The organism is Variovorax sp. P1_H2 (assembly GCF_056405295.1).
Map to the genome: position 1 here is coordinate 1 of NZ_JBFUCJ010000036.1, position 56,163 is coordinate 56,163.

General features: G+C 68.2%; 52 protein-coding genes. 29 read left to right on the forward strand and 23 right to left on the reverse strand.

The annotated features are described in order from the left end of the window. Positions 1 to 3,484 (forward strand): indolepyruvate ferredoxin oxidoreductase family protein (locus tag AC1D2E_RS14710; protein WP_478198073.1); only part of this gene is annotated, 3,484 nt, incomplete at its 5' end. 239 nt (positions 3,485 to 3,723) lie between these two features. Continuing rightward, a complete protein-coding gene (shkS, locus tag AC1D2E_RS14715; RefSeq protein ID WP_478198121.1) occupies positions 3,724 to 5,160 on the forward strand; it encodes a surface-behavior sensor histidine kinase ShkS in 1,437 nt (478 codons plus the stop codon). 125 nt (positions 5,161 to 5,285) lie between these two features. On the opposite strand, the gene AC1D2E_RS14720 is transcribed toward shkS, so the two are convergent. From AC1D2E_RS14720 to AC1D2E_RS14750, 7 genes are all read right to left on the reverse strand, one after another. Further along, a complete protein-coding gene (locus AC1D2E_RS14720; RefSeq protein ID WP_286369234.1) occupies positions 5,286 to 5,882 on the reverse strand; it encodes a LuxR C-terminal-related transcriptional regulator in 597 nt (198 codons plus the stop codon). A gap of 58 nt (positions 5,883 to 5,940) precedes the next feature. After that, positions 5,941 to 7,266: a tryptophan--tRNA ligase gene (locus AC1D2E_RS14725; RefSeq protein ID WP_478198074.1), complete on the reverse strand. Its 1,326-nt coding sequence runs from the start codon at positions 7,264 to 7,266 to the stop codon at positions 5,941 to 5,943. Between the two features lie 7 nt (positions 7,267 to 7,273). Next, positions 7,274 to 7,945 carry a site-2 protease family protein gene (locus tag AC1D2E_RS14730; RefSeq protein WP_478198075.1) on the reverse strand — a complete coding sequence of 224 codons (672 nt, stop codon included), beginning with the start codon at positions 7,943 to 7,945 and terminating at the stop codon, positions 7,274 to 7,276. Positions 7,946 to 7,986: 41 nt separating this feature from the next. Beyond that, a complete protein-coding gene (locus tag AC1D2E_RS14735) occupies positions 7,987 to 8,622 on the reverse strand; it encodes an L-threonylcarbamoyladenylate synthase (RefSeq protein WP_478198076.1) in 636 nt (211 codons plus the stop codon). A gap of 189 nt (positions 8,623 to 8,811) precedes the next feature. Then, entirely contained in the window at positions 8,812 to 9,750 is a 939-nt protein-coding gene (locus AC1D2E_RS14740; protein WP_478198077.1) for a DMT family transporter, read from the reverse strand. Continuing rightward, a complete protein-coding gene (locus tag AC1D2E_RS14745) occupies positions 9,747 to 10,601 on the reverse strand; it encodes a 3',5'-nucleoside bisphosphate phosphatase (protein ID WP_478198078.1) in 855 nt (284 codons plus the stop codon). The genes AC1D2E_RS14740 and AC1D2E_RS14745 overlap by 4 nt, the downstream gene beginning before the upstream one ends. Before the next feature lie 47 nt (positions 10,602 to 10,648). Then, positions 10,649 to 11,662, reverse strand: coding sequence for a transporter (locus AC1D2E_RS14750; protein ID WP_478198079.1), 1,014 nt, complete (start codon positions 11,660 to 11,662; stop codon positions 10,649 to 10,651). A gap of 148 nt (positions 11,663 to 11,810) precedes the next feature. On the opposite strand from AC1D2E_RS14750, the gene ppk2 reads away from it, so the two are divergent. From ppk2 to urtE, 8 genes are all read left to right on the forward strand, one after another. Next, the gene (gene ppk2, locus AC1D2E_RS14755; RefSeq protein WP_478198080.1) at positions 11,811 to 12,728 is read left to right on the forward strand and encodes a polyphosphate kinase 2; all 918 of its coding nucleotides are present in this window, start codon (positions 11,811 to 11,813) and stop codon (positions 12,726 to 12,728) included. A gap of 249 nt (positions 12,729 to 12,977) precedes the next feature. Beyond that, positions 12,978 to 14,021, forward strand: coding sequence for an extracellular catalytic domain type 1 short-chain-length polyhydroxyalkanoate depolymerase (locus AC1D2E_RS14760; RefSeq protein WP_478198081.1), 1,044 nt, complete (start codon positions 12,978 to 12,980; stop codon positions 14,019 to 14,021). 23 nt (positions 14,022 to 14,044) lie between these two features. Continuing rightward, positions 14,045 to 14,890 carry a lipase family protein gene (locus tag AC1D2E_RS14765; protein ID WP_478198082.1) on the forward strand — a complete coding sequence of 282 codons (846 nt, stop codon included), beginning with the start codon at positions 14,045 to 14,047 and terminating at the stop codon, positions 14,888 to 14,890. A gap of 298 nt (positions 14,891 to 15,188) precedes the next feature. Beyond that, positions 15,189 to 16,457, forward strand: a complete 1,269-nt coding sequence (gene urtA / locus AC1D2E_RS14770) for an urea ABC transporter substrate-binding protein (RefSeq protein ID WP_478198083.1) — start codon at positions 15,189 to 15,191, stop codon at positions 16,455 to 16,457. A 129-nt stretch (positions 16,458 to 16,586) separates the two neighbouring features. Further along, positions 16,587 to 18,167 carry an urea ABC transporter permease subunit UrtB gene (gene urtB, locus AC1D2E_RS14775; protein ID WP_478198084.1) on the forward strand — a complete coding sequence of 527 codons (1,581 nt, stop codon included), beginning with the start codon at positions 16,587 to 16,589 and terminating at the stop codon, positions 18,165 to 18,167. A gap of 13 nt (positions 18,168 to 18,180) precedes the next feature. Then, entirely contained in the window at positions 18,181 to 19,392 is a 1,212-nt protein-coding gene (gene urtC / locus AC1D2E_RS14780) for an urea ABC transporter permease subunit UrtC (protein WP_478198085.1), read from the forward strand. After that, positions 19,389 to 20,264, forward strand: coding sequence for an urea ABC transporter ATP-binding protein UrtD (gene urtD, locus AC1D2E_RS14785; protein WP_478172107.1), 876 nt, complete (start codon positions 19,389 to 19,391; stop codon positions 20,262 to 20,264). Before urtC ends, urtD begins: the two co-directional genes overlap by 4 nt. A 146-nt stretch (positions 20,265 to 20,410) precedes the next feature. Next, positions 20,411 to 21,103: an urea ABC transporter ATP-binding subunit UrtE gene (urtE, locus tag AC1D2E_RS14790; RefSeq protein ID WP_478198086.1), complete on the forward strand. Its 693-nt coding sequence runs from the start codon at positions 20,411 to 20,413 to the stop codon at positions 21,101 to 21,103. Here urtE and AC1D2E_RS14795 read toward each other — a convergent pair whose 3' ends face one another. Further along, positions 21,104 to 21,775 (reverse strand): anti-sigma factor family protein, encoded by a 672-nt coding sequence (locus tag AC1D2E_RS14795; protein ID WP_478198087.1) that lies wholly within the window; start codon positions 21,773 to 21,775, stop codon positions 21,104 to 21,106. Continuing rightward, positions 21,762 to 22,325: a sigma-70 family RNA polymerase sigma factor gene (locus AC1D2E_RS14800; protein ID WP_478198088.1), complete on the reverse strand. Its 564-nt coding sequence runs from the start codon at positions 22,323 to 22,325 to the stop codon at positions 21,762 to 21,764. Before AC1D2E_RS14800 ends, AC1D2E_RS14795 begins: the two co-directional genes overlap by 14 nt. A gap of 128 nt (positions 22,326 to 22,453) precedes the next feature. Here AC1D2E_RS14800 and AC1D2E_RS14805 point away from each other — a divergent pair, with 128 nt between their 5' ends. After that, entirely contained in the window at positions 22,454 to 23,668 is a 1,215-nt protein-coding gene (locus AC1D2E_RS14805) for a YVTN family beta-propeller repeat protein (RefSeq protein ID WP_478198089.1), read from the forward strand. A gap of 11 nt (positions 23,669 to 23,679) precedes the next feature. Here AC1D2E_RS14805 and AC1D2E_RS14810 read toward each other — a convergent pair whose 3' ends face one another. The 3 genes from AC1D2E_RS14810 to AC1D2E_RS14820 are packed head-to-tail and all read right to left on the reverse strand — an operon-like array spanning position 23,680 to position 28,624. Beyond that, positions 23,680 to 24,414 (reverse strand): amino acid ABC transporter ATP-binding protein, encoded by a 735-nt coding sequence (locus tag AC1D2E_RS14810; protein ID WP_478198090.1) that lies wholly within the window; start codon positions 24,412 to 24,414, stop codon positions 23,680 to 23,682. After that, complete coding sequence (locus AC1D2E_RS14815; protein WP_478198091.1) at positions 24,411 to 25,673, reverse strand: M20/M25/M40 family metallo-hydrolase; 1,263 nt, start codon at positions 25,671 to 25,673, stop codon at positions 24,411 to 24,413. Before AC1D2E_RS14815 ends, AC1D2E_RS14810 begins: the two co-directional genes overlap by 4 nt. Positions 25,674 to 25,678: 5 nt before the next feature. Then, complete coding sequence (locus AC1D2E_RS14820) at positions 25,679 to 28,624, reverse strand: FAD-dependent oxidoreductase (RefSeq protein ID WP_478198092.1); 2,946 nt, start codon at positions 28,622 to 28,624, stop codon at positions 25,679 to 25,681. Between the two features lie 105 nt (positions 28,625 to 28,729). On the opposite strand from AC1D2E_RS14820, the gene AC1D2E_RS14825 reads away from it, so the two are divergent. The 5 genes from AC1D2E_RS14825 to AC1D2E_RS14845 all read left to right on the forward strand — a co-directional run bounded on the left by AC1D2E_RS14825 (position 28,730) and on the right by AC1D2E_RS14845 (position 33,606). Next, positions 28,730 to 29,623, forward strand: a complete 894-nt coding sequence (locus AC1D2E_RS14825; protein WP_478198093.1) for a dihydrodipicolinate synthase family protein — start codon at positions 28,730 to 28,732, stop codon at positions 29,621 to 29,623. Positions 29,624 to 29,785: 162 nt separating this feature from the next. Continuing rightward, the gene (locus tag AC1D2E_RS14830; RefSeq protein ID WP_478198094.1) at positions 29,786 to 30,616 is read left to right on the forward strand and encodes an ABC transporter substrate-binding protein; all 831 of its coding nucleotides are present in this window, start codon (positions 29,786 to 29,788) and stop codon (positions 30,614 to 30,616) included. Positions 30,617 to 30,657: 41 nt separating this feature from the next. Continuing rightward, positions 30,658 to 31,380 carry an amino acid ABC transporter permease gene (locus AC1D2E_RS14835; RefSeq protein WP_478172117.1) on the forward strand — a complete coding sequence of 241 codons (723 nt, stop codon included), beginning with the start codon at positions 30,658 to 30,660 and terminating at the stop codon, positions 31,378 to 31,380. Between the two features lie 13 nt (positions 31,381 to 31,393). Beyond that, the gene (hydA, locus tag AC1D2E_RS14840) at positions 31,394 to 32,848 is read left to right on the forward strand and encodes a dihydropyrimidinase (RefSeq protein ID WP_478198095.1); all 1,455 of its coding nucleotides are present in this window, start codon (positions 31,394 to 31,396) and stop codon (positions 32,846 to 32,848) included. Positions 32,849 to 32,919: 71 nt separating this feature from the next. After that, positions 32,920 to 33,606: a GntR family transcriptional regulator gene (locus tag AC1D2E_RS14845; protein ID WP_478198096.1), complete on the forward strand. Its 687-nt coding sequence runs from the start codon at positions 32,920 to 32,922 to the stop codon at positions 33,604 to 33,606. Here the strand turns inward: AC1D2E_RS14845 and AC1D2E_RS14850 are convergent. The 4 genes from AC1D2E_RS14850 to AC1D2E_RS14865 all read right to left on the reverse strand — a co-directional run bounded on the left by AC1D2E_RS14850 (position 33,596) and on the right by AC1D2E_RS14865 (position 37,590). Beyond that, positions 33,596 to 35,017 carry an MFS transporter gene (locus AC1D2E_RS14850; protein WP_478198097.1) on the reverse strand — a complete coding sequence of 474 codons (1,422 nt, stop codon included), beginning with the start codon at positions 35,015 to 35,017 and terminating at the stop codon, positions 33,596 to 33,598. The two genes, AC1D2E_RS14845 and AC1D2E_RS14850, sit on opposite strands and share 11 nt — an antisense overlap. 97 nt (positions 35,018 to 35,114) lie before the next feature. Continuing rightward, positions 35,115 to 35,945, reverse strand: a complete 831-nt coding sequence (locus tag AC1D2E_RS14855) for an urease accessory protein UreD (protein WP_478198098.1) — start codon at positions 35,943 to 35,945, stop codon at positions 35,115 to 35,117. Positions 35,946 to 35,978: 33 nt separating this feature from the next. After that, the gene (locus AC1D2E_RS14860) at positions 35,979 to 36,500 is read right to left on the reverse strand and encodes a nucleoside deaminase (protein ID WP_478198099.1); all 522 of its coding nucleotides are present in this window, start codon (positions 36,498 to 36,500) and stop codon (positions 35,979 to 35,981) included. A gap of 61 nt (positions 36,501 to 36,561) precedes the next feature. After that, a complete protein-coding gene (locus AC1D2E_RS14865; RefSeq protein WP_478198100.1) occupies positions 36,562 to 37,590 on the reverse strand; it encodes an ABC transporter substrate-binding protein in 1,029 nt (342 codons plus the stop codon). Between the two features lie 274 nt (positions 37,591 to 37,864). On the opposite strand from AC1D2E_RS14865, the gene AC1D2E_RS14870 reads away from it, so the two are divergent. Together AC1D2E_RS14870 and AC1D2E_RS14875 are read left to right on the forward strand one after the other, a co-directional pair. Then, positions 37,865 to 38,938, forward strand: coding sequence for an aromatic ring-hydroxylating dioxygenase subunit alpha (locus AC1D2E_RS14870; RefSeq protein WP_478198101.1), 1,074 nt, complete (start codon positions 37,865 to 37,867; stop codon positions 38,936 to 38,938). A gap of 44 nt (positions 38,939 to 38,982) precedes the next feature. Then, on the forward strand, positions 38,983 to 39,381 hold the full coding sequence (locus AC1D2E_RS14875; protein ID WP_478198102.1) for an OsmC family protein: 399 nt from the start codon (positions 38,983 to 38,985) through the stop codon (positions 39,379 to 39,381). 118 nt (positions 39,382 to 39,499) lie between these two features. Here AC1D2E_RS14875 and AC1D2E_RS14880 read toward each other — a convergent pair whose 3' ends face one another. The 5 genes from AC1D2E_RS14880 to AC1D2E_RS14900 all read right to left on the reverse strand — a co-directional run bounded on the left by AC1D2E_RS14880 (position 39,500) and on the right by AC1D2E_RS14900 (position 43,251). After that, positions 39,500 to 39,814, reverse strand: coding sequence for an EthD family reductase (locus tag AC1D2E_RS14880; RefSeq protein ID WP_478198103.1), 315 nt, complete (start codon positions 39,812 to 39,814; stop codon positions 39,500 to 39,502). Between the two features lie 40 nt (positions 39,815 to 39,854). After that, positions 39,855 to 40,625: an ABC transporter permease gene (locus AC1D2E_RS14885; protein WP_478198104.1), complete on the reverse strand. Its 771-nt coding sequence runs from the start codon at positions 40,623 to 40,625 to the stop codon at positions 39,855 to 39,857. Positions 40,626 to 40,632: 7 nt separating this feature from the next. Further along, positions 40,633 to 41,487, reverse strand: coding sequence for an ABC transporter ATP-binding protein (locus AC1D2E_RS14890; RefSeq protein ID WP_478198105.1), 855 nt, complete (start codon positions 41,485 to 41,487; stop codon positions 40,633 to 40,635). Then, the gene (locus tag AC1D2E_RS14895; protein WP_478198106.1) at positions 41,484 to 42,512 is read right to left on the reverse strand and encodes an ABC transporter substrate-binding protein; all 1,029 of its coding nucleotides are present in this window, start codon (positions 42,510 to 42,512) and stop codon (positions 41,484 to 41,486) included. Before AC1D2E_RS14895 ends, AC1D2E_RS14890 begins: the two co-directional genes overlap by 4 nt. Positions 42,513 to 42,714: 202 nt before the next feature. Next, the gene (locus AC1D2E_RS14900) at positions 42,715 to 43,251 is read right to left on the reverse strand and encodes a helix-turn-helix domain-containing protein (RefSeq protein WP_478198107.1); all 537 of its coding nucleotides are present in this window, start codon (positions 43,249 to 43,251) and stop codon (positions 42,715 to 42,717) included. 224 nt (positions 43,252 to 43,475) lie between these two features. Here AC1D2E_RS14900 and AC1D2E_RS14905 point away from each other — a divergent pair, with 224 nt between their 5' ends. From AC1D2E_RS14905 to AC1D2E_RS14945, 9 genes are read left to right on the forward strand one after another with little or no spacing between them, the layout of a single operon-like run. Continuing rightward, positions 43,476 to 43,757, forward strand: a complete 282-nt coding sequence (locus AC1D2E_RS14905; RefSeq protein WP_478198108.1) for a DUF3311 domain-containing protein — start codon at positions 43,476 to 43,478, stop codon at positions 43,755 to 43,757. Continuing rightward, positions 43,754 to 45,241 (forward strand): sodium:solute symporter family protein, encoded by a 1,488-nt coding sequence (locus AC1D2E_RS14910; protein ID WP_478198109.1) that lies wholly within the window; start codon positions 43,754 to 43,756, stop codon positions 45,239 to 45,241. Before AC1D2E_RS14905 ends, AC1D2E_RS14910 begins: the two co-directional genes overlap by 4 nt. Positions 45,242 to 45,263: 22 nt before the next feature. Beyond that, positions 45,264 to 45,761 carry a VOC family protein gene (locus AC1D2E_RS14915; protein ID WP_478198110.1) on the forward strand — a complete coding sequence of 166 codons (498 nt, stop codon included), beginning with the start codon at positions 45,264 to 45,266 and terminating at the stop codon, positions 45,759 to 45,761. A 40-nt stretch (positions 45,762 to 45,801) separates the two neighbouring features. Continuing rightward, complete coding sequence (locus tag AC1D2E_RS14920) at positions 45,802 to 46,206, forward strand: RidA family protein (RefSeq protein ID WP_478198111.1); 405 nt, start codon at positions 45,802 to 45,804, stop codon at positions 46,204 to 46,206. A 13-nt stretch (positions 46,207 to 46,219) separates the two neighbouring features. After that, complete coding sequence (locus AC1D2E_RS14925) at positions 46,220 to 47,158, forward strand: dihydrodipicolinate synthase family protein (RefSeq protein WP_478198112.1); 939 nt, start codon at positions 46,220 to 46,222, stop codon at positions 47,156 to 47,158. A gap of 8 nt (positions 47,159 to 47,166) precedes the next feature. Next, positions 47,167 to 48,360, forward strand: coding sequence for an NAD(P)/FAD-dependent oxidoreductase (locus tag AC1D2E_RS14930; RefSeq protein ID WP_478198113.1), 1,194 nt, complete (start codon positions 47,167 to 47,169; stop codon positions 48,358 to 48,360). Beyond that, entirely contained in the window at positions 48,353 to 48,643 is a 291-nt protein-coding gene (locus AC1D2E_RS14935) for a (2Fe-2S)-binding protein (protein WP_478198114.1), read from the forward strand. Before AC1D2E_RS14930 ends, AC1D2E_RS14935 begins: the two co-directional genes overlap by 8 nt. Next, positions 48,636 to 50,078 carry an FAD-dependent oxidoreductase gene (locus AC1D2E_RS14940; protein ID WP_478198115.1) on the forward strand — a complete coding sequence of 481 codons (1,443 nt, stop codon included), beginning with the start codon at positions 48,636 to 48,638 and terminating at the stop codon, positions 50,076 to 50,078. The genes AC1D2E_RS14935 and AC1D2E_RS14940 overlap by 8 nt, the downstream gene beginning before the upstream one ends. Before the next feature lie 42 nt (positions 50,079 to 50,120). Then, entirely contained in the window at positions 50,121 to 50,927 is an 807-nt protein-coding gene (locus AC1D2E_RS14945; protein WP_478198116.1) for a cyclase family protein, read from the forward strand. Here the strand turns inward: AC1D2E_RS14945 and AC1D2E_RS14950 are convergent. Both AC1D2E_RS14950 and AC1D2E_RS14955 read right to left on the reverse strand, forming a co-directional pair. Further along, positions 50,924 to 53,224: an NADP-dependent malic enzyme gene (locus tag AC1D2E_RS14950; RefSeq protein WP_478198117.1), complete on the reverse strand. Its 2,301-nt coding sequence runs from the start codon at positions 53,222 to 53,224 to the stop codon at positions 50,924 to 50,926. The two genes, AC1D2E_RS14945 and AC1D2E_RS14950, sit on opposite strands and share 4 nt — an antisense overlap. A gap of 35 nt (positions 53,225 to 53,259) precedes the next feature. Further along, a complete protein-coding gene (locus AC1D2E_RS14955; protein WP_478198118.1) occupies positions 53,260 to 54,489 on the reverse strand; it encodes a D-amino acid dehydrogenase in 1,230 nt (409 codons plus the stop codon). A 210-nt stretch (positions 54,490 to 54,699) separates the two neighbouring features. On the opposite strand from AC1D2E_RS14955, the gene AC1D2E_RS14960 reads away from it, so the two are divergent. Next, positions 54,700 to 55,584, forward strand: coding sequence for a transporter substrate-binding domain-containing protein (locus AC1D2E_RS14960; protein WP_478198119.1), 885 nt, complete (start codon positions 54,700 to 54,702; stop codon positions 55,582 to 55,584). Positions 55,585 to 55,603: 19 nt separating this feature from the next. Continuing rightward, positions 55,604 to 56,163 (forward strand): aspartate/glutamate racemase family protein (locus tag AC1D2E_RS14965; protein WP_478198120.1); only part of this gene is annotated, 560 nt, incomplete at its 3' end.

A 56,163-nucleotide genomic window follows, 5' to 3' on the forward strand; every position in this document is an offset into this window, starting at 1 on the left:
GATCCGGGTGCTGCTGATGCAGCGCCAGCGCGACGCGGCCCGCGGGTTGAACACCCAGGGCTTCGTCAGCGGCTATCGGGGCTCGCCGCTGGGCATGGTCGACCTTGCGATCTGGAAGGCCGGCAAGGCTTTCGAGGAGGCCGGCATCCGCTTCGTGCCGGCGATCAACGAGGAACTGGCGGCGACGCAGGTGCTCGGCACGCAGCGCGTCGAATCGGACCCCGAGCGCACGGTCGAGGGCGTGTTCGCGATGTGGTACGGCAAGGGCCCGGGCGTCGATCGCGCCGGCGATGCGCTCAAGCACGGCAACGCCTACGGCTCCTCGCCGCACGGCGGCGTGGTGGTGGTGGCGGGCGACGACCATGGCTGCGTCTCGTCCTCGATGCCGCACCAGAGCGACCATGCCTTCATGGCCTGGAGCATGCCGGTGCTGCAGCCGGCCTCGGTGGCCGAGTACCTCGAGTTCGGTCTCTACGGCTATGAACTGTCGCGCTACTCGGGCGCCTGGGTCGGGATGGCGGCGCTGTCGGAAGTGGTCGAGAGCGGCAGCACGGTCGACCTCGACCTGATCCATGCACGCGTCGCGACCTGGGCCGATGCCGACACCGTGCGTGCCGCCACCGGCCACCGCGAGCCGGTCGATGGTCTGCACTACCGCTGGCCCGACCTGCCCTCGCTGCGCATCGAGTCGCGGCTGGCCGACAAGCTCGAGGCGGTGGCCGCCTTCACGCGCGTGAACAGCATCGACCGCCACGTGATCGAGAGCCCGCAGGCCAAGGTCGGCATCGTGACCTGCGGCAAGGCCCACTACGACCTGATGGAGGTGCTGCGCCGCCTCGAGGTGACGCCGGAGGCACTGGCCCGCACCGGAGTGCGGCTCTACAAGGTGGGCCTGAGCTTCCCGATCGAGCAGACCCGCATCAAGGACTTCGCGCAGGGCCTCGACGAGATCCTGATCGTCGAGGAAAAGGGCGCCATCGTCGAGACGCAGCTGCGCGAGCTGTTCTACAACGCGCCGCCCGGCACGCGCCCGGCGCTGGTCGGCAAGCAGGACCGCGAGGGCCGGCCGCTGGTGTCGGCACTCGGCGAGCTGCGGCCGTCGCGGCTGATCGAGCTGGTGGCGCACTGGCTCGAGGCCCATTTCCCCGGCAACAGCGAGCTCGGCGACCACCTGCAGCATGTGCGCGACTTCACGCCGCCCGAATTGCTCAGCAACGATGGCGACTCGGTCAAGCGGCTGCCGTACTTCTGCGCCGGCTGCCCGCACAACACCAGCACCAAGGTGCCCGAGGGTTCGACCGCGCGCGCCGGCATCGGCTGCCACTTCATGGCGAACTGGATGGACCGCAGCACGGCCGGGCTGATCCAGATGGGCGGCGAGGGCGTCGACTGGGTCTCGCACTCGATGTTCACGCGCACGCCGCACGTGTTCCAGAACCTCGGCGACGGCACCTACTACCACTCGGGCTATCTCGCGATCCGCCAGGCGGTGGCGGCCAAGGCGACGCTGACCTACAAGATCCTGTTCAACGATGCAGTGGCGATGACCGGCGGCCAGCCGGTCGACGGCATCATCAGCGTCGACGCGATCGCCCGCCAGGTCGAGTCCGAAGGCGTGAAGCAGGTGGTGGTGGTCAGCGATGCGATCGAGAAGTACGACGCGATGAGGGCCAAGTTCCCGGCCGGCATCGAGTTCCACGACCGCGCCGAGCTCGATGCGGTGCAGCGGCGCCTGCGCGAAGTGCCCGGCGTGACGGTGCTGATCTACGAGCAGACCTGCGCCGCGGAAAAGCGCCGCCGCCGCAAGAAGGGCGAGCTGGCCGACCCGGCCAAGCGCCTGTTCATCAACGAAGCGGTGTGCGAGGGCTGCGGCGACTGCACCGTGCAGAGCAACTGCGTGGCGGTGCTGCCGCACGAGACCGAGTTCGGCCGCAAGCGCAAGATCGACCAGACCAGCTGCAACAAGGACTATTCCTGCGCCCAGGGCTTCTGCCCGAGCTTCGTCGGCGTCAGCGGCGGCGCGCTGCGCAAGAAGAGTGGCGCGCTGGCGGCCGGCAAGGACGCCTTCCTGCGCCACGTGGAGGCGTTGCCGCGGCCGGCGGCCCATGGCTGGACCGCGCCCTACGACCTGCTGGTCACCGGTGTCGGCGGCACCGGCGTGGTGACCGTGGGCGCGGTGATCGCGATGGCCGCGCACCTCGAAGGCAAGTCGGCCAGCGTGCTCGACTTCATGGGTTTCGCGCAGAAGGGCGGCGCGGTGCTGAGCTTCGTGCGCCTGGCCGACACGCCGGAGCGGCTGAACCAGGTGCGCATCGACACCCAGCAGGCCGACGCGATCCTGGCCTGCGACGTGGTGGTCGGTGCCTCGCCCGATGCGCTGCAGACCGTGCGCCATGGCCGCACCCGGATCCTCGCGAACATGCATGAGATCCCGGTGGCCGAGTCCCTGCGCAACCCGGATGCCGACCTCAAGACCGAACTGCTGCTCGAGAAGATGCGCTTCGTCGCCGGCCGCGACCAGGTGCAGACCTTCGATGCCCAGACGCTGGCCGAAGAGTTCCTCGGCGACACGCTGGCATCGAACATCCTGGCGGCGGGCTATGCCTGGCAGTGCGGCCTGATTCCGCTGAGCCTCGAGGCGCTGACGCGTGCGATCGAACTGAACGGCGTCGCCGTGGCGGCGAACCAGATGGCCTTCTCGCTCGGCCGCCTGGCCGCGGGCGATCCGCAGGCCATCGATGCCTTGCGCGGGGCACCGGCTGTGGCGCCCGAAGACGAATCGCTGGATGCGCTGATCACCAGGGCCATGCGGCACCTGGCCGGCTATCAGAACGCCGCCTGGGCCAAGCGCTTCGAGGCCCGGGTGCAGTCCGTGCGCCAGCGCGAGGCCGCAATGGCCGGCGGTGATCCGTCCCTGCCCGTCACGCGCAATGCGGCCCAGAGCCTGCTCAAGCTCATGAGCTACAAGGACGAGTACGAAGTGGCGCGCCTCTACAGCGACGGCAGCTTTCGCGAGAAGCTCGCCGAGCAGTTCGAAGGCGATCTCAAGCTCGAGTTCCACATGGCGCCGCCGTTCCTGGCGCGGCCGAAGAACGGCCAGCCGCCGGTCAAGATCCGCCTCGGTGGCTGGATGCTGCCGGCGATGAAGTGGCTGGCGCGCGGCAAGCTGCTGCGCGGCACGGCCTTCGACCTCTTCGGCCACACCGAGGAGCGTCGGCTGGAGCGAGAGCTGATCGAGCGCTTCGACGCCCGGCTGGACGAGTTGATGGCCGGGCTCGCGCCCGCCAACCAGCGGCTGGCGGCGCAGATCGCCGCGGTGCCGCTGGCGATCCGCGGCTACGGCCACGTGAAGCTGGCCAACCTGGCGCTGGCGCGCGGCCGCGAGGCCGAGTTGCTGCACCGCTTTGCGCCCGAGCGCTATCCGCGGCCGGTCGCCGAGGCCAAGGCCGGGCAGATCCGCGGCATCGCGGTGGTGGCGCACTGAGTGCTTTCTCCATGCTGCGTTGTGCGCACGCGACGAATAAGGGAATGATTGGACCGGTGACGCGCGATCGGCCAATTAAGATCACGCCCTAGCGCCTGGCGCACCGGGGGTGCGTGGCACGAGGCGGCCTCCGGCCTCCGACCTATTTCAGTTGCGAGCCGCAGTGCCGCATGCAGGGCCCCTCGCCAGGGGCCTTTTTCTTTTTATTTTGTGGCCTGGATGACAAGGGCGTGAAAGCCATGGTGGGTAATTCGTCGTTCGCGGGGCTGGGCAACTCGTCCTTTGCCAGCCTCACACCGGCACCGGCCTCAGCCGACGAGGCCGAGCCGTGGGTGCGCGGCGAACTCATCCGCAGCCTGATGCGGGCCTCGCGGGGCTCCTATCTGCTGGCCGCGGCGCTGATGCCGGCGATGGTCGGCCTGAGCTGGGGCCATGTGCCGCCCTGGCAATTGATCGTCTGGCTGGTCATCGGCATCGCCGCCACTGCCTGCCGGATCTGGGGCGAACAGCTCTATGCCCGGCACTACGCCGACCGCGATTCGGCCGCGCAGCAGTACTTTGTCGAGCGCTACCGCTATCTCTGGAGTGCCAGCGGCTTCGCCTGGGGCCTGTCGATCCTGATCTTCTTCGAGCGCACGCCGCTGGTGAACCAGTTCATGAGCTGGCTGATCGTGGCCGGCGTGGCGACCTTCCCGCTCAACGGCCTGGCGCTGCACCCGCCGCTGCTCAGGCGTTACGTCAACACCCTGTTCTTCACGATGCTGGCGTCGATCGTGCTGCGCATGATCGAGCTCAAGTTCGCGCGGCCGCATTTCCACTACGGTTTCCTGATGCTGCCGGTGCTGCACTGGTGGCTGCTCCTGCGGGCCGGCCGGCGCATCCACGAGACCGCGCGCAACAGCTTCGAGCTGCTGTTCCACAACCACATCCTGATCAACTCGCTGACGCAGCAGCGGCAGGCGGCGGTCTCGGCGGTGGCCATGAAGAACCGCTTCCTCGCCAGTGCCGCGCATGACATGCGCCAGCCGGTGCTGGCGCTGTCGCTCTATGCCGACTGGCTGCGCAACGAGCCCGAACTGGTGGCCGAGATCGCGCCCAAGATCGTCCGCGCCACGCACGCCGTGAATGCCTTGTTCGATTCGCTGTTCGACCTCGCCCGCATCGATTCGGGGCAGGTGCGGCTGCACATCGAGCGGGTCGATGTGGCCCAGCTGCTGCACGACCTCGAGCTGCAATACCGGCCCGTGGCCGAGGCCAAGGGACTGACCTTCCGCATGCACGTGACGCCCGGCACGGTGCTGACCGACCCGATCCGGGTCCGCCGGATGATCGGCAACCTGCTGGCCAACGCGACCAAGTACACCGCCGAGGGCGGCATCCTGCTGGCTTCGAGGCAGACCCGCGACGGCCTGCGGGTGGAGGTGTGGGACACCGGCATCGGCATCGCGCGCGAGCACCTGCGCGATGTCTTCCTGGAGTTCTACAAGGTCGCCGACCACGCCGGCACCTCGGACGGCTTCGGCCTCGGCCTGGCGATCGTCGCGCGGCTGTCGCATGCCCTCGGCCATCCGGTCAGCGTGCGCTCGCGCCTGGGCCGCGGCAGCGTCTTCCGCGTCGCCTTGCACGACGCCGACGAAACGCAAGCCCAGACCCGCATCTCGGGCGCTGTCGGCTGACGTGATCGGCCGGCGCAGCCCGGCCTGTTGGTGAAACACCGAGGAACCGGCTTTGCCGGGCCTCTGGTGTTGCCCCCCGGAGAGGGGGTGGGCGCCCGGACACGAAGTGCCGGGCAACCTGGGGGTCAGCCGGAGAGCAGGCCGTTGGTGCGGGCGTGGTGCAGCGCCTGCGTCCGGCTCTTCACGCCGAGGCGCCGGAACAGCCGCCACAGATGCACCTTGACCGTGTGCTCGCTGATGTCGAGCTCGGTGGCGATGTCGCGGTTGCTCATGCCCTGGTCGAGCATGGCGATCAGCTGGGTCTGTCGCTTCGACAGCTTGCTGTTGGCGGCAGCCACCGGCTCTTCGGCGTCGGTGTCGGCCATCAGCAGGCCGCGCAGCGCGGCCGTGAGCTCGGCCGAGCTGGCCGATTTCTCGATGTAGGTGTCGGCACCGGCCTCGATGCAGGCCTCTTCCATGTCGGCCGAGGGCGAGGCGGAATACACCGCGATCGGCACGTCCGGATAGGCCAGCTTGACCGCCACGACGCCCGAGACGCCGGTGGTGTCGGGCAGCTTCAGGTCGAGGCAGAACAGGCCGGGCGCCCCGTGTTGCTTGACGGCCGCCGCCAGCTTGTCGAGGCGCTCGAGTTCGACGATGTTCTCGGCCGGTCGCAGGCGCCGCAGCACCATCACGATGGCGTCGCGCATCAGGGGGTGGTCGTCGATGACATAGATACTCATGATTTACTCGCAGTGTCCACAGGTCGGGCATTGCCCATCGCTGCGGTAGATTGTCCCTTTAGCCCTCGCTGGCCGCATCGGCTGCGGCCAGCGCTTCCAGTGCGGCCGAAGCCGCACGCCTAACTTCGTCGTCCATTGCCTCGAGCTGCGCGGCGAGCTGCGCCAGTGCGGCCCCCCGCTGCTGCCGCAGCGTTCCGATCGCCCGGCCCGCTTCCTGCGGTGTTGTGAATCCCCGGCTTTGTACCAGCTGCGCACCACTTGCGTCGAGCAACTTGAAATAGAAAAGCCCGTCGCGCTCGCGGTACTGCTTGAAGCTGGGCCGCGCCACCTTGGCCGCCTTGGGCGCCACCGCCTGGTCGTGGCTGGCGAGATTGCGCAGGCCGACCGCGTGGCGCAGGCCTTCCATGAACGGCCGCGACAGCGCGCGCGCCTTCTCGGCGCCGTTGCGCAGGATCCGCTCGATCTGGGCCGGATCGTTGAGCAGGGCTTCGTAGTGCGCCCGCATCGGCGCCACCTCGCGGTCGATGCGCTCGAACAGCATCTGCTTGGCGTCGCCCCAGCCGATGCCGTCGGCGTAGGCCCGGCACAGGGTCTCGGTCTCCTCGTCGTCGGCGAAGGCCTGGTAGATCTGGAACAGGGCCGAACCCTCGGTGTCCTTGGGTTCGCCCGGCGCGCGCGAGTCGGTCACGATGCCGTTGATCAGCTTCTGCAGCTGGGCGCGTGGCGTGAAGAGCGGGATCGTGTTGTCGTAGCTCTTGCTCATCTTGCGGCCGTCGAGGCCCGGCAGCGTCGCCACCGTGTCGTCGATCTCGGCCTCGGGCAGCGTGAAGTGCTCGCCGTACAGATGGTTGAAGTGCTGCGCCATGTCGCGCGCCATCTCGATGTGCTGCACCTGGTCGCGGCCCACCGGCACCTTGTGGGCATTGAACATCAGGATGTCGGCGCCCATCAGCACCGGGTACATGAAGAGGCCGGCGCTGACGTCGGCGTCCGGGTCCTCGCCCTTGGCGCTGTTCTTGTCGACCTGCGCCTTGTAGGCATGGGCACGGTTGAGCAGGCCTTTGCCCGTGACGCAGGTGAGGAACCAGGTCAGCTCGGGGATCTCGGGGATGTCGGACTGGCGGTAGAAGGTGACGCGCTCCGGGTCCAGCCCGCAGGCCAGCCAGGTGGCGGCGATCTCGAGCGTCGAGCGCTGGATGCGGGCCGGTTCGTCGACCTTGATCAGCGCGTGGTAGTCGGCCAGGAAATAGAAACTCTGAACGTCGTCGCGGCGGCTGAATCGCACCGAATGGCGCACCGAACCGACATAGTTGCCGAGGTGCGGCGTGCCGCTGGTGGTGATGCCGGTCAGGAAGCGGATGGGCGTATCGGGAAGAAGGGCCATGGGAAGTTCAGCGAATGAGGGCGGTGAGCGGGCTCAGCAGCAGCGAGATGGCCTGGTAGCCGAAGGCCATCAGCGGGCTCAACCACCAGGTGCTGACGACGCCGGCGATGACCAGGCCCATCACGATGAAGAAGCCGTAGGGCTCGATGCGGGCCAGCAACTCCTGGGCGCCCCCGCGTGGCAGCAGGCCGGCCAGCACACGGCCGCCGTCGAGCGGGGGCAGCGGGAACAGGTTGAAGGCCCACATCACGAGGTTGACCAGCACGCCGCCCTGGGCCATCTTGATAAAGAAGGTTTCGTTGATGCCGGCGCCGACCAGGCCGACCAGGAACAGTGCCCAGACGATGGCCTGGACGAAGTTGGAGACGGGACCGGCCAGCGCGACCCAGATCATGTCGCGCTTGGGGTGGCGCAGGCGGTTGAAATTGACCGGCACCGGCTTGGCGTAGCCGAACAGGAAGGCGCCCGAGGTGGCGAAGTACAGCAGCAGCGGCATCAGGATGGTGCCGACCGGGTCGATATGCTTGAACGGGTTGAGGGTCACGCGGCCCAGCACGTAGGCCGTGTTGTCGCCGAAGTACCGTGCCACGTAGCCATGGGCCGCTTCGTGCACCGTGATCGCGAAGACCACGGGCAGGGCGTAGATCAGGACGGTTTGAATCAGGTTTTGAATATCCACCGCCGGATTGTCTCAGACGGTGAGACTGTCCCTGGCGGGACTCACAGGCCCAGGGCGGCCAGCGGGCCGCGCCCCTGCCGCACCAGCAACGGTTCGCCACCGGTGCCCATGGGCGTGAGGTCGACCACGGTGGTCGGCTCGGAAGGGCAGGCACCCGCATCGATCACGCCGCCGATCTGCTTCTCGAAGCGCTCGCGGATCTGGGTCGGGTCGTTCATGGCCTCGGTTTCGCCGGGCGGGATCAGCGTGGTCGCCAGCAGCGGCTCGCCGTGCAGCGTCAACAACTCCAGCAGCACCCGGTGGTCGGGCACCCGCAGGCCGATGGTCTTGCGCTGCGGATGGCTGACCCGCCGCGGCACCTCCTTGGTGGCCTCGAGCAGGAAGGTGTAGKGGCCGGGCGTGRCCGCCTTCAGCAGCCGGTACTGCTTGTTGTCGACCCGGGCGTAGTTCGAGAGCTCGCTCAGGTCGCGGCAGATCAGCGTCAGGTGGTGCTTGTCGTCGACCTGGCGGATCCGGCGCAGCTGGTCGACCGCGTCCTTGTCGTCGAGGTGGCAGGCCAGCGCGTAGCTGGAGTCGGTCGGCACGGCGACGATCTCGCCGCGGGCCAGCAGGGCGACCGCCTGCTTCAGCAGGCGCTGCTGGGGGTTGTCGGGGTGGACTTCGAAGAACTGGGCCATGGGGGCGATTCTGTCAGGAATGAGGCCGGCGCCGGGCCGCCCCAAGGCGGCCTGCGGCCCCCTTGGGGGGCAGCGAGTACACGAAGTGACGGAGCGTGGGGGCTCAGCCAGGCCGGCGCCGGGCCGCCCCAAGGCGGCCTGCGGCCCCCTGGGGGGCAGCGAGCACACGAAGTGGCGGAGCGTGGGGGCTCATGATTCGGCCGGCTCGATGGGAACCCGGCGTTCGCGGACCGTGAGCCAGGCGCCCGCCGCCCCGCAGACCGCGATCATGCCCATGCCGATCAGCGAGATGCTGTCCGGCACATAGGCGAAGATGATCCAGCCGCCCAGCATCGCGAAGGCGATCTGCGCATAGAGATAGGGCGTCAGCGTGGAGGCCGGCGCCCGCTGGTAGGCCAGGATCAGGATGAAATGGCCGACCGTGCCCATGAAACCCATCAGGCACAGCAGGGCCCACCAGTGCCAGGACGGCAGCGCGGTCCAGACGAAGGGCAGCGCCAACGAGGCCAGCAGCGCGCCGACCCAGCCGGTGTAGAAGTGCATCGTCAGCGGGTCCTCGGTCTGCGCCAGCTTGCTGGTCAGCACCTGGAACCAGGCGTTGGTCAGCACCAGCCCGATCGGCAGGAACATGGCCCAGCTGAAGGCGTCGCCGCCCGGGCGCAGGATCACCAGCGTGCCCGCGAAACCGCCCGCCACCAGCGCCCAGCGCAGCCGCGACACCTGCTCTTTCAGCGTGGTGGCGGCCAGCAGCGTGATGACCAGCGGCGCGATCAGCACGATCGAGGTGAACTCGGCCAGCGGCATGTAGCGCAGGCTGAGGAAGGCCAGCGTGCTCGAGGCCAGCAGCAGGGCGCCGCGCAGCAGCTGGTAGCGCGGATGGCGGGTGCGCAGCAGCGCGGTGCCATGGCGCGGCAGCAGCACCAGCGTGGTCGCCGCCGCCTGGAAGAAATAGCGGACCCAGACGCCCATCAGGATCGGCACGGCCGCGGTCGACAGCTTGGTGGCGGTGTCGAGCGTGGCGAAGCAGGCCACCGCCAGCAGGACCAGGCCGATGCCGGCCAGGATGCGCTCCGATTCCAGGTCGCGGGTGCCTTTCGGCGCGACGGCCTCGCTCGCCTGGGCCGTCACTGGATGCGGTGCTCCAGCAGTTCCCACACCGGGGTCAGCTGGCCGGGCAGCGGCGGCAGCTTGCCGAGGTCGCAATGGCTTTCGTCGGGACTGTGGAAATCGCTGCCGCGCGAGGCGGCGAAATCGAACTCGAGTGCCTTGTCGGCGTACTCGACATACTCGGCCGGCGTGTGGCTGCCGGTGACCACCTCGATCGCCCGGCCGCCGTGGGCCTTGAACTCGAGGAAGAGGGCGTATTCCTCGTTGGCCGTGAACTTGTAGCGGCCGGGGTGGGCGATCACGGCCAGTCCGTTGGCGGCGGTGATCCACTGCACCGCATCCTTCAGCGAGGCCCAGCGGTGCGGCACGTAGCCGGGCTTGCCTTCGGTCAGGAACTTGCGGAACACCTCGGAGGTGTCGCGGCAGTGGCCGGCCTCGACCAGGAAGCGGGCGAAGTGGGTGCGCGAGATCAGCTCGGGGTTGCCGACGAAGCGCAGCGCGCCCTCGTAGGCGCCGTGGATGCCGACCTTGGCCAGGCCCTCGGACATTTCCATGGCGCGCTTGCCGCGGCCGCCACGGGTGTCGTAGAGGCCTTCGCCGATCGCAGCGTCGTCGGGGTCGAAACCCAGCCCGACGATGTGCACGGTTTCGCCGGCGAAGGTGACCGAGATCTCGGTGCCGGTGAGGTACTTCATGCCGTGCGCGCGGGCAGCGGCGGCGGCGCGGTGCTGGCCGCCGACCTCGTCGTGGTCGGTCAGGGCCCAGAGCTCGACGCCGTTGGCGGCGGCGCGTTCCGCCAGTGCCTCGGGTGTCAGCGTGCCGTCCGATACGACGGAATGGCAGTGCAGGTCGGCATTGAGGATGGAGGACACCGCACGAGTTTATTCTTTCTCGAAATTGCCTGCGGCGGCCCGCTTTTTCAGCGTTTCTTGCGGAACGCGAGCCAGGCTGCGACCGCGGTGAAACTCATCACGATCGCCACCACGATCCAGAAGCCATGCCGGTGGTCGGCCAGCGGGATGCCGCCGACGTTCATGCCGAACAGGCCGGCCAGGATGTTGATCGGCAAGGCCAGCACGGTCACGACGGTCAGCACGAACAGGCTGCGGTTGTTGTCCTCGTTGACATCGGCGGCGATTTCTTCCTGCAGCAGCTTGATGCGCTCCTGCAGTCCGACCATGTCGCGCAGCACCACCGAGAATTCCTCGGTCGAGCCGCGCAGCTCCAGCACATCGGGCTCGGCCATCCAGGCGGGCGGGCTCTGCAGCAGCCGGAACAGCGCCGCCGGCTCGGGCGCCAGCAGCCGCTGCAGCCGCACCAGCACCCGGCGCAGCTCGCCGAGCCGGGCCCGCTTGTGGTCGAGCCGGCCGGCCAGCAGCGCGTCCTCGATGTCGTCGATGCGCCCGGTCACGTCGCGCACGATCCTCACCAGCACGTCGGCCTGCACCCGCAGCAGGTGCTCGAGCAGCTCGGTGCTGGAACGCGGGGCGTCGCCGGCCTTGACCGCGGTGCGCAGTGCATCGACCGACCGCAGCGGCTGGGTGCGCGCGGTCACCACCAGCCGCGGGCCGACGCTGATCCACAGGGTCGAGATGTCGGAGGGCTCGAAGCTGAAATCGAAATGGACGTCGTTGATGACCGCGATCAGCGAGTCGTCGGCGCGCTCGATCCGGGTCGAGTGCAGGCCCTCCTTGAGGGTCTCGAAGAAGATGTCGGACAGGCCGGCGTGGCGCAGCAGCCAGCGTTCGGCCTGGGCATGGCTCAGGTTGAAATGCAGCCAGAGATAGGCGCCGGGGGCGGTGCCGGCCGCCAGCCAATCGGCTGCCTGTGCGGAATCGACTGCGCGCACCGGTTCCGGGGCGGCGGCATCGAACAGGTAGCCGCAGATCAGCCCGGCGTCGTCGCTGCCGTAGGCGCCAGCGATCGAGTTCATGGTGCGATGGGCATGGTCGGTGTCGCGGGATGCTGCCGGCGGCATGTGTCAGCCGTGTGACGGCGGCGGCGCGGTGTACTTTCTGTCACGAGACCGTCATCCGGCGGCCTCAGCATGGTGGCATTCCCCTTGCCATTCGAGTCGAACCATGACGCTGCCGAGTACGTTCAGTGACCCCGAGGACCTGGTGGCGCGCATCGCGCGTGACCTGGTGGACAGCTACGACGAGGAGATCGAACTCGAGCTCGAGGACCGCAGCCTCGACGAGCTGGAGACGGGCACGGTCACCGACAAGGCGGGGCGCCAGGCCTACTTCAAGGAGCTGTTCCGGCTCCAGGGCGAGCTGGTCAAGCTGCAGGACTGGGTCCAGCACAGCCGGCAGAAGGTCGTGATCCTGTTCGAAGGGCGCGATGCCGCGGGCAAGGGCGGCGTCATCAAGCGGATCACCCAGCGGCTCAATCCGCGCGTGGTGCGCGTTGCGGCCCTGCCGGCGCCGAACGACCGCGAGCGTACCCAGTGGTACTTCCAGCGCTACGTGGCGCACCTGCCGGCGGCCGGCGAGATGGTGCTGTTCGACCGCAGCTGGTACAACCGCGCCGGCGTCGAACGGGTGATGGGTTTCTGCTCCGACGAGGAGTACGAGGAATTCTTCCGCACCGTGCCCGACTTCGAGCGGATGCTGGTGCGCTCGGGCATCAAGCTGATCAAGTACTGGTTCTCGATCACCGACGAGGAGCAGCACATGCGTTTCCTCGGCCGTATCCACGACCCGTTGAAGCAGTGGAAGCTGAGCCCGATGGACCTCGAATCTCGCCGCCGCTGGGAGGAATACACCAAGGCCAAGGAGACGATGCTGGACCGCACCCACATCCCCGAGGCGCCCTGGTGGGTGGTGCAGGCGGTCGACAAGAAGAAGGCGCGCCTGAACTGCATCAGCCACCTGCTGGGCCAGCTGCCCTACCACGAGGTGGCGCACCCGCCGGTGGCGCTGCCGGCGCGGGTCCGGAACGCCGACTACCTGCGCCACCCCGTGCCTGCCAGCATGTATGTGCCCGAGCGGTACTGAAATGAAACACCCCCCGAAGCGCCTGCGGCGCTTCCCCCCTCAAGGGGGGCGATACCGGCGGCCCGGCAAAGCCGGTTCCGCGGTATCCCTGGCATTTGGCTGCGCCGGTTCCATGCGTCGCGGGTCACGCGATCACGTGGTGGGGCACTGATTGACGGCGCGCTCCCCGGGCCGGCCGATGGTCGGGTAGCTGGCCGGGGACGAAGCTGCTACCGTGTTCGCAACGATGCACGCCAGCCCGCCGCCGCCATGTCCCCCCGTTCGCCCTCTGCGCTGACCCGTGCCTACAAGCGCGGCCTGAACGCGCTCACCAAGGCGACGCTGGGCAGCGGCAAGCGGATCGCCCAGCGGGTCCGGAGCGTCGCGGTGGAGCAGCTCAAGCCGCCGCCGGGGCGTGGCGACTGGATCGCCGGCGCCGCGCTGGGACCGGCCGGGGCGCGGCGCTACCACCTCTATCGCCCGCCCGCACTGGCGCTGGAGCCGGGCGAGCAGCTGCCCCTGATGGTCATGCTGCACGGCTGCGCCCAGACCGGCCGCGATTTCGCGATCGCCACCCGCATGAACCGGGTCGCCGACCGCGAACGCTTCCTGGTTCTCTATCCCGAGCAGGACCGCCTGGCCAATGCGCAGGGCTGCTGGAACTGGTACGACCGTCGTTCCGGCAAGGCCGATGCCGAGGCCGCCACCCTGATGGCCGCGATCGACCAGGTGCTGCTGCTGTATCCGGCCAATCGCGAGCGGGTGGCGATCGCCGGGATGTCCGCCGGCGCCAGCATGGCGGCCCTGCTGGCCACCCGCTATCCGGCGCGCTTCAAGGCGGTTGCCATGCATTCGGGCGTGGCGCCCGGCGCGGCCAAGTCGCCCGCCACCGCGCTGGGTGCCATGCGCGGCCAGCATGTGCCGCCGATGCCGGCCACCGCGGTCGGCAAGGCGATGGGCGCGGCAGCGGTATTCACCACGCTGCCGCCGCTGCTGATCCTGCACGGCGACGCCGACAGCGTGGTCGCTCCGAGCAACGCCGGCAGCAGCGCGGAGGTCTGGGCGGTCGCCACCGGCGGCCGGCCCGGGGCGGTGCGGGCGATGCAGCGCGGCAAGCGCCATCCGATGCGCGTCACCGACTTCCACCGTGGCAGCCGGACGATGGTCACGCTGTGCGAGATTGCCAGCCTGGGCCATGCATGGAGCGGCGGAGCGTCGAGCATGCGCTTCACCGACGCCGCCGGACCCGATGCCTCGAAGCTGGTGTGGGCCTTCGTGGCCCGCCAGTTCCGGCGTGCCGCGCCGCGAACCTAGGGTCGACCTGCCTGGAGCCGCCGATGCCGTCCATCCCCTATGACGCCAGCCGGACCGCGCTCTACACGCCCGAGCGGCAGCCGACGCTGTTCGAGGCCGGATGCAGCTACACGCCCGCGCAGTGGGCGGTCGAGGCTGCGCGGCTGGCCTACTATCGGGCGGAGGAATCCGAGGCCGAAATGCGGCGGCTGACCGAGGCGCTGGCCTGCGCGGGTTTCGGCGCACCGGCCTTGTTTCGTGACGATGCCACCTTCGCCTTCGGCAGCCTCAACGCGGACGGCAGCGCGCTGATCGCTTTCCGCGGCACCCAGCCCGACGAGATTCGCCACCTGGCAACCAACCTCCAGGCGCAACAGGTCGACTGGAGCGAAAGCGGCGGCCGCGTGCATGCCGGATTTGCCGAGGCGGCGCGATCGGTGCTGCCGCAGGTCAACGATTGGCTGGGCAGCGCGGCGGGCCAGCACAACCGTCTGATCCTTGCCGGGCACAGCCTGGGTGCCGCGCTTGCCACGCTGGCCGCCACCGTCCTGCAGCCGGCCCTGCTGGTCACGCTCGGCTCGCCGCGCGTCGGCGACGCGGTTTTCGTCTCGGCCCTGAGCGAGCTGCGCGTGATGCGCGTCGTCGACGGCTGCGACGTCGTGACGCAACTGCCGCCGGCGCTGTCCTTCTACGCGCACGCCGGGGCGGTCAGCTACATCCGCTGCATCGACGGCCTCTGCGTGGAGGATCCGAGCCCGTCGGAGATCGAGGCCGACCGCATCCAGGGCCGGGCGCGGTACGCGGCGGAGCACGCATGGCGGCCGGGCTCGGTGCTGCTGCGGGAGTTGGCGGACCATGCGCCGATCAATTACGCGAGAGCGTTCTTTTAGCTCGCCCCCAGGTTGGGCTCACTTCGTGTAGCCCGCCTCGAGTCGCTGCCAGAGGCAGCGGCTCTTCGGAGCCGTCCAAGCCTGCGCAGGCAGGCTTGGAGCCGCGGCTCCTCAGCCCCCTACCGGGGGCAACACCTGAGGCCCGGCGAAGCCGGTTCCTCGGTGTTTCACGAAGGGGCCTGGCGTTGCCGGCCTTGAAACGTCGCCCCGCGTACGCCACTGGGCGTATTTTCGCGGCGGCGCCCCGTCCGCAGACTCCTCTTCATCGTTCCAACCCAACCAGGAGAAGGTAGTCACCATGCAACGTCGATTCACACTCAAGGCGATGACCGCCGCCGTCGCTCTCGCCAGCCTGTCCGCGGTGCCTGCCTTCGCGCAGGACACCATCAAGGTCGGCGTCCTGCATTCGCTGTCGGGCACGATGGCGATCTCCGAGACCGTGTTGAAGGACACGGTGCTGATGGCCATCGACGACATCAACTCGAAGGGCGGCGTGCTGGGCAAGAAGCTCGAGCCCGTGGTGGTCGACCCGGCCTCCAACTGGCCGCTGTTCGCTGAAAAGACCAAGCAGCTGCTCGGCCAGGACAAGGTCGCGGTGATCTTCGGCTGCTGGACCTCGGTCTCGCGCAAGTCGGTGCTGCCGGTGGTGGAGGAAATGAACGGCTTGCTGTTCTATCCCGTGCAGTACGAGGGCGAAGAGCTCAGCAAGAACGTCTTCTACACCGGCGCCGCGCCCAACCAGCAGGCGATTCCGGCGGTCGACTACCTGATGAGCAAGGAAGGCGGCGGCGCCAAGCGCTGGGTCCTGCTGGGCACCGACTACGTCTACCCGCGCACCACCAACAAGATCCTGCGCGCCTACCTCAAGAGCAAGGGCGTGAAGGACAGCGACATCGACGAAAAGTACACGCCCTTCGGCCACAGCGACTACCAGACCATCGTCGCCGACATCAAGAAGTTCTCGGCCGGCGGCAAGACCGCTGTGGTCTCGACCATCAACGGCGACTCCAACGTGCCCTTCTACAAGGAACTCGGCAATGCCGGCCTGAAGGCCAAGGACGTGCCGGTGGTCGCCTTCTCGGTCGGCGAGGAAGAGCTGCGCGGCGTCGACACCAAGCCGCTCGTGGGCCACCTGGCTGCCTGGAACTACTTCATGAGCATCAAGAACCCGACCAACACGGCGTTCATCAAGCAATGGAGCGACTACGCCAAGGCCAAGAACATTGCCGGCCACAAGGACAAGCCGCTGACCAACGACCCGATGGAAGCCACCTGGATCGGCATCCACATGTGGAAGCAGGCGGTCGAGAAGGCCAAGAGCACCGACACCGACAAGGTGATCGCGGCGATGGCCGGCCAGACCTTCACCGCGCCCTCGGGCATCGTCTCGAAGATGGACGAGAAGAACCACCACCTGCACAAGAGCGTGTTCATCGGCGAGATCAAGGCCGACGGCCAGTTCAACGTGGTGTGGAAGACGCCRGGCCCGGTCAAGGCCAAGCCGTGGAGCCCGTACATCGAAGGCAACGACAAGAAGCCGGACTATCCGTCCGGAAAATCGATGTAGCTGGCCCACCCCCGAATCCCGCTCACTTCGTGTAGCGGGCTCCCCCTCGAGGGGGCAACACCAGCGGCCCGGCGAAGCCGGTTCCGCGGTGTTTCTGGAACAGAGAAGAGAACGCCGCCTTTCATACCTATGCGCTTCATTCACTCCTGTGCGGCGGCGTTCTTGCTGCTCCTGGCTCTTCCCGGTCACGCGCTGACCGGCGAGGAGGCCAAGGCGATCGCGTCGGGCGAGTCGGAGGCCCGCATCGCGGCGCTCAACCAGGCCGTCGTCACGGCCGACGACAAGACCGCCGCCTTCATCCAGGCGATGGCGGACGACGCCGTCAAGTTCACGGCCGACAAGGTCTTCGTCATCAAGGACGACAAGGCCTACGACCCGATCACAGGCGCCGAGCAGAAGCTGCCCGAGGACGCCGAGGACGTGGTCAACAACAACATGATGCGCGGCGCGCTCGACGCCGCGCAGGCCGCGCTCAAGCTCACGAGCAAGGACGACGCGGTGCGCTCCGAGGCCGCCCTGGCACTGTTCAAGGAGCCCGACGAGTCGCGCCTGCCGATGGTCGAGAAGGCGCTGGCCGCCGAGAACAACCCCAAGATCAAGGCGCAGCTCGAGCTGGTGCGCGCCGCCAGTCTGCTCACGAGCACCGACAAGGGCAAGCGGCTGGCCGCCGCCAAGGACCTGGGCGCCAGCCGCAGCCCCGAGACCAAGCTGCTGCTCAACCAGCGGCTGGCCGACGAGACCGAGGCCGATGTCAAGGCGGCCATCGTGGCGTCGATCAGCAGCATCGACGGCTCGCTGGTCTGGGGCGACCGCATCAACGCGATCTTCAGCGGCATCAGCCTGGGTTCGGTGCTCCTGCTGGCCGCGCTCGGCCTGGCGATCACCTACGGGCTGATGGGCGTCATCAACATGGCGCACGGCGAGCTGATGATGATCGGCGCCTACGCCACCTACGTGATGCAGGGCATCTTCCAGCGCTACTTTCCGGAGTCGGCCTTCGGCTGGTACCTGGTGGCGGCGATCCCGGTGGCCTTCCTGGCGTCGGCGCTGGTCGGCGCGGTGCTCGAGCGCGGCGTGATCCGCTTCCTGTACGGCCGGCCGCTCGAGACGCTGCTGGCCACCTGGGGCATCTCGCTGATGCTGCAGCAGCTGGTGCGCTCGCTCTTCGGCGCCCAGAACGTCGGCGTCGAGAACCCGTCGTGGATGAGCGGCGGCCTGACCCTGCTGAGCAATGTCGTGCTGCCCTGGAACCGCATCTGCATCATCATCTTCGCCGTGCTGGTGCTGCTCGCCATGGGCTGGCTGATCGGCCGCACGCGGCTCGGCCTGTTCGTTCGCGGCGTCACGCAGAACCGCCCGATCGCCTCGTGCATGGGCGTGAACACCGCGCGCATCGACACCTACGCCTTTGCGCTCGGCTCCGGCATCGCCGGCCTGGCGGGCTGCGCGCTCTCGCAGATCGGCAATGTCGGCCCCGACCTCGGCCAGAGCTACATCGTCGACTCGTTCATGGTGGTCGTGATGGGCGGCGTCGGCCAGCTCGCCGGCACAGTGTATGCCGCCATGGGCCTGGGCATCCTGAACAAGTTCATCGAAGGCTGGGCCGGCGCGGTGCTCGCGAAGATCGCGGTGCTGGTCTTCATCATCATCTTCATCCAGAAGCGTCCGCAAGGCATCTTCGCGATGAAAGGCCGGAGCGCGGAAGCCTAGGCGAGCTCACTTCATGTCTTCCAACAAACTTCCCTCCAAAGGCCCTCTGCTCAGCGGCAAGGGCTGGACCGTCTTCTTCGTCGCGCTGATCGTGGTCTGTGCAGTGGCGCCGGTGCTCAACATCATGGTGCCCACGGGCAGCGCACTGCACATGAGCGACTACGCGGTGGCGCTGGTCGGCAAGATCATGTGCTACGCCATCTGCGCGCTCGCGATGGACCTGATCTGGGGCTACACCGGCATCCTGTCGCTGGGCCACGGCCTGTTCTTCGCGCTCGGCGGCTACATGATGGGCATGTACCTGATGCGCCAGATCGGCCGCGACGGCAACTACAAGAGCGACCTGCCGGACTTCATGGTGTTCCTCGACTGGAAGACGCTGCCCTGGCACTGGAGCTTCAGCGACAGCTTCATCGCCACACTGGTCCTGATCGTCGCGGTGCCGGGCCTGATCGCCTTCGTGTTCGGCTTCTTCGCCTTCCGTTCGCGCATCAAGGGCGTGTACTTCTCGATCATCACGCAGGCCATGACCTTCGCCGCGATGCTGCTGTTCTTCCGCAACGAGACCGGCTTCGGCGGCAACAACGGCTTCACCGACTTCAAGCGCATCCTGGGCATCCCGATCCAGACGCAGGAAATGCGCATGACCCTGTTCGCGCTGACCGGCCTCACCTTGCTGGGCTTCTTCCTGTTCTCGAAGTGGCTGATCGGCAGCAAGTTCGGCCGCGTGCTGCAGGCGATTCGCGATGCCGAGACGCGCGTGATGTTCTCGGGCTACAACCCGCTCGGCTACAAGCTCACGATCTGGGTCATCTCGGCCATCATGTGCGGCGTGGCCGGTGCGCTCTACGTGCCGCAGGTCGGCATCATCAACCCGGGCGAGATGAGCGCCGCCAACTCGATCGAGATCGCGATCTGGGCCGCGGTCGGCGGCCGGGCGACGCTGATCGGGCCGATCATCGGCGCCTTCATCGTCAATGGCGCGAAGAGCTGGCTGACGGTGGCCTATCCCGAATACTGGCTGTACTTCCTGGGCGCGCTGTTCATCGCCGTGACCTTGTTCCTGCCCGACGGCATCGTCGGGTTGGTGAAGAAATGGAAGTCCAGGGTCAAGGCGCCGAGCGAAGGCCGGCGCGAGGCGCAGCGCGCGGTGGCGGCGGAGCAGGGCGTCGAGCCTTCGGCCTTGGTGCCGCTGGCGGTCGAAGCCAAGGGAGCGCGCGCATGACGCCCGACCTGATGGAAGCCGGCGCCGAGCGCATCGCCCGCCACGGCGGCATGGTCGGCCACGCCTTGCAGACCGAATCAGGCGGGCGCGCGGCGGGCTATGGCCGGCATGCGACCGGCGAAGTGGACGTCACGCACGGCCGCATCCTCTACCTCGAAGACGTCAGCGTGAGCTTCGACGGCTTCAAGGCGATCAACAAGCTCTCGCTCGACATCGCGCCGGGCGAGCTGCGCTGCATCATCGGGCCCAACGGCGCGGGCAAGACGACGATGATGGACATCATCACCGGCAAGACCCGGCCCGACGAGGGCACGGTGTTCTTCGGCAGCACCATCGACCTGCTGCGCCACAAGGAGGCCGAGATCGCCCAGCTCGGCATCGGCCGCAAGTTCCAGAAGCCGACCGTCTTCGAGCACCTGACCGTGTTCGAGAATCTCGAGCTCGCGCTCAAGACCGACAAGGGCGTCAAGGCCTCGATGCTGTTCAGGCTCGATTCGGCGCAGTCCGACCGGCTGGCCGAGGTGCTGCACACGATCCATCTCGAAGACAGCGTGCTGCGGCTGGCAGGCAACCTGAGCCACGGCCAGAAGCAGTGGCTGGAAATCGGCATGCTGCTGATGCAGGACCCCAAGCTGCTTCTGCTCGACGAGCCGGTGGCGGGCATGACGGACGAGGAGACGGCGCGCACCGCCGAGCTGTTCCTGAGCTTGAAGGGCAAGCACTCGCTGATGGTGGTCGAGCACGACATGAGTTTCATCCGGACGATCTCGGAGATCGTCACGGTGCTGTGCGACGGCTCGGTGCTGGCGCAGGGCACGCTCGATGAAGTGCAGGCGGACGAGCGGGTGATCGAGGTCTACCTGGGCAGATAGAAGCACACCCCCAGGCTTGCCCACTTCGTGTGGCCGCACACCCCCTTGCAGGGGGCGATGCCAGCAGCCCGGCAAAGCCGGTTCTGCGGCATCCCCGGTGTGGGATGACGGCGGCGCTCGAGGTCATTGAGAGAGGAAAGGAAAACATGCTCAGCGTCAAGAACATCCACCAGTACTACGGCGGCTCGCACATCCTGCGCGATGTCAGTTTCGAGGCCCGGCTCGGCAAGGTCACCGTGCTGCTGGGCCGCAACGGCGTCGGCAAGACCACGCTGCTCAAGTCGCTGATGGGCCTGGTGCCGATCAAGAGCGGCAGCATCGAATTCGACGGCACGCCGATCCAGAAGAAGACGCCCTACGAGCGGGCCCGCGCCGGCATGGGCTTCGTGCCGCAGGGCCGGGAGATCTTCGCGCGCCTGACGGTCGAAGAGAACCTGCGCATGGGCCTGGCCTACAAGTCGGGCGCAACGCCGATTCCGCCCGAACTCTACGAGTTGTTCCCGGTGCTGAAGCAGATGCTGAACCGGCGCGGCGGCGACCTGTCGGGCGGCCAGCAGCAGCAGCTGGCGATCGCGCGCGCCCTGGCGCCCAAGCCGAAGCTGCTGATCCTCGACGAGCCGACCGAAGGCATCCAGCCCAGCATCATCAAGGACATCGGCCGCGTGATCCGCATGCTGGCCGACCGCGGCGACATGGCGATCGTGCTGTGCGAGCAGTACTACGACTTCGCCCAGGAGCTGGCCGACGACTACCTGGTGATGGAGCGCGGCGAGGTCATCGCGCGCGGCCCGGGCAAGGACATGGAAGCCAACGGGGTGCGCCAGCTGGTGGCGATCTGATCAGGGCGGCGCCGCCGTGGCCATCCGCTGGCTGGCCTGGTCCGCGAAGGCCTTCAGCTCTGCCGCGTTGAGGTCCGAGACCGCCCAGGCCTGCATGCCGGCCCGGGTCCAGTGCGCGAGGTTGTAGCCGCGCTTGACGAGCAGCTGCGGGTCCTGCGGCTTTGCCTCGGGTGCGGGCCACACGAACAGGTTGATCACGTGCGGGCCCGAGCGGTAGACCAGCGCCGCGACCGCGTGCCCATCGACGTAGTCGAGGCGGCCGCCGGCCAGCGGCATGCCTTCGGCCGCGAGATCGATCACCGGCGGCGAGAAGTCGAGCTTGCCGGCGAACCAGGGCTTGACCGTGTGCTGGTCGGTGGAGGCCACGTCGGCCAGGTGCGAGCCCATCAGCGAGCGCACGTGGCTGTCGGTGACGGCGTCGCCGGTCGCATCCTGCATCGGCGCCACCAGCAGCGCGAGCGCCAGGCCCCAGGCGGTGGCTGCGCCGGCGCCGAACAGTGCGATGGCCTGCAGCCAGCGAGACGGTGCCGGCGGGCGTGGCGGGCGAAGGGAGGGCGCCTGCAGGCCCTGCAGATCGGCGCGGATGCGTTCGGCCAGCGCCGCGGACGGCGTGTGCCGAACGCCCTCGCGCCGGATCAGCGCACCCAGTTCGTCGTCTTCAGTGGCTTGCATCACGCTTTCCTTCCCTGGGTTCCTGCGGGGCCTCCGCCCGCAGCGCGCTGCGCAGCAAGGCGCGCGCGCGCGACAAGCGCGACATCACCGTGCCGATCGGAACGCCGGCGATGCGCGCGATGTCTTCATACGACATCTCCTCCAGCTCGCGCAGCACGATGACCTCCCGGAACGGCGGCGCCAGCGCCTCGATCGCGGCGTTCACGCGCTGGCCGCGTGCCTGCCGTTCCCAGGCCACGGCCGGGTCGCCGAAGCCCGCGGCGCCTTCGCTGCCGCCGACGCTGTCGCGCAGCTCGTCGAACTCGACCTGGTCGGCCAGGTGGCGGTGCTGGCGCATCCAGTCGTAGCAGGCGTTGCGCACGATGCCCAGCAGCCAGGGGCGGGCCGCGTCGCCGCGCAGGTCGTCGAAGAAGCGGAAAGCGCGCAGATAGGCCTCCTGCACCGCGTCCTCGGCCTGCCGGTCGTCGCGCAGCAGCCAGCGCGCGAGGTTGTACGCGGCAGGCAGGTGCGGCAGGGCCGCGGCTTCGAATCGGCGGGTGCGTTCGTTCAACGGGTTCCTTCCCGTGCTTGACGGTGCGGGGTCGATTTTTATTCCGCGCTTCGGGAATAGCCAGGGCGCCGGCGCCGTCATGCCTGTTGCCGATTCTGTTCCTTTCCCCTCTGTTCAGGAGTCCTTCCATGAAGCTGCATTCGATTCTTCCGACCGCATTGGCGGCGCTGCTGCTGGCCAACCCCGCCTTCGCCGCCGGTGCCAAGGCCTACGTGGGCAATTTCAAGGACAACACGGTCAGCGTGATCGACACCGATTCGCAACAGCTGATCGCGACGGTGCCGGTGGCCGCGGGCCCCGACGGCATCGCGGTCGGCCGCAACGACCGCCAGGTCTTCGTGAGCGGCGCCAGTGTCTCCAGCCTCAGCGTGATCGACACGGCCAGCGACCGCATCGTCGACACGGTCGAGGTCGGCAAGGGGCCGCAGGGCCTGGCCATCTCGCCCGATGGCCGCTGGCTGCTGGTGGCCGTGAACGGCGAGGACCGGGTCGCCTTCGTCGATGCCGCCACGCATGCGGTCGCGGCGACGGTGCCGGTGCCCAAGCCGCACACGCTGACGGTCAGTCCCGACGGCAGGAAGGCCTATGTGTCCTCGCAGGCACCCGGCAACTTCGCGCTGGTGGTGATCGATCTGGCGACGCGCAAGGTGGCCGCGAGCGTGCCGCTCGAGAAGACCCCGCGCGACCTCGAACTCGGCCCCGACGGCAAGACGCTCTACGTGACCTTGGCCGGGGTCAGCGCGGTGCAGGTGTTCGACACGGCATCGAACAAGCTGCTGACGCAGATCCCGACCGGCGTCTCGCCGCACGTGGCGCATCTGTTCGCGGGTGCCCGCGCCGGCGTGGTGGTGGTGCAGGGGCCGGGCGAGCTGCTGCTGTTCGATCCGGCGACGCAGGCGCCGACCGGCAGCATCGCGGTCGGCAAGCAGCCGCACTGGGTCGATGTGCTGCCCGGCGGCAAGAAGGTGCTGGTGACCAACGAGGGATCGAACGACGTCAGCCTGGTCGATCTTGCGGGCGGGCCGGTGGTCACCATCCCGGTGGGCAATGCGCCGCGCAAGGTGGCGGTCCAGCATCGGGCCGCCGGAAGCGGTGCGAAGGTCTCGATCAACAACTTCGCCTTCGGGCCGGCGCAGCTCGCGATCAACGCCGGCGACAGCGTGACCTGGACCAACGACGACGGCGCGCCGCACGGCCTGGCCTTCAACGACGGCGCGCCCGGCACGTCGCAGATGCTGCCGGGCCAGAGCTTCAGCCGCGTCTTCGCGAAGGCCGGCGTGGTCGACTATGTCTGCTCGGTGCACCCGTACATGATGGCGCGGGTGACGGTGCAGGCGCAGTAGCGGCCGGCGAGTCAGTGCTGGAGGATCTTCGACAGGAACTGCTGCGCCCGGTCCGAGCGCGCCGCGGGGTTGCCGAAGAATTCCTCCTTCGCGCAGTCCTCGACGATGCTGCCGCGGTCCATGAAGATCACGCGGTGGGCGACCTTGCGCGCGAAGCCCATCTCGTGCGTGACGCACATCATGGTCATGCCCTCGCGCGCCAGCTGCACCATCACGTCGAGCACCTCGTTGACCATCTCGGGGTCGAGCGCCGAGGTGGGCTCGTCGAACAGCATCGCGATCGGGTCCATCGCCAGGGCGCGGGCGATCGCCACGCGCTGCTGCTGGCCGCCCGAAAGCTGCGACGGGTACTTGTGCGAATGGGCCTTCATGCCGACCCGTTCGAGCAGCGCCAGCGAGCGGGTGCGCGCCTCGCTGGCCGAACGCTTGAGCACCTTGACCTGCGCGATCGACAGGTTCTGCTCGATCGACAGGTGCGCAAACAGCTCGAAGTGCTGGAACACCATGCCGACCCGCGAGCGCAGCCGGTTGAGGTTGATCTTCGGATCGCCGACCGAGACGCCGTCGACCGTGATCGTGCCCCTCTGGAAGGGCTCCAGCGCGTTCACGCACTTGATCAGCGTGGACTTGCCCGAGCCCGAGGGCCCGCAGACCACCACGACCTCGCCCTTCTCGACGCGCGTCGTGCAGTCGGTCAGCACCTGGAAGCTGCCGTACCACTTGCTCACTTGACTGATTTCGATCATCGGCTTTCCTCGGGCGGGGTCAGGAGTTGCAGGAGCGTGTTGGCGACCACGACCGTCGCCTTGCGCAGTTCATCGAGCGGCACGCGCTCGTCGGCACGGTGGCCGTTGGCCTCGAGCAGCGACTCGGGACCGGCGCCGTACATGACGGTCGGAATACCGGCTTCGCTGTAGAGGCGCGCATCGGTGTAGAGCGGCACGCCGATCGGCGTCACCGGCTTGCCCATCACGGCGCTGGCCTCCCGGCACATCAATTCGGCAAAGGCCTGCGCGCCGGGTGCGGGCGCGAACGGCCGGGCCAGCAGGATCTGGCGGATCTCGACGGCGATGCCGGGCAGGGCGCGGCAGGCGTCCTCGATGACCCGGCGCAGCTCGGCCTCGACCGCCTCGGGCACTTCCTCGGGCACGATGCGGCGGTCGATCCGCAGGGTCAGCGTGTCGGCCACCACGTTGGTGTTGATGCCGCCCTCGATCAAGCCGACGACCATCGTCGGGTGCGTGATGCCGGGGGTCTGCGAGGGCCGTTGCGCCAGCCCGTCGCGATAGCGGTACAGCGCCGGCAGCAGGGTCGCCGCGGCTTCGATCGCATCGGCGCCGGTGTCGGGCCGCGCCGCATGCGCCGACTTGCCGCGCAGCGTCACTTCGAGGTGCAGGCAGCCGTTGTGCGCGACCACGACGTGGTGCGAGAAAGCGGCCGAGATCACGTAGTCGGGGCGGCTCAGGCCCTGGGAAAGGAGCCATCCGGGGCCGGTCATGCCGCCGGTCTCCTCGTCGTAGGTCAGGTGCAGCTCGACCGTGCCGGCCAGCGGCGCGCCGGTCGAGCGCAATGCCTTGAGCGCGCGCAGTGCGAAGCCGTAGGTCGTGAAGTCGGACTTCGAGACCGCGGCGCCGCGGCCGTACAGCCAGCCGTCGCGCACCTCGCCGCCGTAGGGCGAGCTGCTCCAGCCCGAGCCGGGCGGGACGACGTCGCCGTGCGCATTGAGGGCGATCACCGGTCCGTCGCCGAAGCGCTCGCGCACGATCAGGTTGGTGACGCTTTGCATGCCGTGCTGTTGCGCGAAGTCGGCTGGCACCGGATGGCGCTCGACCGCCAGGTCCATGGCCTCGAGCAGCCGGGCCGTGAGTTCGGCGTGCGCTGCGCAGTCGCCGGGCGGGTTGTCGGACGGGCATTGCACCAGCCGTGCAAGCGTCTCGACCTGCTCGTCGAAATGGGCGTCGATGAATTGGCGCAGCGTGTCGCGCGCGGAAGAGGTGTCTGTCATGTGAATCAAAGAAATCGGTCGATGCGGAAAGGCGTGATGTCGATGTCGGTCCGGCCGCGCACGATCAGGTCGGCGACCAGACTCGCGGTGACCGGCGCCAGCGTGTAGCCGTTCGAGGTCACGGCGTTGTAGAAGCCCGGCAGGCCGGGCACCTCGCCGATGATCGGCGCGCCGTCGATGTTGACGTTCATGCCGGCCCAGCAGCGCACCATGTGCAGCCCGCTGACGGCCGGCAGGACCTGCCGGGCGACCCACAGGCCGCCCTCGATGCTGGCGCGCTCGGCGCGGTTCAGGCGCATGCCCTCGTGGAAGGCGGCGGTCCAGCCGCCGCCGATGATCAGGCCGCCGGTCGCGGCCTGCTTGAGGCTCAGGTGGCGGTCGGCGTGCGCGATCAGGTGGTTGACCAGCGGCGGCGCCGGCTCGGTGACGATCATCTGCAGCGGCGCACCCTTGACCGGGATCTTCACGCCGAGCATGTGGCCGACCGTGCTCGACCAGGCGCCGCTGGCGTTGACCACGCGGCCGGCGTGGAGGGTGCCGCGCGAGGTGTGGACCACGAAGCCGCCGCCGTCGCCGGGCCGGCGCTCGATGTCGCTCACGTTGCAGCCGCGCAGGAAGCGCGCGCCCTGCTGCTGCGCGCGCGAGGCCACGGCATAGGTCGCGCGCAGCGGATTGATCTTGCCTTCCATCGGGCACAGTTCGGCACCCAGCAGTTGTTCCGACAGCGCCGGCGAGAGCCGGCGCAGTTCGCTGCCGTCGATCACCTGGGCGTCGATCCCATGGCTGCGTTCGAGCGCGGCCTTGGCCTCGATGAAGCGCATGCCGGCCTCGCTGTCGGCCACCATCAGGCCGCCGGTGATCTTGATCTCGAGGTCTTCTGCGCAGTCGGCTTCGATCTCCTGCCAGAGCCGCACCGACATCGGTCCGAGCGGCAGCGTGGCCGCGGCCGGGCCGCCGCCTTCCTGGGCCTTGGCACCGAAATCGAAGGACAGCAGCTGGACGTGCAGGCTGCCCGCGTTGGCGCCCGAGGCTTGCAGGTTGATGTCGTCGCGGTCGACCACCGTGACGTCCTGGCCGGCCTTCGAGAGGTAGTAGGCGAGGCAGGCGCCGAGCACGCCGGCACCGATCACCAGCACGTCGGTGCGGACCGTGTCGAAGGGCGCGTGTTCGACCGGGCGCGCGAGGTTGGGCGTGATGGCGGGCTTGTGGCCGCCCCACTCGGGCTTCTCGAAGCCGAGCGCGCCGGCCGGCACCGGCTTGGCCGGCGGCCGCGGCGCGAAGTACTGCTCGACCTCGGGCGGACGCCCGGTCATCTCGCTGACCAGCCTGGCGGCGGTGACTGCGCAGTAGCGGCCCTGGCAGCGGCCCATGCCGAGCCGCGTGTTGCGCTTGAGCGCGGCCAGCGTGTCGCGGCCGGCGCGGATCTGCTCGCGCACCGAGCCGAAGCTGATCTCCTCGCAGCGGCACAGCAGCGTGTCATCGCTGATGGAAGCCAGCGTGACGGGTGGGGCTTCATACAGCGACCACAGCGCCTGCTGGAAGCACTCGGCCTGGCGCAACTGGCCCTGTGCCTTGAACGGTTCCGACGCCAGCAGGCCGAGGTTGCGCGCCGCCGCCACGCCGGCCAGCGTGCCGCGCGCCAGGGCGACGCGCGAGCCACCCAGGTCGGCGCCATCGCCGACCACGAAGACGCCCGGCAGGCTGGTCGCGCCGTCGGTGCCGGTCACGGTCGCGAGATAGCCCAGGTGCCTGTCGGCCACGCGGTGCTCGCAGCCCAGCATCCGCGCCAGTTCGGTCGAGGGGATGAAGCCGTAGCCGAGGCACAGCGTGTCGGCTTCGAAGCGCAGCGCCGGGGCGGGCGTGGCGCGGCCTTGGGCGTCGAGTCGCGCGGCCTGCACGGCCTGCAACTCGCCGGCGCCCTCGGCGGCGACCACCGCGTGGCCCCAGAGTACGGGCACCTTGTGGGCGCGCAGCTGCCGCATGTAGCCCCAGCCCTGGCGCAGCAGGTCGGGTGCGGTGCGCGCAGCCGTCAGCAGCTGGCGCCAGTCGCGCGCGGACGGGCGGGCCGCCGATTCGAGCACCGCGACGACCTGGGCCCCGCCGGCGAGCAGCTCCGCGGCCAACTGAAGATTCAACGGCCCGTTGCCGGCGATCAGCACGCGCCGGCCCGGCGCCACGCGGTAGGCCCGCGCCAGCGTCTGGGCGGCGCCGGTGGTCATTACGCCGGGCAGCGTCCAGCCCGGGAAGGGCACCGGCCGCTCGTAGGCGCCGGGCGCGATCACCAGCTGCCGGCAATGGATGTTTGTGGCCCGTCCGTCGATCAGTGCACTGACTTCGCGGGGAGAAAAGGCGGCCCAGACCTGCGCACCCTGCCGCACCGCCACGCCCGCGGCGAGCACCTCGCGTTCCAGCGCGAGGCCGTCCGCGAACTGCCGGTCGGATGGCGTTGGCGCCTGGTGCGACGGTGCCAGCGGCTTGTAGAACTGGCCGCCGGACTGCAGCCGCTCGTCGAGCACCAGCACCCGCGCACCCGCACGGCGGGCCGCAAGCGCCGCCGAGAGGCCGGCCGGGCCGGCGCCGACCACCAGCACGTCGACCTCGCGCTGCAACGGCTCGGCCCCGGCATCGGGCGCGAGGGGCTTCAGCGGGTCCGCGGGCGTGCCCGCCGGCATCGTCGAACGGATCTGCTGGCCGTCCGCCGCTTTCGTCAGGCAGGCGCGCTGGCTGGCCTGGCCGTCGATCGTCACGAGGCAGTCGAAGCAGGCGCCCATGCCGCAGTAAAGGCCGCGTCGCCCGCCGTCGCGGGTGTGCCGCATCTGGCGGATGTGGCTGGCCGCGAGCGCGGCGGCCACCGTCTCGCCTTCGATGCCGTCGACGGCTTGGCCGTCGTACCAGAAGCGGATCGGGCGTCCGCCGGCGGTGATGGAGGAATGGGTCAGTCGGGCGCTCATGAAAACGGGTGTGAAGCAAAAAACCACTTTGACGCGGTTCAATGTATACGTATACTAACCGTATACAAATACTTCGTCACCCGAATTTTTCACCGAGGACTGGCAATGACAGCGTTCCGAGGCACCTATACGGTGCTCATCACCCCCATGACCGCCGACGGAAAGCACGTGGACGTGCCGGCCCTGAAGAAGCTGGTCGACTGGCAGATCGAGGAGGGCATCCACGGGCTGATTCCCCTGGGCAGCACCGGAGAATTCCTGTCGTTGACACCCGATGAGCGGCAGCTGGTGATCGAAACCTGTGTGCAGACGGCAGCAAAACGCGTGCCCGTGCTGATCGGCACCGGCGCCGAGTGGACCGACGAGTGCGTGCGGCTGAGCCGTGAGGCCGAGACCATGGGCGCCGACGGCGTCATGATCATTCCGCCGTTCTACAGCACGCCTACCGACGACGAACTGTTCGCGCACTACCGCAAGGTCGGCGAAGCGATCAACGTGCCGATCATGGTCTACAACAACCCGGCGACGGCCAATGTCGACCTCAAGCCCGAGCTGGTGGCGCGGCTGTCGCGCATCGACAACTGCAAGTACATCAAGGAGTCGACCCTCGAGGTGACGCGGGTGCGCGACATCATCGAGCTCTGCGGCGACCGCATGACCGTGTTCGCGGGCATCCTGGGCTACGAGTCCTTCTGGCTCGGTGCGCAGGGCTGGGTGGCGGTCTGCTCGAACCTGATCCCGAAGATGTCGGCGCGGCTGTTCGAGCTGGTCGCCGACGAACAGGACATGCCCGCGGCGCTGGCGCTCTACAAGGAGATGCTGCCGATCGTGCGCTGGGTCGGCGGCCACCGCTACGTGGCCGCGTCGAAAGACGGCCTCACGATGATGGGCCTGCCGGTCGGCAAGCCGCGTGCGCCGCGCCTGCCGCTGCCCGAAGCCGATGCCATCGACCTGCGTCGCGAACTTGACCGCCTGGGGCTGCTGGGCTCCATTGCCTGAGACCTTGCGGGACAGACCAAGAAACTGCGCAGCAGTTTTTGCTCTGTCCTCGACTTCCTGAGACCTTGCGGGACAGACCAAGAAACTGCGCAGCAGTTTTTGCTCTGTCCTCAACTGACTAGATACCGCTTCCGCCTCGTTCCATCTCACCAGGAAACCCCCATGAAACTGCTTCCCGCTCTCACCTCGGCCACGGTTCTTTTCATCCTCGGCATGGGCATCGCGAACGCCCAGGCCTGCAAGTCGCCGGTGCCTGAATCCGCCCTGATCAAGAAGGGCACCTTGATCATGTCGGTCAACCCGACCCTGCCGCCGATGCAGTTCGTCGACCAGACCGGCGCGCTCAAGGGCATGCGCGTGGAGCTCGGCGAGGCGATCGCCAAGCGCCTGTGCCTGACGCCCGAGTACGTGCGCATCGAGTTCTCGGCCATGATCCCGGGCCTGCAGGCCGGCCGCTGGGACGTGATCAACACCGGCATCTTCTACACCGACGAGCGCGCCAAGCTGATGCAGATGCTGCCTTACGAAGACCAGGCGATCAGCATCAGCACCGCCCGCGGCAACCCGCTCAAGATCACCAAGCCCGACGACCTCTCGGGCAAGAGCATCGGCGTCGAGCTCGGCGGCTTCGAGGAGCGCAAGGCGCGCGAACTCGACAAGCAACTGACCGACAAGGGCCTGAAGGGCATGACCATCCGCACCTTCGAGAACTTCGCGATGGCCTTCCAGGCGCTGCGCGCCGGGCAGGTCGAGGTGGCGCTGTCGATCGACTCCACCGGCGCCGAGTACCAGAAGCGCGGCGATTTCGAACGCGTGCTGAACGGCCTGTTCCCGACGCCGGTCGCACTGGCCGCGAAGAACAAGGAGCTCTCGGTCGCCATGGCCAAGGCGCTCAACGACATGAAGGCCGACGGCAGCTTCCAGAAGCTGTTCGACCAGTACGGCGTCAAGGCGATCGACGGCGCGGTGGTCGTCAAGGGCCCGGCGAGCTGAGCGCGCCGCACCACCACTGAGCCAGAGAGGAAGGAAAGTCCATGGGACAAGGCTGGAGCTGGTCGGGGTTTGCCGACTACCTGTTCAATCCGTACATCCTGAGCGGCGCCGTGACCACGCTGTGGCTCACCCTCGCGTCGATCGCGGGCGGCCTGGTCGTGGGGTGTGCGCTGGCCTTGGCCCGCCTGTCCAGCCACCCCTGGCTGGCGGCGCCGGCGCACTTCTACATCTGGGTCTTCCGCGGCACGCCGCTGCTGGTGCAGCTGATCATCATCTACACCGGGCTGCCCCAGCTCGGACTCAAGCTGTCGGTGGTCGAGTCGGCGCTGCTCGGCCTGATCCTCAACGAGGCGGCCTACCTCGCGGAGGTGGTGCGCGGCGGCATCCAGTCGGTGCCGGCCGGCCAGACGAATGCAGCGCGCGCCGTCGGCTTCAGCAGCGCGCAGGCGATGCGCTACATCGTGATGCCGCAGGCGATGCGGCTGATCATCCCGACCTTGGGCAACAGCATCAACGGCCTGCTCAAGACCACGTCGATCACCTCGGTGATCTCGATGGAAGAGCTGCTGCGCCGCACCCAGGTGCTGATCCAGGAGAAGTTCATGGTGCTCGAGCTGTTCATCGTCGCCGCCATCTACTACCTGCTGATGACCACGGCCTGGGATTTCATCCAGCGCCGGATCGAGCGCCACTACGGCCGCGCCTACGGCAACGCCAGCACCGGCGCGCCGGTGGTGCCCGACGCCGTGCTCGAGCAACGCTAGCCGGAGCCACGCCATGAACCCCTACGACCTGATCCTTCGCAACGCCGACATCGCCACCGTGGGCGACCGCTACCGCGCCGACATCGGCGTGCGCGACGGCCGCATCTGCGCGATCGCGCAGCAGCTCGACGGCAGCGCCGCGCGCGAGATCGATGCGGCGGGCCGGCTGGTCACGCCCGGCGGCGTCGACGGCCACTGCCACTTCGACCAGCCGACCAGCGACGGCTCGCGCTTCTCGGACGATTTCTTCACCGGCACCCGCTCGGCGGCCTGCGGCGGCACCACCACGGTGCTGCCTTTCGCGGCGCAGCAGAAGGGGCGCAGCATCCAGGAGGCGGTCGACGACTACCACCGCCGCGCGGAAGGCAAGGCGGTGATCGACTACGCCTTCCACCTGATCGTCGCCGACGCCACCAAGGACGTGACGCAGCGCGAGCTGCCGGCCCTGATCGAGAAGGGCTACACCTCCTTCAAGATCTACATGACCTACGACGATCTGAAGCTGGCCGACCGGCAGATCATCGAGGTGCTGGCGGTTGCCCGCCGCCACGGCGCGATGACCATGATCCATGCCGAGAACAGCGACTGCATCGCCTGGCTCACCGAGCAGCTGCTCGATGCCGGCCTGACGGCGCCGCGCTATCACAGCAGCTCGCGGCCGATGGCGGTGGAGCGCGAGGCCACGCACCGGGCGATCGCGCTGGCCGAATTGATCGACACGCCGATCCTGATCGTCCACGTGTCGGGCCGCGAGGCGGTCGAGCAGATCCACTGGGCGCGCGGGCGCGGACTGCCGATCCATGCCGAGACCTGCCCGCAATACCTGTTCCTGAGCGCGGAGGATTTGGGGCTCAATCCCGACGATCCGATGCACGGCGCGCGCTGCATCTGCAGCCCGCCGCCGCGCGACAAGGCCAACCAGCAGTTCATCTGGAACGGCCTCGCGAGCGGCCTGTTCACCATCTTCTCGTCCGACCACGCACCGTTCAACATCCACGGCAGCGACGGCAAGCGCGTGGCCGGCGACGACGCGTCTTTCGATCGCATTCCGAACGGCATTCCCGGTGTCGAGACGCGGCTGCCATTGTTGATGAGCGAAGGCGTGATGGCGGGGCGCATCGACATCCACCGCTTCGTCGAACTCACGGCCACCAATCCGGCGCGGCTCTACGGGCTCTATCCGAAGAAGGGCACGATCGCGGTCGGCGGCGACGCCGACTTCGTGGTCTGGGACGTGTTCGACGAAGGCCATGAAAAGGTCATCGCCAACGACATGCTCCACCATGCCGCCGACTACACGCCCTACGAGGGCATGAAGCTGCGCGCCTGGCCGGGCGTCACGGTGTCGAGGGGGCGGGTGGTCTGGCAGGATGGCGTGTTTTCGGCCGAAGCCGGCTCGGGCCGGTTCCAGCCCTGCCTGCGGCCGCGAACGCCCAATGCCGCGAGCCCGCTCGACAAGTGGCTGTGAGCTTTCCGGCTCCCGCCGCACCGGCCTGCTAAGCTTTTCCCCGTCCCTTCGTGGAAACCGTTCACCTCCGCATGCCAAGCCTCCCCAGTCCGGCGCAACCCGCCACCATCACCATCGCACCGCTCGAGGTGCGCTCCGCCAGCCTGGCCGAGCAGGCTTACACGAGCCTGCGCACGCTGATCCTCGACCGCAAGATCTCGCCCGGCAGTCCGCTGCAGGAAGGCCGCCTGGCGGACGACCTGCGGATCTCGCGCACGCCGATGCGCGAGGCGCTGGTGCGGCTCGCCGGCGAGGGCCTGCTGGTGCGGCGCGACGCGCGCTCCTATGCGGTGCGCGCGCTGGGCACCAAAGAGTACTTCGACTGCATGCGGGCCCGCGAGGTGATCGAATGCGAGGCCATCGCGCAGGCCTGCGGCAAGATCACCGACGCCGAGATCGATGCGCTCGAAGCCGATCTCAAGACCCTCGACAGCGGCGAGCACGACGAGACCGAGCACTGGCATTTCGACGACCGCTTCCATCAGCTGATCTCGACCGCCAGCGGCAACGTGGTGTTCCCGCGGCTGGTCGAGGAACTGCGCGTGAATGCGCGGCTGTTCCGCCTGCACAGCCCGCTGCACCGGCAGCGCGAGAACCACGACGAGCACGGCCAGATCATCCAGGCCCTGCGCGCGCGCGACCCCGAGCGCGCGCGGGCGGCGATGCGCGAACACCTGCGCAACCTCCAGGAAGACGTCAAGCGCGCGATCATCGAGTGAGGTTCGCGCCGAGCGGCGGCGCCACGTCCTCGAGCGGCCTGCGCTCCGCGTCCACCGCGTAGCGCAGGGCCATCACGCCGGCAAAGATGACCAGCGCAGCGCCAATGGCGTAGCCGATGGCGACCGCGCCGCGGCTGCCGGTCTCGATCAGCGCACCGAACAACACCGGCGCCGCGAAACCGCCGGCGCCGGTGCCCACCGCATAGAAGATCGAGATCGCGACCGCGCGCATCTCGAGCGGGAACACCTCGCTGACGGTGAGGTAGGCCGAGCTGGCCGCCGCCGAGGCGAGGAAGAACACCGCCGACCAGCAGAGCGCCTGGCTGCGGGCGTCGAGCCAGCCCTGCATGAAGGCCCAGCCGGTCAGCGCCAGGCCGACGCCCGACAGCACGTAGGTGAGAGCGATCATGCGGCGCCGGCCCACGTGGTCGAACAGCGGGCCCAGCAGCAGCGGCCCGAGCACGTTGCCGAGCGCGAACGGAAAGATGTAGAGCGCGACTCTTTCGGCGGGCACGCCGTGGAAGCGGGTCAGCACCAGCGCATAGGTGAAGAAGATCGCGTTGTAGAAGAAGGCCTGCGAGACCATCAAGGCCAGTGCCACCGCACTGCGCTGCGGGTAGCGCCGCAGCAGCACGTGGGCGACCTCGCGCCAGCCGGGGCGGGCCCGGTCTCCGAAGCTCAGGTGGCCGACCGGCGGCGCCAGCGGCCCGTGCCGTTCGCCCACCTGGGCTTCGATCTGCCGCACGATGCACTCGGCTTCCTCGGCGCGGCCGTGGGCGATCAGCCAGCGCGGGCTTTCGGGCACGTTGCGCCGCACCAGCAGGATCGCCACCGCGAGCAGTGCGCCGAGTGCGAAGGCGGCACGCCAGCCCCGCACCGGGCCGAGCACCTGCGGATCGAGCAGCCACAGGCTCAGGCCGGCGCCGAGGGCCGCGCCGATCCAGAAGCTGCCGTTGATCGCGAGATTCACGCGGCCGCGCACGCGTGCCGGGATCAGTTCGTCGATGGCCGAGTTGATGGCCGCGTACTCGCCGCCGATGCCGAGGCCGGTGGCGAAGCGGCACAGTGCGAAGAAGCCGAAGTTCGGCGAGAAGGCCGTGGCCAGCGTCGCCGCGGCATACACCGCCAGCGTGACCAGGAACAGCTTCTTGCGCCCCAGCCGATCGGCCAGCCGGCCGAACACCAGCGCGCCGATCACGGCGCCGCCGACGTAGAGCGAGCCCGAGCCGCCGATCTGCGCTGCGGTCAGGCCCAGCGTGTCGGGCCGCTCGAGCACGCCGCCGATCGACCCGACCAGCGTCACCTCGAGGCCGTCGAGCACCCAGGCCACCCCCAATGCGACCACCACGCGCCAGTGCCAGCGCGACCAGGGCAATCGGTCGAGTCGAGCCGGGATGTCGGTGCGGGTCATCGCCGCCCAGTCTAGGGCCTGCGAACAGGCCCTGGGCAGCGCCGCGAGGCGCTCTCGTCGGACGAGCACCCGTTTCAGCGGATCAGGGTCTGTTCACCTACATCGACCAGATGCGCGGTGGCTGGCTGGCCATGTTCCAGAGTTCGGCGCGCCAGGCCTTCCAGACCTGGCGCAGCAGATGCATGGCCGGCTCCACCACCGGCGCCAGGGTGCGCAGCACGATGATCTCGGCATGCGGACTGGTGGCGCCGGCGCTCTCGTGCAGCGTATGTGCGTCGATCAGCGAGCGGGCGACGTCGAGCGCCGCATCGCGCCGCGCGCGCGCAATGGGCGAGCCGGCGACGAAGAAGATCGACGCCAGGCAGCGCTGGCCCGCCAGGCCGAGCGGGCTCTGGAGCAGGCGCCGGTCCCGGGCGTCGATGCGCCCGCGCTCCAGCCAGACGCCCGGCACCTCGATGTGCTGCTGCAGCGTGCCGAGTTCGAAGGGCTTGCCGGCGTTCGGCAGGCCCAGCGCCGTGACGTCCCAGCCGATCAGCTCCGCGCCTTCGTCCAGGCGCAGGGTCAGCCGGTTCTCGGCCCGGCAGCCGCTGAAGCAGATCGCCTCGAGCGGCAGCCATTCGAGGCGGGCACCGGCCTCGACCCGCAGCGCGGTGCGCTGCAGCGCCAGTTCGCCGTCGGAACGGTAGAAGCGCGAGGCGCCGGGCGTGGTGATGAGCCCGTGGCTGCCGGCGGCCGCTCGCACGCGGATGTCCAGCGTGTCGCCGCCGACCAGTCCGCCCGGCGGATGCACCAGCACGTTGTGGCAGACCGCATCGCCCTCGGGGTAGAGGCTCTGCAGGATGCGCAGCGGGCCTTCGTGGCGGAAGCGCGCGACACTGCGGTGGTTTTCGGATTGGTAGTCGAGGTCGAGTCTTGCGTGCCAGGGCATGCGGCAAGTGTAGGGACTCCGGCGCCTGCCGCTTCAGGTCTTCCACGCCCCGACGTGCGCCGCGCCGGCTTCGTCGACCAGCGCCGGGCCGATGCACTCGATCGGATGCGGCGAGGCGCGAAACACGTCGCGGCAGGACAGCTCGGGATCGCGCTGGTCGCGGCGCTCGCCGCGGAACACGCGCAGCCGTTGGGCGTCGATGCCGAACACCACGCGGCCGATGTTCGACCAGAAGATCGCGCCCGCGCACATCACGCAGGGCTCGCCCGACGAATAGATCGTGGCGCCCGCGAGCTCTTCGCGCGACAGCTTGCGTGCCCCGAGCATGCGCACCGCGTTGGTCTCGGCATGGCCCGTGACGTCGCCGGTCTCGGCCGTGTTGCAGTAGGCCTCGGCCAGCACCTCGCCGTCGGCCGAGACCACCACCGCGCCGAAGGGACGGTTGCCGCGCCGGCGTCCGGCGTGCGACCAGACGATCGCCTTGCGCAGGTAGCGGCCGTCGCGCTCGTCGAGTGCTTGTTCAGCGGGAAAGTTGTCGGATGCGAGTGAGCTCATTCGGAACCCTTCGTGCTTCGCACTGCGGTGCGAGCCCCCTTCGGAACGGCCGGGCGGGGGCTCATACCTTGATGCTACGTTCATTGCGCGCCGGCAGCATCGAGCTGTTGAAGATTGCGTCGGCCGACGGCCTGGTCTTGAGGCCGAACACCTCGGCCACCTCGTCGACCTGCTGCTCGAGCAGCAGCTTCCGGATGTCGCCGAGGCCATGCCCGCGGGTGTCGGCCGCGCCGACATACTGCGCGGTGATGGCCCAGCGCTCGAGTTCGATCTTCGGATCGAGGATCGGTTCGCGCTGGCGCATCGCCGCGATGCTGGGCGCCGGACTGGCGAAGGTCTCGACGATCGCGCGGTTGGTGGCGCGCAGGAAGGCCGCCACCGCCTTCGGGTTCTGGGCGATCAGGTTGCTGCTGGCAAGGATCGCGTTGCCGTACAGGTCGACGCCGGCATCCGCGTACTTGAGCACCGAGAGCTCCTCGGCCTTCATGCGCGCGAACAGCGAAACCGCCGAGTCGTGGAAGTAGGTGGCGGCATCGACGTCGCCGCGCACCATCACGTTGTCGCGGGCGCTGAAGTCGGTGGTCTGCCACTGGAAGGCGTCGACCTTCATGCCTTGCTTGCGCGCCACCATCGGCCAGGCGCGACGCGTCGATTCGACGGCCGCGGCCGCGACCTTCTTGCCTTGCAGGCTCTTGAAGTCGGTGCTGACGCCGCGGTCCTTGCGGCCGATGATCACGAACGGTGCGCGGTTGTAGTACTGGTAGACCGCCTGCACCATCGGGGTGCCCGGGTTCTGCGCGTTGAACTCGACCAGCGCGCTGATGTCGCCCAGGCCCAGCTGGTAGACGCCGCTCGCGATCCGCGTGATCGACGCCACCGAGCCGGCGCCGGTGTCGATCGTGACGTCGAGGCCCTCGTCCCTGTAGTAGCCCTTGCTCTCGGCCAGGAAGAAGGGCGCGGTCTGGCCGTTGATCCGAAAGTCCAGCGTGAACTTGAGCGGCGTCGGCTTGCTGCCCTGCGCGAAGACGGCGGGGACGGCGAGGGCGGCGGCGCAGGCGGCGCCCGTGGTGATGAAGCTGCGGCGTTGCATGCGTTTGATCTCCGGAAATCGAGGGTCTTGAACACCGCGCCATGGGGCGGCGAGGCACTTCAAGAGCAATTTCCGGGCGGTGCACGAACGGGGTGCGTGCGCTGCTGAACGCTTCTACTCTTGCTCATCGGTACGCAGGACGCATGCCAGCTGTCTCGGGCCCGCAAATTGCATGAAGAGCGGCGCAGAGTAGAAGCGTTCAGCTTTGGCGCGCAGGCCATGGCGGGAAATTGCTCTTTCAAGTTGGACCTCACGCAACCGAAGGAGTCTTCTCATGCTCGTCACGCAGCAACCCGTCTTTCGCAAGTTCTGGCATGCCGTCATGCCCTTGGCCGATCTGCAGCAGGGGCCCAGGCCCTTCACGCTGCTCGGCGAGAACATCGTCCTGTTCCTCGATGCCGAAGGCCAGCCCGCCGCCTTGCGCGACCGCTGCTGCCACCGCACGGCGAAGCTGTCGAAGGGCTGGTGCGTCGACGGCGAGGGCAAGGCCTGCGGGCAGGGCGCCATCCAGTGCGGCTACCACGGCTGGACCTACGACCGCGGCGGCCAGGTGATCCGCATCCCGCAGTACGAGGCCGACCGCAGGATCTCGCCCGAGTACAAGACCACGGCCTACCACTGCAGCGCGCGCTATGGCTATGCCTGGGTCGCGCTCGAGGAGCCGATCGCCGAGATTCCCGCGATCCCGGAGTTCGACGACCCGGGCTTTCGCACCATCCACCAGTTCTACGAAGAGTGGCAGACCAGCCCGATGCGCGCGCTGGAAAACTCCTTCGACAACTCGCACTTCAGCTTCGTGCACCGCGCGACCTTCGGCGTGGCGTCGAGCCCGAAGCCGAGCAAGTACCAGCTGGTGGAGAACGACAGCGGTTTCTACGCCGAGACCGTGATCGAGGCGGCAAACCCTTCCAGGTTCCATGCCATCAGCGGCGTGACCGAACCGATCACCACGCGCCACATGCGCAATGCCTACTTCCTGCCCTTCTCGCGCCGGCTCGACATCGAGTACCCGTCGGGCATTCGCCACATCATCATCAACTGCTTCACGCCGATCGACGATGGCCGGATGCAGCTGTGCCAATGGCTGTTCCGCAACGACGCCGAGGCCGACTGCGCGGCGCAGATGCTGATCGACTTCGACGAGGAGATCACGCGCGAGGACAAGGACATCCTCGAGTCGACCGACCCCGACGCCCTGGTCGACACGCGGCGGCGCGGCGTCGAATACTCGATGGAGTCGGACCGCCCCGGCATGCTGATCCGCAAGCACCTGATGCAGTTGCTCGCGAAGCATGGCGAATCGGAAGTACATCGCATGCAGACCGTGCCGCACGCGCAGGCTGCCTGAAGCATTCGGGCGCTACCATCGCGTCCGATCATCAGGAGACTTTCATGAGCATCACAGTCCGCCGCGACGGCATCGCCAGTACCCGGCACATCGTCAAGATCCGCGCACACGAGTTTCCGGTCGATGCATCGCCGGATCTCGGCGGCAAGGATGAGGGGCCCTTGCCGCATGATCTCTACGATGCATCGCTCGGTGCCTGCAAGGCGCTCACCGTGCTGGTCTACGCGCAGCGCAAGGGCATTCCGGTGGAAGAGATCGAAGTGATCGTCGACCGCGACGACAGCGAAGAACGCAGGGGCACCTATCGACTGGGCACGTCGCTGCGCGTCACAGGCAATCTGAGCGAAGCGCAGCGCGAAGATCTTCTTCGCGTGGCGGGCAAGTGCCCTGTCCACCGCTTGATGACCGAGGTCAAGACCGAGATCGAGACCCGGCTGGTCTAGGCTCACCCCCAGGTTGGCTCACTTCGTGTAGCCGCCCACCCCCCGCCGGGGGCAACACCAGCGGCCCTGGCTTCGCCGGCCGAGTTGGTTGCGGCGCGAGGTCGTGCCTTGGCGGGGGCTAACCCACCACCACTTCGCTGATCTGCATCACCGGCTTGATGTCGGTGTAGTTCGCGATGTCGGCCATGATCTCTTTCGCGTGCGGCCCGAAGGCGGCCTGGAAGGCCTCCACCGAGTCGGCGAAGACATGGCACATGCCCACGTAGGTGGCGGCCTCGCCGGGCGCGCCGCCCGCGATGCCCTTGTCGATCGTGTAGGACTTGCAGGCATCGCCCATCCGGCTCTTCAGCAGCGGCATGTGCTTGTCGCGGTAGTAGGCGTGGTCGAAACGCGCGCCGGGGGTGTGGGGGTACATCACGCTGACCTTGATCATGTTCGTCTCCTTTGGAAAGAACCGGCAAGGTTGCGGGATTTCACTCCCCCTGCGAACCCCGGTGCGCCCACCCCGTCGTGTGCTTCTCGACCGCGCTGAAGAGCTCGTACATGCCCATCGCCATCGCGCCGACCACCATCAGGCCGGCGAAGGCCAGGCCCATCTGCATCGACGAGCCGGCCGAGATCAGCAGGTAGCCGATGCCCTCGTTGGCGGCGGTCATCTCCGACACCGTGGTGCCGACGAAGGCCAGCGTGATCGCCACCTTGAGCGAGGCGAAGAAGTAGGGCATCGAGCGCGGGAAGCCGATCTTCATGAGCACGTCCCAGCGCTTGGCGCCGAGCACGCGCAGCACGTCCTCGAGTTCGGGCTCCAGGGTTGCCAGGCCGGTCGCGATGTTGACCATGATCGGGAAGAAGCTGATCAGGAAGGCGGTGAGGATCGCCGGCCCGACGCCGATGCCGAACCAGACCACCAGGATCGGCACGAAGGCCGCCTTGGGCAGCGCGTTGAAGGCCGTCATCAGCGGGTACATCGCCGCATAGGCCAGGCGCGAGCTGCCGATCACGAAGCCCAGCAGCACGCCCACCATGATCGCCAGCCCGAAGCCGGCCATCGTGACCCAGAAGGTGCGCCAGGCGTGGCCGGCGATGATTTCCTTGAACTCCCAGAACTGGGTCCAGATGCGCCAGGGGCTCGGGAAGATGAACTCCGAGACGCCGAAGCCCGAGCAGATGATCTGCCACAGCACGATGACCGCGACCAGCAGCAGCCAGGGCGACCAGCGTTCGATTTGCTTGTTGTTCTTCATGGATGGCTTACTGCGGGATCGCGGCCGGCGTCTGCGCGGCGTCGCCGATCGCGTGGCTCCGGATGGCGCCGATGTGGCCGCGCAGTTCGAGCACGATGTCGGTGAATTCCTTGGTGTAGGTCAGCGCCAGTTCGCGCGGGCGCGGCAGGTCGATTTCGCGCTTGACCACGAAACGGCCCGGACTCTTGCTCATCACGTACACGGTGTCGGCGAGGAACACCGATTCGCGCAGGTCGTGCGTGACCAGGATCACGTTGAACCGCTGCTCGGTCCAGAGGTCGCGCAGGATGCACCAGAGCTCCTCGCGCGTGAAGGCGTCGAGCGCGCCGAAGGGCTCGTCGAGCAACAGCATCTTGGGCTCGTGGATCAGCGCGCGGCAGATGCTCGCGCGCTGCTGCATGCCGCCCGAGAGCTGCCACGGGAACTTGTCCTCGTAGCCGCCGAGGCCGACCTTCTGCAGCAGCTTGCGGGCCCGCTCGACGTACGCCTTCCGCTTGGCCTTGAAGGTCGAGCGATAGGGCTCGACGATCTCCAGCGGCAGCAGCACGTTATCGACCGTGGTGCGCCAGGGCAGCAGCGACGGCGCCTGGAAGGCCATGCCCGAGATCTTCAGCGGCCCGGTCACGGGCGCGCCGTCGATCCGGATCTTGCCCATCGACGGCATTCGCAGGCCCGTCGTAAGCTTCATGAAGGTCGACTTGCCGCAGCCCGATGGCCCGACGATGGCGATGAACTCGCCGCGCTTGACCTTCAGGTCGATCGCCTCGACCGCGAAGTGGTTGGCGCGCAGCAGTTCCTCGTTGTAGGCGAGCCAGACGTCCTGGAAGTCGACGAAGGGCTCGTTCTCCGTTCCCGCCGTCACTTGCGCAGAATGTTGAGCTCGGCCGCCGGCGGCAGCATCGAACCGTTCCACACCGCATCCGGATTGACGCGCGTCTTGGTCCCGAAGGCGTCCGACACCTGCGAAGCCATCAGCGACAGCCGGCCGGCGTTGACCTGGCCGAAGCCCTCGGCGCGGGCGTCGGGCGTGTTGACCACGGTGTCGATCGCAAGCTTGAGGCGGCGCGTCTCGAGTTCGCTGTTGACGATGCCGTCGCGGGCCTTGATCGATTCGATCGCGACCGCCGGATTGGCAATCACTTCCTTGGCGCCCTTGGTGAAGGCCGCGAGGAAGGCCTTGACCGCCGCCGGGTTCTCCTTGATCAGCTTGGGCGAGGCGATGATCGCGTTGCCATACAGCTTCACGCCGTAGTCGGGGTAGGGCAGGACGACGATGTCGGCCGCCTTGGCGCCGCGCGACTCCAGGTTCAGCAGCGAGGTGAAGGTGAAGCCGGTGATGGCGTCGATGTCGCCGCGCAGCAGCATCGTTTCGCGCAGGGTCGGGTCCATCGCGGTCCAGTTCACCGCGCCGATGTTGTTGGCCTTGGCGAAGATCGGGAAGGCGCGGCGGCCGGCGTCGAACACCGGCGCGCCGAGCTTCTTGCCCGTCAGGTCGGTGGGCTTGGTGATGCCGCTCTTCTTGAGCGCCATCACGGAGGCCGGCGTGTTGTTGTAGACCATCATGACCGCGACCGGTTTGTTCGGGCTGTCGGGGTTGTTGGCGTGGAACTCCATCAGCGCCGCCAGGTCGGCGAAGCCCATGTCATAGGCGCCCGAGGCCACGCGCGTGACCGCGCCGCCCGAGCCGTTGCCGGCGTCGACCGTGACGTCGAGGCCGTTGGCCTTGAAGTAGCCCTTGGCGGCAGGGTGGGTGAAGAAGGCCCCGGGTCCCTCGAAGCGCCAGTCCAGCTGGAACTTGATCGGCGTCGTCTGCGCATGCGCAGTGCCCAGCCCGAAGCTGAGCGCGGAGGCGGCGAGGAAGGTCTGGAGCAGGTGGCGCTTGTTCATTCAGGATTCCGTGAGGGGGGAGGGATGCACGGGATTCAAGCAAAAACGGTGCCGGCACGCACTTGGTGCGAACCCTTCCGGCCGGCCCAGGCAGGTGCATGCGGTAACCGTGGGTTTCCGCCGGCACAGGAGAGCGGGCGAACGAACGCCCCGCCGCGCGCACCGCAACAGGGCGTCCGGCTTTGTGCGCGGGGCGGGTGAATCAGGGAATCGGTGGCGTCACCGACAGGATGATCTCGGCATCGACGTCCCCATGATTGATGTAGCGGTGCGCGTGGATCGCTTCGAAGCTGATGGCCTCGCCTGCGTTCACCTGATGCGCAACGCCCGCCACTTCGACGGTCATCGTGCCGCGGATGACGTAGATGCACTCGACCGAGGGGTGGCTGACCGTGTCGGCGACCGAATACTGGCCCGGAACGAACACGGCGCGCAGCACTTCCATCGGGCCGTTGCCTCGGGTCAGGCGCTCGTAGCTGACGGCCCCCTTGGGGCCGATGATCTGTGTGCGCTCGCCGGGACGGCTGAGCCAGACCGACGGCGCCTCGGGGTCCAGAAACAGCGCGGCCATGGATTCGCCGAACACCGCGCTCAAGGCGCGCAGCGTGTTCAGGCTGGGCTCGGTCACTTCGCGTTCGATCTGGCTCAACAGCGTGGGCGAGACCCCGGCATCTTTCGCCAGCGCCCGCAGCGAGAGGCCGCGAGCGATCCGCAATTCATTCAATCGTTTACCGAGCACTGTGATTCAAGCATGTGTGAAAGCCGAGGCGAAGAGCATACGTGATGAATTAAATGTGTAGCTGTACTACACATTTGTTTTGCTTTGTGTGAGGCCAAAGCCAAGGGTATTCCTCTACACATAAGAGGATTGACTTGCTTTGATCGAAATCATATTCTTTGAATGTGCAGTGAGAGTGCACAAAAATTCTCATTCAGCTCAATCCATTTCTCTGCGAGGCAAGCATGACGACTCCAACATGGACGGCCGATATCGGCGCTGCTCCCAAGCGGCCGCATCTGGCGCTCCTTGCACTGCCCTTCATCTGGCAGGTCGGCTGCATTCCCCTCGTGAACGAGGTGGCGCTGCGGCCTTTCGGCATGCCCTTCCCGATGGTCTGGCAAATGGCCGGCGTGGTTTTCGCCAGCTTGATCTTCGGGCTGGTCTTCCATCTCGATCGGCGCGCAGGGCTCGAAGGGGAAGAGGCCGAATTCATCGCCGCCACGGCCACGAAGGTGTCGCCATGAAGTACACGGTTGCGGCCCTGTTGCTGCTGGCGACGGTCGTGGGAGCCATCGGCTTCGGCCGTGCAGCGTCGCGCGGCAAGACGGTGGCCGACTGGGCAGTCGGCGGCCGAAGCATGGGGACCCTGCTTTTCTGGTTCATGAATGCCGGCGAGATCTACACCACCTTCGCCGTGTTCGGCATTGCGGGCTACGCCTGGGCGCTGGGGGCGCCGGCCTACCTCGCGTTCTGCTCGGTTTCCCTCTCGTTCGCGATCGGCTACCTGCTGATGCCGAAGATATGGCGCGCCGGGCGCAGTGCGGGCTTGCTGACGCAGGCGGACTTCTTCGCCTATCGCTACGACGCGCCGTGGCTGGGCGTGATCACCGGCCTGATCGGCATCGCCAGCCTGGTCATCTACGTGCAGATCCAGCTGGTCAGCCTGAGCCTGATCGTCTCGCTGACTTTCGACCAGGCGTTGTCGCCCACGCTGTCGTTGATCGTTGCCGGGGTCCTGATGGTGGCCTTCGTCCTGTTCGCGGGCCTGCGCTCGGCGGCGTTCGCGGCCGCCGTCAAGGACGTGATGATGATCGTCCTGATGGTGGTCCTGGCCTCGACGGTCGCTCGCAAGGTCGGCGCCAGCTCGATGTTCGACATCTTCGACATGGCGGAGGCCATCCGGCCCGGCATCGGCAAGCTGCCCGGCGCCGACCCCGACGCACCGACCACCAACGTGTGGCTGATCACCGCGGCCTTGAACGTCGCCCTCGGCAACTGGGTGTTCCCGCATCTGTTCCAGATCTCGTATTCGGCCCACAGCCCGACCGCCATCCGGCGCAACGCGATCTGGCAGCCGATCTACTCGATGGCCTACTTCTTCATCATCCTGCTGGGCCTGGCCGCCCTGGTCGCGGGCACCATGCCCCCTGACAACAACATGAACGCCGCGCTGCTGCAGTTCGTGTCCACCAAGTACCCCGACTGGGTGGTCGGCCTGCTGGCAGGCACCGGCGTCTTGCTGGCCCTCGTGCCCGGCTCGGTGCTGCTGCTCACGGCCGGCACGATCTTCACGCGCAATGTGGTGACGCCGGTCTGCCCGGGCCTGAGCGAATCCAAGGGACTGCTGATCTCGCGCACCGCGCTGGTGGCATTCGCCACGCTCGCCGTGTGGCTGTCGATGGATCAGAAGGGATCGCTGGTGGCGATCCTGCTGAAGGCCTACTCCGCCATCGGCATGTTGGGCCCGGGCGTGTTCCTGGCCTTCCTGTGGAAGAGAACCTCCGCATGGGGCGTGGTGGCCGGCATCGTGGTGGGCTTCGTCGCCCTGGTCGCTCCTTTCGCACAACCGTGGTGGAGCGCGTTGTTCCCGGGGTGGGAGGTCGGCTTGATCGCGATGGCGATCAATGTGGTCACGGTGGTCTGCGTCAGCCTTGTGACCCCGCAACCCACGGCGTCCGGCGTGGCGCTGGGTGTCCGGCTGCATGCCCACCAACTGGCCCGGTCCTGAACCCTATTCGGAAATCACCCCCATGAACACCAATCCACTGGGCATCCGCCGCATCGACCATGTCGCCTGGACCGTCGCGGAACTCGAGCCGGTCATCGCCTTCTACCAGCGCGTCTTCGGCGCGCAGATCCTCTACCGCATCGGGCCGGTCGACGCGGCGGAACTGCCGCGCGAAGCCGATGGCCGCGACTGGACCGAAGCGCATGTCGGTGTCGTCGGCGCGCGGCTCGAACTCGTGCTGCTCGGCCTGCCGGGCACCATCAAGCTCGAACTCTTCGCCTATGCAAGGCCGGCCAGCGATACCACCGCCCCGGTGCGAAGCAACCACATCGGCAGCCATCACCTCGGCATCGAGGTCGAAGACATGGAGGCGGCGGCGCAGCTGCTGCGCGACAACGGTTGCACGGTCTTCGAGCGCATCGCCTTTTCCGCAGGACCGACCGCCGGTTCCCAGTACCAGTACTTCCTCGATCCCTGGCAGAACATCCTCGAACTGGTCGTGCACGGGCGGCCGTTCTGAAGCCCTCCACCTCATTTTCATTGCCTCATCGGAGCACCCCATGACACGCCAAATCATCAATCCCGAGTCCATGTACCAGACCGTCCCGTTCGGTTTTTCCCATGCGGTCCTGCAGAACGGCGGACGCACGCTTCACCTGGCGGGACAGGTCGCCTGGGACCGCGACTGCACGCTGATCGGCCAGGGCGACGTGATTGCGCAGACGCGCCAGGCCCTCGCCAATCTCAAGGAAGTGCTGGCCGCAGCCGGTGCGACGCCCGCCGACGTGGTGCGGCTGCGCACCTACGTGGTCGACCACACGCCCGACAAGCTGGGGCCGATCTGCGCCGAGATCGCCGCCTTCTACGGCGATGCCTTGCCCGCGGCCAACACCTTCATCGGCGTGCAAGCGCTGGCCCTGCCCGATTTCCTGATCGAGATCGAAGCCGATGCCGCCTTGAACTGAGGAGAAGAATCGAATGAACCGCAACGATGTCGACTGGACGGGCTACATCCCCGCCATCACCACGCCCTTCACGCGCCAAGGCGACATGGACTGGTCCGCCCTGGCCGCTCAACTGGAGTGGTATGTGCAAGAGCGCATGCATGGCGTGGTGCTGGCGGGCACTTCGGGCGAATGGTTCAGCCTGAGCGAGGCCGAGCGGGCCCAGCTGTTCGTCGAAGCCGGCCGCACTATCGACAGGCGGATCACCGTGCTCGGCGGCTGCAACGCCTACACCGCGGCCGAGGCCATCCGCCATGCGCGCGCCGCGGAGCGTGCCGGGCTCGACGGCATCCTGCTGACGCCGCCGCCCTACGTCGTGCCGAGCCGGCGCGAGCTGGTGCAGTTCTACACCGACGTGTCCGATGCCACCGACATTCCGATCTGCATCTACAACTGGCCGCGCGGCTGCGTGGTCGACATGGACGTCGAACTGCTCGACGAGCTGGCCGAGATCGACCACGTGGTGGCGATCAAGAATTCCACCCCCGACTTCGCGCTCTTCCTGCAGGGCGCCTATGCGCTGCGGCACAAGGTGCGCTACTTCAACATGCCCACCTCGGCCCTCGGCGCCGACCTGGCATCGCTGGGGATCAGCGATGGCCTGATGGGCGCGGGCGGCGTGCTCGGCGCGGACCATCCCGACTTCTGGCGCCGTGTCGCGGCCGGCGACAAGGCCGGCGCGATCGCGCTGGGCGAACGCGACCGGGTCCTCATGAAGGCCTGGTTCAACAAGGACTTCGCCGGCAACTTCGGCAGCGCGCAGGCCATCCTCAAGACCGCGCTGCGCCTGCGCGGCGTTCCTGCGGGCCATGTGCGTCGACCGCTGCTCCAGCTGAYGGCGGGCGAAGTCGAGCAGGTTCGCGCCACGCTCGAAGGGCTGGGCCTCGCCAACGTCCCGCTCGCCGACACGTGATCCCTCCGGTGTTCACGGTGAAAGACCGGCCCGACCGCATCAGCACCCTGGTGGTGGGCGGTGGCCTGCTCGGCTGCGCGGTCGGCTATCTGTTGGCGGCCGCGGGCACCGAGGTGCTGCTGGTCGAGAAAAACCAACTCAACGCCCAGGCCTCGGGCCAGAACGCCGGCAGCCTGCATTTTCAGCTCGAGTACCGGATGATCGAGAACGGCGAGTCGGCCGCGCGCAAGGCGGCCGAAGCCATCCCCCTACACCTGGACGCCCAGCGCGCCTGGAGCCACCTCGAGGTCGAGCTCGGCGCCGAGCTGGGCGTGGTGCAGCATGGTGGCTTCATGGTCGCCGAAACGTCCGAGCAGGTGGAGCGGCTGGGTCGCAAGATGGCGCTGGAACAAGCGGCGGGCCTGCAGACCGAGTTGCTGGACCGCGCCGCCGTGCGGGCGCGTGCGCCCTATCTGGGCGAGGCCGTCATCGCGGCGGCCTTCTGCGCCGCCGAGGGCAAGGCCGATCCGCGGCGCTGCGCGCTGGCCTACGCCCGCGCCGCGATGCGCCTGGGCGCGCAGGTTCACTCGCGAACCGGCGTGCAATCGATGCGCCGCAACGGACGCGGATGGCATGTGGCCTTCGACGACGGCGGCGTCTGCCAGGCCGAGCACGTGGTCATCGCCGCAGGCGCATGGTCGGGGCGGCTGGCACTGATGGCGGGCGTCGTCCTGCCGGTCAGTCCCGTCGGCTTGACGATGGCGGCCACCGCACGCACGGCACCCTTGATCGCGCACCTTGTCCAGCACGCCGGGCGACGCCTGTCGATGAAGCAGACGCCGGAAGGCAATGTCCTGATCGGCGGCGGCTGGCCCGCCGCACTGCGGCAATCCGGCGGCCAGGTCGATCTGGACCGCCGGCCCGAACTGCTGCTGCCCTCGCTGGTCGGCAACATGACTGCCGCGGCTGCCGTCGTGCCCGCCGTCGCTCATCTTCCGGTGCTGCGCGTCTGGACCGGCACCACGGCCCTGATAGCCGACCAGTTGCCGTTGATCGGTGAAGTGCCCAAGGCCGCGGGCCTGTTCATCGCGACGGGCGGCTCGGCCTTCACGCTCGGCCCGACCTACGCGCGAATCCTCGCCGACAAGATCCTCGGCCGGCCCGAGGCCTTCGACGTGCGTGCCTACGACCCTCGACGTTTCGGGAGCCTGACCCTTGCCTGATTGCATCCGCATCGATGCCGACGTGACCCGGCCCGCGCCGATCTGCATCTACATCAATGGCGTCGCCACCTCGTGCCATCCGGGAGAGACGGTGGCGACGGCCTTGCTGGCGGCGGGCATCGTCGTCTTCCGCCGCACGGCGTCGGGCGCTCCGCGGGCCCCGGTCTGCAACATGGGCGTGTGCTTCGACTGCCTGGTGACCATCGACGGCCGACCCGCGGTGCGCAGTTGCATGACGCGCGTGGCAGAGCACATGCAAATCGAGGTGCCGCGCCATGATTGAGGAATCCACATTCGACCTCATCGTCGTTGGCGCTGGCCCGGCCGGCCTATCGGCCGCACTGACGGCCGCCGAGCATGGCTTGCATGTCGTCGTTGTCGATGAACAGCACGACGTGGGTGGACAGATCTTCCGCCAGCCCCCGCAGACCTTTCGCAGCCCGCCTTCGAGCGCATTCAAGAGCTACGCGTTCGGCGAGCCCTTGCTCGAGCGTGCGCGCCGTTCKAAGGCCATCGAATGGCGGCTGGGCCGCGCGGCCTGGGGGGTGTTTCAACCGCCCGGCGGCGGCCGCGTGCGGCTGGCCATCTCGCAAGCCGACGACACCGAACTGCTCGAAGGCCGATCGCTGTTGATCGCCACCGGGGCTTACGACCTGCCGGTGGCGTTTCCCGGCTGGACCTTGCCCGGCGTGATGTCCGCGGGCGGTATCCAGACGCTGGCCAAGAGCCAGTTCCTGCGCGCCGGAAAGCGCTTTGTGCTCGCCGGCTCGCATCCGCTGTTGCTGCTGGTCGCCGACCTGCTGGTGCAGGCGGGTGGCGAGGTTCTCGAGGTGGCCATCGCGCGGCCCAAGCCCGCCGTGAACGAACTGCTCGCCGGGTGGCCGGCGGTCCCCGGTCACTTCCGCCTGCTGGCCCAGACCGCAACGGCACTGCGCAACCTCCAGCGGCATGGCGTCCCCGTCCGTTTCGGCACTCTCGTGCTGCGCGCGCAGGGCGATGACGCCGTGCAGCGGGTGACCTTGTGCGATGCCGACAACGAGTGGCATGCACGCCCCGGCACCGAGCGGGTGCTTCAGGCCGACACCCTGGTCGTCGGCTACGGACTGCTGGCCTCCAGCGAGCTGGCCCGTCAGGCCGGTTGCGCCGTTCAATGGCGTCCCGCAGAGGGCGGCTGGATCGTCCAGCACGACGAGCGCATGCGCACGACCGTGGACCCCGTCTATGTCGCCGGTGAGCCGGCCGGGGTCAACGGTGCCGAAGTCGCCTTTCTCGAAGGGCGGTTGGCGGCGCTGAACATCGTCGCCGGGATCCGTGGCGAGGCGCCTTCGGAGGCGCAGGCGGCGGCCTTGCGGCAGACGACTCGCGCCATCGCCAAGGCGCGGCGCTTCACCGACGTCGTGCTGCGCTTCTTCGAGCCGCGGCTCGATGCGCTGGCGCGACTGGCCGCCGACGACACGGTGATTTGCCGCTGCGAGGAAGTCCCGGCCGGTACCGTGCGCGAGTTCCTTGGCGACAACCCCCATGTGAGCGACGTGAACAGCGTGAAGCTCGCCTGCCGGACCGGCATGGGCTATTGCCAGGGGCGCTATTGCCAACACACCGTCGCGCACCTGCTGGCGCAGGCCCGAGGGACCGAGGTCGGGTGCCTGGGCGTCTTCGCGGCGCAGGCGCCGATCAAGCCGGTCTCGGTGATCGCGCTGGCCCACCTCAAGGCATGACGAGACGGCGGATGGTTTTCACACGACGAACAGCAGCAATTGATGAGCATTCTGGGACAGCTGGCCGAAGCCATGCGCAACAAGACGGTCCGCACCGTCGACCTGACGCAGACCCTGAGCGAGGACTTCCCGCCACTCCAGCTGCCGGCGCAGTTCGGCCAGGTCAGCGGCTTCAAGATCGAGCGCATCTCGCACTACGACGCCGCCGGACCCGCCTGGTACTGGAACAACTTCAGCTGCGGCGAGCACACCGGCACGCACTTCGATGCGCCTGCTCACTGGATCACCGGCAAGGACCTGGGGGCGAACACCGTGGACACCATCGATCCCGGCCACTTCCTGGCGCCGGCCGTGGTCGTGGATTGCAGCCGGGAAGCGGCCGAGGACGCCGATTGGCTGTTGAGCGTCTATCACTTGAAGCGCTGGGAATCCGCGCACGGGCGCATTCCCGAAGGTGCCTGGCTGTTATTCCGCACCGATTGGTCCAAGCGCCTGAGCAACCCGGTGGCGTTCGTCAACATGCGCGAGGACGGTGCCCACACGCCGGGTCCCACCCAAGAAGCGGTCGAGTGGTTGGTGCATGAGCGGAAGGTGCACGGATTCGGCGTGGAAACCATCAACACCGATGCCGGCCAGTCCCACGGCTGGCCGATGCCCTATCCCTGTCATACCCTGATGCACGGCGCCGGCCGCTACGGCCTGCAGTGCTTGAAGAATCTCGACCTGCTTCCGCCCGTGGGGGCGTTCATCGTCTCGGCGCCGCTGAAGATCGAGCAAGGCTCCGGCAGCCCCCTGCGCGTCCTGGCCCTCGTGGAACAGGCAGGGGGAGAGTCGCCGCTGCCGGCCTAGCGCGGCGAATTCGCGTCGGCCACCGCCAGCGCGGTCATGTTGACCACCCGGCGCACGGTCGAGGAGGCCGTCAGGATGTGGGCCGAGCCCTGCGCGCCCATCAGGATCGGGCCGACCGTGACGCCGTTGCCGCCGGTCATCTTCAGCACGTTGAAGAGGATGTTGGCCGCATCGAGGTTCGGGCAGATCAGCAGGTTGGCCTCGCCGGTGAGCGAGGTCTCGGGCAGTGCCTTGAGGCGCACGTCCTCCGACAGCGCGGCATCGCCGTGCATCTCGCCATCGCATTCGATGTCGGGCGCCATCTTGGCGAACAGGTCGCGCGCGAGACGCATCTTGCGCGCCGAGGCGCGCTCGGACGAGCCGAAGTTGGAGTGCGACAGGAAGGCGACCTTGGGCGGCAGGCCGAAGCGCCGCACCTCGTCGGCCGCCATCATCGCGATGTTGGCCAGGGTCTCGGCGCTCGGGTCTTCGTGGACGTTGGTGTCGGCGATGAACAGCGTGTATTTTTCGAGCGTCAGCGCGTTGAGCGTGGCGAAGCCCGGCGCGCCGCGCTTCAGGCCCAGCACCTGGTTCAGGATCTTCAGGTGGCTGTCGAAGCGGCCGACCAGGCCGCACAGCATCGCATCGGCGTCGCCGAGGTGCAGCATCAGCGAGGCGATGGTCGTGTTGGAGCGCCGCACCATCGCCTTCGAGGCCTCGGGCGTGATGCCGCGCCGGCCCATGATCTGGTGGTAGGCTTCCCAGTAGATGCGGAAGCGCGGATCGTCTTCGGGGTCGACGCACTCGACGTCCTTGCCCAGGCTGATGTGCAGCCCGGCCTTCTTGATGCGGGCCTCGATCACGGCCGGGCGTCCGACCAGGATCGGCTTGGCCAGGCCCTCGTCGACCGCCAGCTGGGCGGCGCGCAGCACGCGGTCGTCCTCGCCTTCGGCGTAGGCCACGCGCTTGGCGGTGGCCAGCTTGGCGGCGCTGAACACCGGCCGCATGAACATGCCGGTCTGGTAGACGAAGCGGGTCAGGTGCTGGCGGTAGGTGTCGAGGTCCTCGATCGGCCGGGCCGCCACGCCCGAGGCCTGCGCCGCCTTGGCGACCGCGGGCGCGATGCGCAGGATCAGCCGCGAGTCGAAGGGCTTCGGGATGATGTAGTCGGGCCCGAAGGCCAGTTCCTGGCCGGCGTAGGCGGTGGCGACCTCCTCGCTGATGTCGGCCTTGGTGAGGCTGGCGATCTCGTGCACGCAGGCCAACTTCATTTCTTCCGTGATCTTGCTCGCGCCGCAGTCGAGGGCGCCGCGGAAGATGTAGGGGAAGCACAGCACGTTGTTGACCTGGTTCGGGTAGTCCGAACGGCCGGTGGCGATGATGCAGTCGGGGCGCACTTCCTTCGCCAGTTCGGGCCGGATCTCGGGCTCGGGGTTGGCCAGCGCCAGGATGATCGGCTGGCGCGCCATGCTCTTGACCATGTCCTGCGTGACCACGCCGGGCGCCGAGCAGCCGAGGAAGACGTCGGCGTTCTTCATGACGTCGGCGAGCGTGCGGTCGCCGCTGTCCTTCTGCGCGTAGCGGGTCTTGGAGTCGTCGAAGCCGCCCGGCCGGCCGATGTAGATCAGGCCCTTGGAGTCGACCGCGTGGATGTTGGCCGGCTTGACGCCCAGGCCCACCATGACGTCGAGGCAGGCGATCGCCGCGGCGCCGGCGCCCGAGACCGCGATCTTGACCTCCTCGATCTTCTTGCCGACCAGTTCCAGGCCGTTGATCAGCGCCGCCGCCGAGATGATCGCGGTGCCGTGCTGGTCGTCGTGGAAGACCGGGATGTTCATGCGCTCGCGCAGCTTCCTCTCGATGTAGAAGCACTCGGGCGCCTTGATGTCCTCGAGGTTGATGCCGCCCAGCGTGGGCTCGAGCGCGGCGATGATGTCGACCAGCTTGTCGGGGTCGTTCTCGGCCAGTTCGATGTCGAAGACGTCGATGCCGGCGAACTTCTTGAACAGGCAGCCCTTGCCCTCCATCACCGGCTTGCTGGCCAGCGGTCCGATGTTGCCCAGGCCCAGCACCGCGGTGCCGTTGGTGACCACGCCCACCAGGTTGCCGCGCGAGGTGTACTCGGCCGCCAGCGAGGGGTCGGCCTCGATGTCGAGGCAGGGGTACGCCACGCCGGGCGAATACGCCAGCGACAGGTCGCGCTGGTTGAGCAGAGGCTTGGTCGGCGAGATCGAGATCTTGCCCTTGACGGGCGATCGGTGGTATTCCCGTGCGGCATCGCGCAGTGCTTCTTCGGCGGGGGAAAGGGTGTTGGCCATCGTTGTCTCCTTGCTGTCTTGGCTCAGGCTAGAGGCTACCCCAAAGTGGCCTGGGCAGGGGCCAGGGCCTCACCCACCCGCTCGGCCGACCCGAAGGCCAGCGTGAACCCGAGCGCACCGTGCCCGGTATTGAAGATCATGTTGGACGGCGCGCCTTCGAGCCGGCCGACGATCGGCACGCCGGTCGGCGTGGCCGGGCGCATGCCGGTCCAGGGGTGCAGCGCTTCCAGCCGGCCGGCCTGCGGAAACACGGCGCGCGTGGCCTCGGCCAGGGTCTCGATGCGGGCTGCGGGGATGCTGGCGTCATGCCCGACCAGCTCGGCCATGCCGGCGACGCGCAGGCGCGATCCGATGCGCGCGAACACCACCTTGCGGGTGCTGTCGGTCACGCTCACCCGGGGCGCCGCGCCGGCCGCCGGATCGACGTCGACCGTGATGCTGTAGCCCTTGAGCGGGTAGACCGGCAGGTAGGCGCCGAGCTGGCGACCCAGCCGGTGCGAGGCGGCGCCCAGCGCCATCACGAAGGCATCGGCCTCGATGTCGCCGGCGGCGGTCTGCACCGCGGCCACCCGGCCGCCGCGCGAGTCGAAACCGGAGATCTCGCTGTCGAGCACGAAGCGCACGCCGCGAGCGCTCAGCGCCCGCACGAGTTCCGTGCAGACCTTGAGGCAGTCGGCCGCGCATTCGCTGGGCGTGTGGATCGCGCCGGCGATCTGCGTGCGATAGCCAGCCAGCGCGGGCTCGATGGCGATGCACTCGTCGGCCGTGACCAGGCGCTGCCGGCTGCCCATCGCGCGCTGCAGTTCGAGCTGCCRCTGGGCGCCCGCCAACGATGCCGCGCCGGGATAGAGCACCAGCTTGCCGGTGGCCGAGAAATCGCAATCGGGCGCGACGTCGGCGCGCATGGCCTCGAAGGCCGCTCGGCTCTGCGCCGCCAGCGCCAGCAGGCGGGCGGTGCTCTCGTGCGAGGTGCGGGCATTGCAGGCCGCCAGGAAGGCCAGGGCCCAGCGCCATTGCAGCGGGTCGAGCTGCGGGCGCAGCTTGAGCGGCGAAGAAGGCGAGAGCAGCAGCTTGGGCAGTTGCTTCCAGATCGACGGGTCGGCCAGCGGCTGCACGTAGGAGTAGCTCAGCTGCGCGCCATTGCCGCCGCTCGCCCCGGCGCCGGGCGTGGCGCGGTCGATCACGCTGACCTGGAAACCCTGGCGGTTCAGTTGCCAGGCGGTCGCCAGGCCGACGATGCCGGCCCCGAGCACGCAGACGTGCATGACGATTTCCTCTCGCAGTTCCTTGGAGGGGTCGACTCTAGGCCTGCGGCGCCGTGCCGGGAAATGCCAAAAGCGCCGCAGCCCATAGCCAAAGCGCATGGCCTGGCCGCCCCATAACTTTTGGTCATGGGCGGCGGCGCAAAAGGAATTGTGATCGGCGGCCGATTGATTCCTACACTCGCTGACCTTCAACCAGCCGAAAGGGCTCGCATGAAATTCTCCGCATCGTTGGCAGCGGTTCTGCTCGCCGCCGCCACCACGGGCGCCCAAGCCGCCGACACCCTGGCCAAGATCGCCGAGAGCGGCAAGATCACGCTGGCCTACCGCGAATCGTCCGTGCCCTTCAGCTACCTCGACGGTCCGAACAAGCCGATCGGCTTCTCGGTCGAACTGTCCAATGCGGTGGTCGATGCGGTCAGGAAGAAGCTCAACAAGCCCAAGCTCGAAGTGGCGCTGATGCCGGTGACTTCGCAGAACCGGATCCCGCTGATCGCCAACGGCACCATCGACCTGGAATGCGGCTCGACCACCAACAACACGGCCCGCGCCAAGGATGTCAGCTTCGCGGTCAACCACTTCTACACCGGCACCCGGCTGCTGGTGAAGAAGTCCTCGAAGATCAAGAATTACGCGGACCTGGCGAAGAAGACCGTGGCCAGCACCACCGGCACCACCAATGCGCTGGTCATGCGCAAGTACAACGCCGAGAAGAACCTCGACATGGACCTGGTGCTCGGCAAGGACCACGCCGATGCCTTCCTGCTGGTCGAGAGCGACCGCGCGGTGGCCTTCGCGATGGACGACATCCTGCTGTTCGGCCTGATCGCCAATGCCAAGAACCCGGCCGACTTCGAGGTCGTCGGCGACGCCCTGCAGGTCGAGCCCTATGCCTGCATGCTGGCCAAGGACGACCCGGCCTTCAAGAAGCTGGTGGACGACACCTTCACCGGCCTCATGAAGAGCGGCGAATTCGAGAAGATGTACGCGAAGTGGTTCCTGCAGCCGATTCCGCCCCGCGGCGTGCCGCTGAACCTGCCGATGAGCCCGCAGCTGCGCGAGAACATCCAGGCGCCGAACGACAAGCCGGCGACCTGAACGCGGAAGGCTGCAACCCATGCGCACGCCGCAGACCGTCGGCATCCTCGGCGGCATGGGCCCGGCGGCGGGGGCCGACTTCGTGCGCCTGTTCGTCGAGGCCTGCGCGGTGCTGCTGCGGGCGCGCGGCCAGGCGGTGGACGACCAGGCGTTCCCCGAGCACTGGCTGGCCCAGGTGCCGGTGCCCGACCGCAGCGGCGCGCTCGAATCGGCGGCGCTGGGCGCGCACCAGCCGCTCGAGCCGATGCTGCAGGCACTGGGCCGGCTGGCGGCGCTGGGCAGCCGCGCCGTGGCCATCGCCTGCAACACGGCGCATGCCTGGCACGGGACGCTGCAGGCACGATTTCCGCAGATCGAGGTGCTGCACGTGGCGCGTGAAGTGTCGGCCAGCCTGGCGGCCCGAGGCGTGCGCAGCGCCGCGCTGATGGCCACCGAAGGCACCTATCGGGTCGGTCTCTACGAGCAGGCGATGGCGAGTGCCGGCATCGCCTGCCACCTGCCGCTGGACGACGAGCGGCGGCTGCTCATGCGCGGTATCTATGACGGCGTCAAGGCCGGCAACCTGGCGTTGGCCCGGTC

Coding starts and splice junctions, on each gene's coding strand:
- shkS (WP_478198121.1), top strand. CDS start 3,724: ATGGTGGGTAATTCGTCGTTCGCGGGGCTGGGCAACTCGTCCTTTGCC.
- AC1D2E_RS14720 (WP_286369234.1), bottom strand. CDS start 5,882: ATGAGTATCTATGTCATCGACGACCACCCCCTGATGCGCGACGCCATC.
- AC1D2E_RS14725 (WP_478198074.1), bottom strand. CDS start 7,266: ATGGCCCTTCTTCCCGATACGCCCATCCGCTTCCTGACCGGCATCACC.
- AC1D2E_RS14750 (WP_478198079.1), bottom strand. CDS start 11,662: ATGAACTCGATCGCTGGCGCCTACGGCAGCGACGACGCCGGGCTGATC.
- ppk2 (WP_478198080.1), top strand. CDS start 11,811: ATGACGCTGCCGAGTACGTTCAGTGACCCCGAGGACCTGGTGGCGCGC.
- AC1D2E_RS14760 (WP_478198081.1), top strand. CDS start 12,978: ATGTCCCCCCGTTCGCCCTCTGCGCTGACCCGTGCCTACAAGCGCGGC.
- AC1D2E_RS14765 (WP_478198082.1), top strand. CDS start 14,045: ATGCCGTCCATCCCCTATGACGCCAGCCGGACCGCGCTCTACACGCCC.
- urtB (WP_478198084.1), top strand. CDS start 16,587: ATGCGCTTCATTCACTCCTGTGCGGCGGCGTTCTTGCTGCTCCTGGCT.
- urtC (WP_478198085.1), top strand. CDS start 18,181: ATGTCTTCCAACAAACTTCCCTCCAAAGGCCCTCTGCTCAGCGGCAAG.
- urtD (WP_478172107.1), top strand. CDS start 19,389: ATGACGCCCGACCTGATGGAAGCCGGCGCCGAGCGCATCGCCCGCCAC.
- urtE (WP_478198086.1), top strand. CDS start 20,411: ATGCTCAGCGTCAAGAACATCCACCAGTACTACGGCGGCTCGCACATC.
- AC1D2E_RS14795 (WP_478198087.1), bottom strand. CDS start 21,775: ATGCAAGCCACTGAAGACGACGAACTGGGTGCGCTGATCCGGCGCGAG.
- AC1D2E_RS14805 (WP_478198089.1), top strand. CDS start 22,454: ATGAAGCTGCATTCGATTCTTCCGACCGCATTGGCGGCGCTGCTGCTG.
- AC1D2E_RS14810 (WP_478198090.1), bottom strand. CDS start 24,414: ATGATCGAAATCAGTCAAGTGAGCAAGTGGTACGGCAGCTTCCAGGTG.
- AC1D2E_RS14815 (WP_478198091.1), bottom strand. CDS start 25,673: ATGACAGACACCTCTTCCGCGCGCGACACGCTGCGCCAATTCATCGAC.
- AC1D2E_RS14820 (WP_478198092.1), bottom strand. CDS start 28,624: ATGAGCGCCCGACTGACCCATTCCTCCATCACCGCCGGCGGACGCCCG.
- AC1D2E_RS14825 (WP_478198093.1), top strand. CDS start 28,730: ATGACAGCGTTCCGAGGCACCTATACGGTGCTCATCACCCCCATGACC.
- AC1D2E_RS14830 (WP_478198094.1), top strand. CDS start 29,786: ATGAAACTGCTTCCCGCTCTCACCTCGGCCACGGTTCTTTTCATCCTC.
- AC1D2E_RS14835 (WP_478172117.1), top strand. CDS start 30,658: ATGGGACAAGGCTGGAGCTGGTCGGGGTTTGCCGACTACCTGTTCAAT.
- hydA (WP_478198095.1), top strand. CDS start 31,394: ATGAACCCCTACGACCTGATCCTTCGCAACGCCGACATCGCCACCGTG.
- AC1D2E_RS14845 (WP_478198096.1), top strand. CDS start 32,920: ATGCCAAGCCTCCCCAGTCCGGCGCAACCCGCCACCATCACCATCGCA.
- AC1D2E_RS14850 (WP_478198097.1), bottom strand. CDS start 35,017: ATGACCCGCACCGACATCCCGGCTCGACTCGACCGATTGCCCTGGTCG.
- AC1D2E_RS14855 (WP_478198098.1), bottom strand. CDS start 35,945: ATGCCCTGGCACGCAAGACTCGACCTCGACTACCAATCCGAAAACCAC.
- AC1D2E_RS14860 (WP_478198099.1), bottom strand. CDS start 36,500: ATGAGCTCACTCGCATCCGACAACTTTCCCGCTGAACAAGCACTCGAC.
- AC1D2E_RS14865 (WP_478198100.1), bottom strand. CDS start 37,590: ATGCAACGCCGCAGCTTCATCACCACGGGCGCCGCCTGCGCCGCCGCC.
- AC1D2E_RS14870 (WP_478198101.1), top strand. CDS start 37,865: ATGCTCGTCACGCAGCAACCCGTCTTTCGCAAGTTCTGGCATGCCGTC.
- AC1D2E_RS14875 (WP_478198102.1), top strand. CDS start 38,983: ATGAGCATCACAGTCCGCCGCGACGGCATCGCCAGTACCCGGCACATC.
- AC1D2E_RS14880 (WP_478198103.1), bottom strand. CDS start 39,814: ATGATCAAGGTCAGCGTGATGTACCCCCACACCCCCGGCGCGCGTTTC.
- AC1D2E_RS14885 (WP_478198104.1), bottom strand. CDS start 40,625: ATGAAGAACAACAAGCAAATCGAACGCTGGTCGCCCTGGCTGCTGCTG.
- AC1D2E_RS14895 (WP_478198106.1), bottom strand. CDS start 42,512: ATGAACAAGCGCCACCTGCTCCAGACCTTCCTCGCCGCCTCCGCGCTC.
- AC1D2E_RS14905 (WP_478198108.1), top strand. CDS start 43,476: ATGACGACTCCAACATGGACGGCCGATATCGGCGCTGCTCCCAAGCGG.
- AC1D2E_RS14910 (WP_478198109.1), top strand. CDS start 43,754: ATGAAGTACACGGTTGCGGCCCTGTTGCTGCTGGCGACGGTCGTGGGA.
- AC1D2E_RS14915 (WP_478198110.1), top strand. CDS start 45,264: ATGAACACCAATCCACTGGGCATCCGCCGCATCGACCATGTCGCCTGG.
- AC1D2E_RS14920 (WP_478198111.1), top strand. CDS start 45,802: ATGACACGCCAAATCATCAATCCCGAGTCCATGTACCAGACCGTCCCG.
- AC1D2E_RS14945 (WP_478198116.1), top strand. CDS start 50,121: ATGAGCATTCTGGGACAGCTGGCCGAAGCCATGCGCAACAAGACGGTC.
- AC1D2E_RS14950 (WP_478198117.1), bottom strand. CDS start 53,224: ATGGCCAACACCCTTTCCCCCGCCGAAGAAGCACTGCGCGATGCCGCA.
- AC1D2E_RS14960 (WP_478198119.1), top strand. CDS start 54,700: ATGAAATTCTCCGCATCGTTGGCAGCGGTTCTGCTCGCCGCCGCCACC.